Origin of the sequence: Methylobacter marinus A45 (assembly GCF_000383855.1) — a bacterium.
Taxonomy (GTDB): Bacteria; Pseudomonadota; Gammaproteobacteria; order Methylococcales; family Methylomonadaceae; genus Methylobacter; species Methylobacter marinus.
This window is the reverse complement of the sequence record NZ_KB912877.1, coordinates 4657392-4712771: the sequence shown is the minus strand read 5'-3', so window position 1 is coordinate 4712771 and position 55380 is coordinate 4657392. Positions and strand designations below refer to the sequence as shown.

Here is a 55380-nt window from a genome sequence, read left to right as displayed (position 1 = left end):
TGTTGCGGGAAATGCCCAATTGTTTGGCAATTTGGCGCTCCGATAAGCCATTGCCGTGGTTATGTAATGCTTTGATCTGATGGATCACTAGCCACTCCTTCATGCCGCTCCCTGAACAAAAGCCAGGGACTGTGGCAAATAATGAGATAAAGATAAAGGAAAAAGTGGCTCAAAATTGTTGGCCAATTCTGGCTCATTTTAGTTGTCCAATAACACCGTGGGGATGAACCGGCCAAATCTTTATGTAGCCATGTTCCCTGATGCTGTTCCCCACGCCCGTGGGGATGAACCGTCAGGATTCAGCGCCGACTTGATGCGATCCAGCTGTTCCCCACGCCCGTGGGGATGAACCGGCAGTAGGTTTTGCCTTCAAATAAATGGAACTCTGTTCCCCACGCCCGTGGGGATGAACCGATTTTCCAGCTCATTCGAAAAAAACTCATCCTCTGTTCCCCACGCCCGTGGGGATGAACCGCCGGAGATCAGTACCGGCAGCCGCTTTCTTGACTGTTCCCCACGCCCGTGGGGATGAACCGAAATAGGTTCTTTCTTTAGATAAGGCGGTTTTCTGTTCCCCACGCCCGTGGGGATGAACCGTAGTGATTTATCAGATTTTATTGATAGTCATGCTGTTCCCCACGCCCGTGGGGATGAACCGGCGACGCAGACGACGGGCGATTAATCGGCGTGCTGTTCCCCACGCCCGTGGGGATGAACCGCCTGTGACCTGCAGCAGCAGCTGCTGGACGTGCTGTTCCCCACGCCCGTGGGGATGAACCGGAAGCGGAAGCGCGGCGCATCCAGGAAGAAAACTGTTCCCCACGCCCGTGGGGATGAACCGTATGAATAATAATAAAAATAATGAGAGACAGTCTGTTCCCCACGCCCGTGGGGATGAACCGCCCCTCTGCAATCAACCCCTTGCACATAATAACTGTTCCCCACGCCCGTGGGGATGAACCGCCCATCCGCGACACGCGGGTATTTTCCACCAACTGTTCCCCACGCCCGTGGGGATGAACCGGCGGTATTATGATTATTTTTCATGAGGGTTTGCTGTTCCCCACGCCCGTGGGGATGAACCGCGTTCGGCATTATCTCCGGCGGTCTGATTGCGCTGTTCCCGACGCCCGTGGGGATGAACCGTGAACGTCGATAGGTAGCGCAGCATTTCCAGACTGTTCCCCACGCCCGTGGGGATGAACCGCCGGCTTTTATCACTACGCGCGAGGGAGTCATCTGTTCCCCACGCCCGTGGGGATGAACCGCGAGGCCGCGAGTGGCCCCGTTAATATTTCAGCTGTTCCCCACGCCCGTGGGGATGAACCGGATAAGGAATGAAAATTCATGAATTAATATCACTGTTCCCCACGCCCGTGGGGATGAACCGTCCCCAATCTTAACTCTCAGAGTGCCGTTGCCCTGTTCCCCACGCCCGTGGGGATGAACCGTTCAAACTTACCATAACCGCAGTACTTGATGACTGTTCCCCACGCCCGTGGGGATGAACCGCGGGGGCGGATTCAGGAACCCCGGCAATTCTACTGTTCCCCACGCCCGTGGGGATGAACCGATAATTATATGTCGAAAAATCGAAATGCTCTTCTGTTCCCCACGCCCGTGGGGATGAACCGGTCGGCAGATCGCTATATTCTGTGCTGTGCATCTGTTCCCCACGCCCGTGGGGATGAACCGTGTTCCCGGCGGTGCACACGCAAAATACCGATCTGTTCCCCACGCCCGTGGGGATGAACCGTACTGGTCGAAAAAATCCAGCGCGGCCACCAGCTGTTCCCCACGCCCGTGGGGATGAACCGCGCTATGCGACAAGAACGGCACGGCAGACATCCTGTTCCCCACGCCCGTGGGGATGAACCGAATCAATAAGTAATTCATTAAGACGCGTCAATCTGTTCCCCACGCCCGTGGGGATGAACCGATGAATTAAACACTCTGTATTTTAATTTTATTCTGTTCCCCACGCCCGTGGGGATGAACCGTCCAGATCGGACTGGAGCGGAACCACCCAGTCCTGTTCCCCACGCCCGTGGGGATGAACCGGCATTATTAAAGCGGATGACATTGGCACACATCTGTTCCCCACGCCCGTGGGGATGAACCGGTTTTTCAATGCGCGGTTGGCAATCATGATGGCTGTTCCCCACGCCCGTGGGGATGAACCGCTAGATGTTAAAGCGCACATTGCTAATTTAATCTGTTCCCCACGCCCGTGGGGATGAACCGCGACTCTGTCTTCTGATGCCGCGTTGTTTGCGCTGTTCCCCACGCCCGTGGGGATGAACCGGTCTGTGTCCGGCGCTCAATCGCTGCCGGTATCTGTTCCCCACGCCCGTGGGGATGAACCGGCCGCCTTATAATCCAGATTCTAAAAATGTGACTGTTCCCCACGCCCGTGGGGATGAACCGCGCGTCATCCAGGCCGCCAAGGCCAACGCCGGCTGTTCCCCACGCCCGTGGGGATGAACCGGCGACGAATAATAAAATTCTAGGCATAGCTAACTGTTCCCCACGCCCGTGGGGATGAACTTGATGATAACCTGCTACGCCCCGCTTCAATCTGTCTCCATACCCATAAAAACAAACCTCGCCATGAAAAAAATCCCCAAACTATTCAAAAAAAACACCCCATCCACAGCTTAACTTGACACACCGGCAGCACAGCAAAATTTGACAATGAGGAGCTATGTATGCACACTCGCGGACAGTTTAAAAATGTAACACAGCAATATCAGACACAAACGCCCTGAGTCTGGTGCAGTCACAAATTTAAACAGGAGTCGCATTATGGGCGATACATGGCAGTCGGCCGGGGCCTGTTCCGGGTTTGAAGTCCTGCCGATTGGCGGGCGGTGGCGCGCCGGCCGTTCCAGTCACAATCTGATAAATACCAATCCTTTTAATGGCCAGACCCTGGTCGTGATGTTGCTGGCGTCCGCGCAGGATGAGGCTTATGAATCGGCGGGCGCGGCGCAGAAAGCCGGGGCGGCTGCGGCACCGGTGATCCGCGCTGAGGTGCTGCTTAAGGCGATGCGGATTTTCGATGCCCGCCGCGAGGACATCATTCCGAGGCTGATCGATGAAGCGGGTTCGTCGCGTTTGAAAGCGATCATTGAAGGACAAAGCGCGCGGGGCGTCACGCTTGATGCGATTTCGTTTCCTTATCATGCCTCCGGCCGCATTCTGCGTGCGGACATTGCCGGCAAAGATAACCGGATCAATTGCCGGTCGTTGGGCGTGATCGACATCATCAGCCTGCGCCATTTCCCTTTGCATCTGATCCAGCGCTCGCTCGCGCCGGAGAGCAGGGCAACGCCGCCGTGGTCAAGCCGGCGGGCGATACGCCGGAGAGCGGGAGACTTGCTGTTAGGAAGATCTCCGGGGAGGCCGGCCTGTGGGCATTCTTAATGTGACGGTTGGCGCGGGCAGTGAAATCGGCGATCACTTTGTCGGGTTGTCGGGCATCCGCGGCTCCGGCTTATTTCATCATTTTCCGGTTCGACGCCGGCGGGTTGCGGTATCGGCCGCATCGCAGCAGTGTTCGGGCGTTTTCTGTGTCCGGGCGGATTTATTTCAGCATCAATCGCATCATTGTCGATGCCCGTCCGCATGACACCTTAGTCGAGCGTTGCATCGCGCATGTCCGCCGCCTGAAGGCGGGGGCGTTCGGATGGCTCCGTTGGCGAGCCGGCGCATGTGTGTAACGAGGTATCGCCCGGCAGTGCGCCGGTCCTCGAAGAATCTTCGGGCCGATCGTGTCGATTCTGTGCGCCAAAAATGAAGCGGACGCGCTGGTGCTGGCGAACGCGTCCGGTTACAGGTTGTATAGCTTTTTCCGCTAATCTGGAACGCGGCGCGCGCTTTGCGCAAGCGGTCGGGCCGGCATGACGCATGCCAACGATATGTCGATATGCAATGAACCCCGCGCGCCTATCCGTTCTGTAGCGGTGAAGTCAGCTTTCATGAATTTTTCATCAAGCCCAGAGGAGCACGAAAATGTCCTTGTCCATGACCTGTCGGTGCGGAAAGTGGATTTTCGCGGCCTGCGCCGCTGTTTTTCTCGCTTTGCTTTCGGTTTCCGCCTTCGCTAAAGAGGATGACAAATGGCGAAACGAGGAACAAGTCTACGCCAAAATCTGTGCTTATTGCCATGACGTCGGGGTTGGGCCGGTAATCAAGGGTCGGCAGTTGACGCCGACGTATATTGCCGCCTGGGTCCGACACGGCTGGAAGGCGATGCCGGCCTTTTCCTCCGCCTTCATCGATGACAAGACCTTGCAGCGTCTTGCCGAGTATGTGTCGCAATCCGCGCCGCCGCAGCAATAAGGAGTTTGCCATGCATGTTACACGTCGTTCCTTTATTAAGGGCATCGCCCTGGGCGGTTTCGCCGGTGTGCTCATGGCGCGCCCGGGCCGGGCTTTGGCCCGGGCTGCGGCCGGTGTCCAAAGCCGGCCGGTTCTGGCGCTGGTCAGCGGCGCGGTCGAACGCTCGGCGTTCCTCCAGGGCATTGCCGAGACGGTGCCGGGTGAGTTCCTGCGGGTGCAGCGCACGGACCACGGCATGGGGTTCGTGCGGGATTTCAATCAGTTGCTGCGCTCCGGGCAGCCGACCAGGATCATCGGTCTGGTCGATGACGCCAGCGCCGCGCTGATCGTCGAGTTGGCGCGCGCCTCGGGCGCCCGCGTGCCGTGGCTGGGTTATCATGCGGCCAGTTCCGGACACTCGCGCCATCGGCTGCTCAGCACCGAGTCAACACGGGGCTGCGCGATGCGGTTGGGCCGGCAGCTGAGCGCCTGCGGCGCCGGTTTCAGCCTTAGCGAACAGCGCCCGCACCACGCCGAGACATCTTTCGAGCTGGCGGCCCGGCCCCACAACGGCGCGGCGGGCGATTCGGACCGATGGGCCGCGGCGCTTGGATTTATCCTGGCCGCGCCGGATGCCGAACTATCCGCTTGGATGCCGCCGTCCGTCGGTACTCGGCCGCCCTTGGCCGGAAATTTCGTTTCTTTCGCGATCGAGACTTGAAGGAGTCAAATCAATGACTGAACAAAACTACGCCATACTTCCTCCGGGAGTTGAATCGCAGGCGTTCCATAATGCGGTCCAGCAGTTCCGCCAGTTGCTCGGCAACGAGAACGTTCTGGTCAAGCAAGAGCAGCTGGTGCCTTACATGAAGATCATGATGTCGGTGGATGAAGCCGGGCACGCGGCCTCCGCCGTCCTGACCGCTACCAACGTGGAACAGGTGCAGGGCGTTGTGAGGATTTGCAACGAGCACAAGATCCCGGTGTGGACCGTGTCCACCGGCCACAACTTCGGCTACGGCACTGCCGCGCCACATCATCGCGGCCAGATCATTCTGGACCTGAAGAAGATGAATAAGATCATCGAGATCGACCCGGACCTGTGCACGGCCCTGGTCGAGCCGGGCGTGACTTATCAGCAGCTGGCCGATCACATCAAGGAGAAGGGCTACAAGCTGTGGGTCGATCCGCCGGCGCCGTCCGCGATCGTGGGCCCGGTCGGCAACACCCTGGATCGCGGCATCGGCTATACGCCTTATGCCGAGCATTTTATGTTTCAGTGCGGCATGGAAGTGGTGCTGGCCAACGGCAAAGTGCTGCGCACCGGCATGGGCGGCGTCAGGGACTCCAATACCTGGCAGGTGTTCAAGTGGGGGTACGGTCCGTACCTGGACGGTATTTTCACCCAGTCTAATTTCGGCATTGTGACCAAGATGGGGCTCTGGCTGATGCCGCAGCCGGATGTCTTCAGGCCATTCGCGGTCAAGTTCAGGAAGGATGAGGATATCAAGGATCTGGTGGAGATGTTCCGGCCGTTGAGCATCAACGGCATTATTCCGAATGGCGTGGTATTCGCCGGCACCCTGTACGAGGCCAGCGTCACGGTGCGCCGATCCGATTACACCACGGAGAAAGGCGCGACTTCCAAGGACGTCATCCAGCGTATCCGCGACGAGCATAATATCGGTGCCTGGACTGCCTATGGCGCGCTGTACGGCACCCACGAGCAAGTCGAGGTCAACTGGCGGATCGTCATTGACAGTATCAAGAAGTTGGGGAAGGGCGAGATCATCACCGAGGATCATGCCGGCAATGACCCGGCGTTTAAGTACCGCGCCGACCTGATGCGCGGCAACATGACCCTGACCGAGTTCGGCCTGTACAACTGGCGCGGCGGCGGAGGGTCCATGTGGTTCGCGCCGTTGAGCCAGGCCAAGGGCTCGGAGACGGTCAAGCAGGTCGAGCTGGCGACCCGGATTCTCAACAAGCACGGACTGGACTATGTCGGCGAGTTCATCCTCACTCAGCGCGCCTTGCACCATGTCATCGATGTGCTGTTTGACCGCACCGATACCGAGGAGATGTCCCGCGCCCATGACTGTTTCGCCGAACTGCTGGGTGAGTTCGAGAAAAACGGCTATGGCGTGTACCGGGTCAATACCGCGTTCATGGATCGCGTCGCCAATAGCTTCGGTCCGGTGCAGCGCGAGGTCAACAAGACGCTCAAGCGTGCGCTCGACCCGAACAATATCCTGGCGCCGGGCAAATCGGGTATCGATCTTGATATCTAAGGATAAGGTGAGAAATAACTTCCCTGAATTTTTAGATGTGGGGGCGACTTTAGTCGCCCAGGGGCGAATGAATTCGCCCCTACATAAGCGCTGATTTTCAGCAAAAAAATCAGAAAGTTATTTTTAACCGAATCCTAAGCGGCGGCCGATGCGGCCGATTTTGGGGCTTGGGCCGAACAACCATGGAGCGCAAGTGCATTCGACCCTGCCATTGCGCGCGGACAAAAAATGAATGAACCGTCCCAATACAAAATGCCTCTAACCGGCTGACGATGAACAAGACTATCCAAGAGTTGCTGTATCGTTGCGGCGTATCCGGTACAATAATTCACCTTTATATTGATGTAAGATCGACCAGACGTCATAAGCCCTTAAATTGTAATTCATGTTTTATCCCAAAGATTTTATCGAAACGGCCGAAGGGCTGATTTTTGCCGTGGTGGCGCAAGGCCTGGAACAGGGCAAGGTGTTGTGTTTTTTACGTTACGTAAGGGAAGCCTCGGGCTGGAAAAAATATGACACCGACCAGGCCAACGCCCTGCTGGCACAGCATCATCCCGATTATCTGCATTATTCCAGTGTTTTGGATGCGCATTTGCATGCGGTGGCGGTAATACGCATAGTCAGGCATCACCAACCCCAGCACCGGCTGCGGCATATCACGCGCTCGAAGTCGCCGGATACGGTTGAGCAGGATTTGCTCCAGTTGTGCCATTTATTCCGGAAGCAGGGGCTGGATTTAATGAAGATCGGGGTGACTGGCTCGTTGCTGATCGGCGTTCAGCAGCACAGTTCCGATATCGATCTGGTCTGTTACGGGCGCAATGTTTTCCATGAAGCCAGGGCGATTACGCGCGAGCTGATCCGACTGGGCCATTTGCAGGATCTCAATGGCGATGACTGGCGGCAATCCTATCAGCGCCGCTCATGCGCGTTGAGTTTTGACGAATACGTCTGGCACGAACGGCGCAAATCCAATAAGGGAATCATTAACGGGCGCAAGTTTGATTTGAATTTTATTGAAAACGAGGCTAAGCCGGAATTGGTCAATTTCCAAAAAGGCGAGTCGGTTACGCTGCAATGCGAGGTCACCGACGATACGCGCGCGTTTGATTATCCCGCCGAATTTAAAGTGGCTCATAAGTACATCCAAAGGGTCGTCAGTTTTACCGCCACTTATACGGGGCAGGCTTTGCGCGGCGAAACGGTGGAGGTATCGGGGCGGCTGGAACAGGAAGAGCAGGGGCTCAAACGTATCGTCGTCGGTTCCAGCCGGGAAGCCCATGGCGAATATATTAAGGTTATTCAACCGCCGGATGCATAAGTTACCTGATTTCAGCGCGGTTATTTTCGATATGGACGGCCTGGTTCTGGATACCGAAACCACGTATGTGGCTGCCTGGCAGCAGGCGGCCGGCGCCATGGGGTACGAATTTCCGGAAGCGTTTTGCCTGTCCATGTCGGGGTTGCATTCCGAGGTTGTCGAGCAGCGGTTGATGGCTTTTTGCGGGGCGGATTTCGATCTGAAAACATTCGCCCGGTTAAGTACCGATTATTGGCATCAATACGTCAATACCCATGGGATCAACACGAAAAAAGGCTTCAGGCAATTGCTTGACCTGATTGCCGGGCAGGGCATTCCTTATTGCCTGGCCACCAACAGCCCCATGCTCAATGCGTATCAATGCCTTGAATCCGCCGGCATCAGGGATGTTTTTTCAACGATTGTCACGCGTGATCATGTGCGCCAGGGCAAGCCCTCGCCCGAGATTTTCCTGAAAGCGGCGGCGTTGCTGAACGTACCTATCAGCCGTTGCCTGGTGGTCGAGGATTCTCATGCCGGCATTGAGGCGGCGTCCAGAGCCGGCGCGTTTTCGGTGCTGATTCCGTCGATCCTGCCCGTCGATCCGCACACACGCGAGTTGTGCGATGTCATGATGAATGACCTGGCGCAATTGGCCGATGTAATCAACGGATTTATCCCCGTTGCCGCACCGATCGGCCCACAGGAGAAATCATAGCGTCTCTGTAGGTGCGAATTCATTCGCACTGCGCCAAATAAGGCAAATGTGAATACCCCGCCATCAAGCCTTTCAGGTTTGGCATGGACTGTCTACCGAGGAGCAAATATCTGTCCATGCGGCCGTTCGTGATCTTCGTGGTGAACACAGCCTCGGTATGCATTCCCACGCAGGACAGACTGTGAAAGAATTAGTGAAAAGCGTCATAAAAAGCCTTATTCACCACGAAGATCACGAAGGACACGAAGAAAAAATAAAATTAATCAATAACTTAAAACTTCGTGTGCTTCGTGTCCTTCGTGGTTAAATCTTTTAAATTGAATACTTTCACAGTCTCAGGAGCGCGGGAACGAGTAATCAAACCCTTCAGGTTTGGCACAGACTGTCGAGGCCATTTTGTGTTTGTCGCTTTAAGTCCGCGCCGACATTTAAAAACCGCTTCCTTTGTTCACATGAGAGTTTGATCATGTATAATTTCCGCCACTTATCTGCCACAAGCGATTTATAACTTTTGAAAGTACAACATTCTAAAGTCTCAGTAATTGCCCCCGCGAGATTGCATATGGGGTTCATCGATTTAAGCGGATCATTGGGCCGTCATTTCGGCAGCATTGGCATCGCGCTTAATGAAATCAGCACGCGTTTGTCGATAACCAGGGCCGAGCAATGCACCGTCACTGGACCCGCCGCGCAGCGAGCCAAAAAATGTACGGCCATGCTGTGCCGGACGCTGGACGTATCCGATAAGCTGAATATCACGATTGAAGCGGCTATCCCCGAACATGTCGGGCTGGGCTCGGGCACGCAAATGTCCCTTGCGATAGGTTCCGCCTTGAACGCGTTTTACGGCTTGGGGCTGACGGTTCGCGAAATCGCCCAGTTGACCGACAGAGGCATGCGCTCCGGTATCGGTATCGGCATTTTTGAACAGGGCGGCCTGGTGGTCGACGGCGGCCGGGGCGAAAAAACGGTCACGCCGCCGGTGCTGGTGCATATGGATGTGCCCGAGGATTGGCGCTTTATTCTTGTCTTCGACCAGCGCGGGCAGGGGCTGCATGGTCATCAGGAAACCCAGGCTTTTGCCGTATTGCCGCCCTTTTCCAGCCAGGAAGCCGCGCGCTTATGTTATCTGTTGTTGATGCAGGGCTTGCCGGCCGTGGCGGAGAATGACATCGTCAAGTTCGGCGATGTCATCACGCAGCTGCAAAGGTCGGTCGGAGAGCATTTCGCCGCGGCGCAGGGCGGCGTTTTCACCAGTCCGGAAGTGGCCGAAGTGATGGATTGGTTTGAACGCCAGGGCGCCGTCGCCATCGGCCAGACTTCTTGGGGGCCTACCGGCTTTTGCGCGGTGGACGGCGCGCATTTTGCGGAATCCCTGGTCAGGCATGCCGGGCAGGAGTTCGCTCATTTTGATAATCTGAGTTTTACGGTTGCCAGTGCCCGTAATAACGGCGGCGACGTTTTTGTCATGTAGGCATCGTTGTTGTCCCGGTGACGGTCGGCACGGTCATTCCTGAGTCTCTTCTCGTTATCGCCGGTTCCGCGCGCATGTTGGCGCAGGCGGCGAAAGCGTCCGGGCTGAAGCCTTTAGTCATCGATCTGTTCGCCGATCAGGATACCAGAGCCTGCGCCGAGGCATTCCGTCAGGTCGATTCATTGGCCGAGGCCGACATCGCGGCGGCCGTGGACGATTTCATCAAGCATCATGGTGTTGCCCAGGTTGTTTATGGCGGCGGTTTTGAATGTCATCCGGAGAGTCTGCATTATCTGGGCGATCGGTTGAATCTTCTCGGCAATGCTGTCGAGGTGTTTACAGGCGTTCAGGATAAGAAAACGTTTTTTTCCTGTCTCGAGCGCTTAAAGATTCCTTATCCGGCCGTTTCGTTTGATGTGCCGGCATCCGATGGGGATTGGCTGGTAAAGCCGCATCAGGGGCGGGGCGGCATAGGCATCAAGCGCTGGCATGCCGGAGACGCGATAGCTTCGGCATCGGTTTACTGGCAGCGCTATGTCGAAGGCGAGCAAAATTCCGTGCTGTTTCTGGCTGATGGCAGCAACGCGCAGGTCGTCGGCTTTAACAGGCAATGGACAGAGGCCCTGGATGATGCGCAGGCGTTCGTATTTTCGGGCATCAGCAATGATTGTTCGTTGCACGATGCGCATAAAGCGCTGATAAAGGACTGGCTAAAAAAACTGGTACCGATTTTTGCGATCAAGGGTTTGAATTCGCTCGATTTCATCCGGTCAGGGGAACGAATTTACGTGCTGGAAATCAATGCGCGTCCGCCGGCCAGCATGCAGTTATACGATCAGGATTTGCTGATCAGGCACATCAAGGCCAGCCAGGGCGAGTTGCTTGGCGGGCCATTCGGGCAGGCGGGCTATACGGGCTATCGGGTTATTTACGCGTCATCGGAGTTGCGTATTCCCGACCCGTTCGCATGGCCGCCATGGTGCCTGGATCGGCCTGAATCCGGTGCATTAATTGGCATAAAACAGCCGATTTGCAGTATCATTGCGCACTCGAAAAAGTCGCGGCGGGTGTGGGAAAAGCTGGCGACTAGGCAGCAGATTATTGTTAATAAATTAAATCAAGGTATCGACCGATATGGAATATACAGCAAGCGTTAATAAATTGACTCAGCCATTAGTCAAGCAACTGATTGATAACGCCGATAAATTAAGAATCCATGTAGAAAAACTGGCAAATGGCTGCACAATCGTTGATGCCGGTATTAACGTGCCGGGCGGCATCGAAGCCGGGCGCATCATTGCTGAAATCTGTCTCGGCGGCATGGGCACTGTCACGATCAGCCAAAGCCCATATACGGCTAACTGGCCATTGACCGTCAACGTCCATACCGGCAACCCGGTGCTGGGCTGTCTGGGCAGTCAATACGCGGGCTGGAGCCTGTCGCATGAAAAATATTACGCCTTGGGTTCGGGGCCGGCCCGTGCCATGGCGACTAAAGTAAAAGACGGCAAGGAAGAGCCGGTGGAGGAGCTTTACAAGGAACTGGAGTATCGCGACGAGGCCGAGTCGACCGTACTGGTGATCGAGAATGATGCGGTTCCGCCTGTCGAGCTCGTGGAAAAAGTCGCGGCCGCCTGCAAGGTCGATCCTTCCAGATTGACGATCATTGTCACGCCGACCAGCAGCCTGGCCGGCGGCGTTCAGGTGGTGGCGCGGGTGCTGGAAGTAGCCATGCACAAGGCGCATGCCCTGCATTTTCCGCTGGAAAACATTATCGACGGCAGCGGCAGCGCGCCGGTTTGTCCGCCGCATCCGAATTTTGTCAAGGCCATGGGGCGCACTAACGATGCGATTCTGTTCGCGGGCCAGGTGCATATCTTCGTCAAGGGCAGCGACGAGGATGCCGAAAAACTGGCGCGGGAACTGCCCAGTTCAACGTCCAAGGATTACGGCAAGCCTTTCGCCGATATTTTTAAACAGTATGAATACGATTTCTTTAAAATCGACGCCATGCTGTTCAGTCCGGCCAGCGTTATCGTGACGGCGGTCGAGTCCGGCAAAAGCTTCCGCGCCGGCAAGCTCGACAATGCCTTGCTGGATCAGTCTTTCGGCGCCTAAAACGCCCGGTCATCCTGCCGCAAGGCGCCAATGGCGCCTTGCGGCCTCCATCGGGTTGTCCAACCCGGCTTTTCATTTTTGAGAGTACGCGTGTGAGTCGCATAGCAATTTTTACCGATGATCCGGGCTGGCACGGCAAGCAGTTGCGTCTTGCTTTCGCCGGCCGGGGTTACGACTGCGAATTTGTCTCGTTAACCGAGTGCGGTTTTACCATCGAGCCCGGACAGATGCCGGTTTCGATACCCGGGTTCGAGCAGGCGCTGCCCGATGCCGCCTTCGTTCGCGGCGTGCCGGGCGGTTCATTGGAAGAAGTCGTGATGTATCTGGATGTTCTGCATGCCTTAAAGGCGATGAGTATTCCCGTCTACAATGACGGGAAGGCCGTTGAGCGCAGCGTCGATAAGGGCATGACCAGCTTTCTGTTGCGCAATGCGGGGCTGCCGACGCCTGTGACCTGGATCTCGCGGGACAGGGAACTGGCCTTGAGCATTGCCGAGGAAGAATTGAGCAACGGCAATCTGTTGATCAGCAAGCCGCTGTTCGGTTCGCAAGGCGAGGGCATCCGGCGTATTGAAAAAATGACCGACCTGTTCTGGCTGACCAGCAGTCATGGCGTTTATTATCTGCAACGCTTTGTGCATTGCGACGGCGTGGGCTTTTCCGATCATCGCGTCTTCGTGATCAACGGCCGTGCGGTTGCGGCCATGCGCAGGCGCGGCAAGTTTTGGCTGAACAATGTCGCGCGCGGCGCGCAATGCGAAGTGATCGATCTGGATCCCCAAATGGCGGATCTGGCGGTCAGGGCAACGCATGCGCTGGCCATGGATTACGCCGGCGTGGATATCATTCGCGACCGGGAAGGCAATTACACCATTATTGAAATAAACAGCATTCCGGCCTGGAAAGGCCTGGAGAGTGTTTGCGATGTCAATATCGCCGAATTGCTGGTGGACGATCTGATAACCCGATATCTCGATCAAAACCGGCCTGAACTGGTTGCCGCTGTCTCATGATTTCCGCAAAACGCCTGAGTGATCTGTACCGGTTGGCCTGCGAAGTGGAATTGCAGGCCTTCAAGCCCGGCAATGTCAGTGTTTATGCCGGTGGCCATGATATGACCGTGGCGGATTTCAGGGTCAGCGCCGAAGTCAGTGCGCCGCCTCTGTGCAATCCGGATTATTCGCTGGGCGAAAAAATCTATTATGCCGTCAAGGCGACACGGGAAGCGGTAGGTTGCAATACCAATTTGGGAATTCTATTGCTGTGCGCGCCGTTGATCCAGGCGGTCAACCGTTGCGGCCCTGGCGTATCGCTGAGGCAGGCGTTGCGCGATGTTATCGCCACGACCACAATTGAAGATGCCGATTGGGTTTTTAAGGCCATCACCCTGGCATCGCCAGGTGGGTTGGGCGAGTCCGAGGAGCAGGATGTCAGTGACAAGGCATCCGTGACCTTGACCGAGGCCATGAAAATAGCTGCCCCCAAAGATCGCATCGCGTTGCAATACGCTACGGATTATAAAGATATTTTCGAATTTTCAGTTTTGAGGTATAATGCGCACTTCACTCGGTGGGGAGACCGAAATTGGGCCGCGGTTGCAGTATATGCCGCTTTGCTCAGTCAATTTCCTGATAGTCATATCGAAAGAAAATTCGGAGACAAGTACTCCGAATTAGTTGCGGCCAGGATGGTTCTGCTTAACGAGGAGTTTTCCAAAACTGATAATCCGGAGCGACTTAAGCCATTGCTTTATCGCATCGATCGGGAATTTAAGCTTGATGGGATTAACCCGGGCACAACGGCTGATTTGACTGTAGCAACTGTGCTGACAGTATTTTTAGAGGATTTAATTGAGAATCTTTAACTTTTTCAATTAGTCTTCGACAACGAATTTGTTTTAAAAGCAAATATCTGACATTTAATGTCCTTGGATTTAATCTAAACTTTTTTCATTTTTTTTCTACACAGGGGAAAATAAGCATGGCTAAAATCAATAACTTGCGCGTTGGTGAATCTTTGGTGGGTGAAGGCAACGAAGTTGCTCACATCGACCTGATGATCGGTCCTAGAGGTTCTGCTGCTGAAAGCGCGTTCGCTAACTGCTTGACAAACAACAAAGACGGTTTTTCCAGCCTGTTAGCGGTTGTTGCACCTAACCTGATGGTTAAGCCTTCAACTGTTATGTTCAACAAAGTAACTATCAAAGGTTCTAAACAAGCGGTTCAAATGTTTGGCCCTGCACAACGTGGTGTTGCCATGGCTGTTGCTGACTCTGTTGAAAACGGCACAATCCCAGCAAACGAAGCTGACGATCTGTTCATCTCTGTTGGTGTATTCATCCACTGGGCTGCTGAAGACGACGCTAAGATCCAACAGTACAACTACGAAGCGACTAAAGAAGCTATCGCTCGCGCTGTTGCTGGCCTGCCTACAGCTAAAGAAGTTGTTGAAGGTAAAGCAACTGCAGTACATCCATTCGCTGCTAACTAAGATTTACTTAGTTTCTGGGAATATCAAAAATACCCCGACTCGTCGGGGTATTTTTTTGTCTGAAGGTTTTTGATATCGCCGGCGCTCAGGTGCCCTGAATGCAGCGCGCTGGCCATCAGGGCATGCCTGATGCCTATGTCACTCAAGGCCGTTAAATCCTGTTTATTCCGGACGCCGCCCGCGGCGATAAAGTGTTTATCCGGGTACTGCCGACAAAAGCGGGTGAGTTTGTCGAGGTCGGGGCCGCTATGGCTGCCCACGCGCGCCAGCGTCATGATGATAATGCGATCGGGCCACAAGTCCGGTCTGTGAAACAGGGATTTTGCCCCCAGCGCGTCGGTCGGCGAATAATCCAGGGACAGAATGAAGTTATTGTTGAAAGCCTTAAGCTCATCGATGGTTTCGTCGCAAAAGGATTCGCTGCCCAGCACCGGCACGGAATTGCCGGGCCGGCCTGCATATCGTTCGCCTGGCTGATGGCCGCTGTCTATCCAAAAGGTCAGCATGGGAAAACGGATCAGCACCTTATTGATTAACGGTTCATGGCTGCCTTGCCGCGTAATCGCATTGAGATCGGCGATATAAAAAGTGGAGAACGCGTGAAGGCTTAAAAATGCCTCGATGACGCTGTCGATATCCGATGAGCGGCACAAGCCGGTGTTGATCGGCTGGTATTGATCGCGCAGGCCCTGTCTGGCATGCACGACGACACCGTCTTTCAAGTCGATGACCGGGATTATATTCATGGCTATCTGTTATGCCGTAAAACGCAGGGTGTCCTGTAAATGATACAATAGGCAAAATTCATCAGCCGTAATGGCTATCATCTTTTGCTGGTTGTTTTGATTGTGAAAATTCTGGTGTTTGAGTATATCACGGGCGGCGGTTTTAATAAGCAGGCGCTGCCGGGCTCGCTAGTGCGCGAAGGTCGCTTGATGCTGCAGGCCCTGCTCGATAATTTATCCGCCCTGGAAGGCGTCGAACCGGTTGTGATGCTTGATGAGCGGCTGATAGACACGATAGACACGTCCGGCATGGCGGCGATTGCTATCCGGCCGGAACATGAGGTTATGCAGGAATTCACCCGGCTGGCCGCGCAGTGCGATGCGGCATGGCCGGTCGCGCCGGAATTCGACGGGATTTTACAGGCGCTGTGTCAAGCGGTTGAGCAGTCCGGCAGGGCTTTATTGAGCTCGCCGGCTGGTGCCGTGGCCCTGGCCGGCAATAAACTCAGGACCTATGAACGGCTCAGGCGGCACGATATCACGACTGTTGCGACGCGCTTGTTCGATGAGGTTGATTATTGTGCCGGAGAATGGATGGTCAAATCCATCGATGGCGTGGGCTGCGGTGAAAGCTATTTGATCACCAGCCGCGAGGACTTCGCGGCATGCTCGTTACAGGCGCGGGATAAAGCGCGGTTTATTTTTCAACCTCATGTTCAGGGGGAAAAAACCAGCCTATCGTGTTTGTTCAAGCAGGGGCGGGCTTGGCTGATATGCGTTAATTTGCAGCGTTTCGAAATTGTCGATAACCAGTACCGGTTAACGGAATGCGTGGTCAATTATCAGGCCGGCACCGGCCCGTATCTGAAATTGGCGGCGGACATCGCCCGGGCTTTCCCCGATTTATGGGGCTATGCGGGCATCGATCTGATCGAGACGGCGGAGCGGATCCATGTGCTGGAAATCAATCCGCGCCTGACCACGTCATTTGCGGGCATCGGCCAGGGCCTCGGCATTAATGTCGCGGAACAGGTGTTGCGGCTGCTGGGCGGCGAGCCGCAATTACATCCGGTGCGTAATCAGGCTATTACTATAAAGGTAAGGGAATCAGATGCAGCTTAACAGTGTCGGTTGGGATATAGGCGGGGCTCATGTCAAGGCGGCCATTATTGATGAGGCCGGCGACATTATCGATGTGTTTCAGCAGGCTTGCCCTTTATGGATGGGCCTGGATCGGCTGCATCAGGCGGTCAACGCGATTTTACTGCAATTGCCGGCCGCCGGGTGCCGGCATGCCGTGACCATGACCGGCGAGCTGGTCGATTTGTTCGAGAACAGGGATGACGGCGTCCGGCAAATCATCGAGGCCGTGAAAGCGCTGATACCCGGGGACAAGGTTCTGGTTTTCGCCGGCAGGGAAGGCATGATCGAGCTGGAGGCCATTAAGGAAACGCATTATGAGGCGATCGCATCAGCCAACTGGCTGGCCAGCGCTTCGTTTGCCGCGCACAAGCTCGACAACGGTTTGTTCGTCGACATAGGCAGCACCACGACCGATATTCTGCTGCTGCACGGCCAACAGGTGCGGGCGGAAGGCTATACTGATTACCAGCGTCTGATGTCGGAGGAACTGGTTTATACCGGCATTATCAGGACGGCGGTCATGGCCGTGGCGCAGATGGCGTTCGATAAAGGCCGCGAAATCGGCTTGATGGCCGAGTATTTCGCCACGATGGCCGATGTTTATCGCGTCACCGGCGAGCTCAATGAGGTGCATGACCTGGCCGATACGGCCGATGGCGCCGAAAAAACCGTGATGGCCAGCGCCAGGCGCTTATCGCGCATGATAGGCTGCGATTTTAAAGCCGAGGAACTGCCGCGCTGGCGGCAATTCGCCCTGCATATTCGCTCGCAACAGTTGCAAAAAATCCAGCGGGGTTGTGAAAGACAGCTGTCGCGCCATGCGCTCCCCCAGGGCAGTCCCTTGATCGGCGCCGGCGTAGGGCGTTTTCTGGTCAGGCAGGTCGCGCTGAATCTGGGGCATCCTTACCTTGATTTCAGTGACTTATTCCGGGTTGCGCCTGTCCGGATGGGGTTGTCTGCCGCCGATTGCGCGCCGGCCGTCGCAGTTGCCTGTCTGGCCAGAGAGTTTTGTTAAATCGGGCGGCTGTTATAAAATCACAATCTGGATATTCATTTGCCGATGCCCCTCACAATCCATTCAACCGACTGTGCGACGCGTGCACCATTTGCTAATCCGTTTTCCAACTAGACACAACTTAAATGTCGTCATCGAAACAATTTAATTTTCCGCTCCCTTATTTTCATAACAGCGCAGAACTTTTTGCCCCGATTGCCAGCCGTCCCTGGTCGGTTTTTCTCGATAGCGGTTATCCTTACAGCAAACAGGGCCGGTACGATATTATCGCGGCCGACCCGATCTGCACGCTGGTCACCCATGGCGATACGACCGAAATCACGCAAAACGGCGTTTCGGTGCAATCCGCCGAGGATCCTTTCCTGTTGCTCAAGCGGCAGCTGAATCCGGCGTTTCCCGCCATTGACGGCGTGCCTTTCAACGGCGGAGCCATCGGTTATTTTTCCTATGATCTGGCTCGCCGTCTGGAAAAGCTGCCGGTTATCGCCGAGGACGCCGAACATATCGCGGAAATGGCCGTAGGCATCTATGAATGGGCGCTTGTCATCGATCATGCGCGGCAAAAAAGCACGTTGGTCGGGCACGTTGCCGATGACCGGAAACGGCAGGCTTTAATCGAGCAGTTCAGCCGGTTGCCGACCCCGCGCCCCGATGAACCGTTCAGGGTGACCGGCGATATTAAAGCCAATATGGACAAGGCGGCTTATGCCAGGGCTTTTGAACGCATCAAGCATTACCTGAAAGAAGGCGATTGCTATCAGGTAAACCTGACGCAGCGCTTCGCGGCCGATTGCGAGGGCGATCCCTGGGCCGCTTATCGGGTGTTGCGCGAATTAAATGCCGCGCCGTTCAGCGGCTATCTGAACCTGCCCGAGGCGCAAATTCTCAGTTCGTCGCCGGAGCGCTTTTTAAAGCTTACCGACGGCATTGTGGAAACCAAGCCGATCAAGGGCACGCGCCCGCGCAAACAGGATGCCGCCGAAGACCGGCGGCAGATACAGCTGCTGCAAGACAGCAAAAAGGACAGGGCCGAAAATGTCATGATCGTTGATTTGCTGCGCAATGACCTGAGCAAGACCTGTAAAAAAGGGTCGGTCAAGGTACCGGTTCTGTTTGATGTGGAAAGTTATGCCACCGTGCATCATCTGGTCAGTACCGTCACCGGCGAGTTGGCCGACAACCGGCATGCGCTGGATTTGCTGAGAAGCTGTTTTCCGGGCGGGTCGATTACCGGCGCGCCCAAGATTCGCGCCATGGAAATCATCGAAGAAATCGAACCTCACCGGCGCGGCGTTTATTGCGGGTCCATCGGCTACCTGGGATTCGACGGCAATATGGACACCAGTATCACGATCAGAACGCTGGTGCATTCGGGGCATACGATCCGTTTCTGGGCCGGCGGCGGCATCGTCAACGATTCGGTCATGGAAGATGAATATCAGGAGTGCTTTGACAAGGCGGCGGCGATGATCAGACTGCTGCAGCGGTTTACGTCGGAATGATCGTTGTCAAGCTGGGCGGCAGCCTGGCCGAGTCCGGGGCGCTGGTTTCCTGTCTGAATACCATCGAACGAACCTGGCCTGACGGCGCGGTGATTGTGCCCGGCGGCGGCGCGTTTGCCGATCAGGTCAGGCTGGCCCAGCGGCACTGGCGGTTCGACGACGGCACGGCGCATGCGATGGCGCTGCTGGCCATGCAGCAGATGGCTTTACTGTTTAAGGGACTCAAGCCTGATTTTTCGATTGCCGGTTCGGTTGCCGGTATTCAGGCGCAATGGGCCGAAAAAAAAATCGTGATCTGGTCGCCCGATATCGGCGAACTTGACAAGGCGGGCATCGAGGCCAGTTGGGACATTACATCGGATAGTCTGGCCGCCTGGCTAGCCGAAGCGCTTTCGGCGGATGAGCTGATTCTGGTAAAGTCAGCCGTGATTGACGTCAGGCCCGACATCGGTAAACTTGCCGAGCAGGATATCGTTGATAAGGCATTTTGCGGCTTTATAGCGCAGGCGCCGTTTACAGTAAAAATCATTAATCATCGAAGTTTATAATGTCCGAATACAACAAATCGTTATCGAGTTTTTTGATAAAAAAATCATTCGATTCACTCAGTAGCTTTTTCTCAAAAAAATTCCGCAATGTTTATTACAGCGCCCGGGAATCGATCGGCGATCACAAGCGTACCATCGTCGTCTCCCAGGTTGAGCATGCCTGTGCCAGTCTGCAGGATACCCGGGATGAATTCGAGGATGCGCTGGAGCGATTCAAGTCGCTGGTCAGCGTCAACGAAACCACGCTGGATCATAAGTACAATCTGTTAAACAGGCAGTACCAGTTCTGCCGCGCCAAATCCGAGGCCGTCAGCGACAGGATCAAAGCCATAGAGGACGTCAGCGAAGCGCTGTTTATCGAATGGGAAAAGGAGCTTGGCGAATACACCAACCGCTCTTTGCGTAACCTGAGCAGGCAGCAGTTGAAGGCCGCCCGGCAAAACTATGCCCGGCTGATCAAATCCATGCGCAAAGCCGAAGCCAAGATTCAGCCGGTGCTGCTGGCTTTCAAGGATCAGGTGCTATACCTTAAGCATAACCTCAATGCGCAGGCCATTGCGGCATTGAGGCATGAGTTTATTGAAATCGGCATCGACATATCGCAATTGATTTATGCGATGGAACAAACCATCGCCGAAGCGAATCAGTTTGTTTCGACCCTGGTTGAACAAAAGGCGTTGCCTGACCGATGATGTTATAACTTGTAGAGAATATCGTTGGATTTGTCGCGAGGATCCTTAGGCGTGTGCCTTTCCTGATCAATCCGCTCCTGGCCGAATTTGGCAATCATTTCCTCCCAGCTGGAATACTGGGTGTAGGCGGCAATGCCGGCATTTTTGCGTTGTTGATAAATTTCCTTGCCTATGGCGATGATTTCTTCGGGAGCCTTGCCGTCAACCTTATCAAGAAATTCATCGTTGTCTTTTATGGCATCACGGATGGTCCAGAAAGAGACTTCAAATTCAATGCGTTTGTCGGTAGGCAGACGATTTTTAATCGATTTTACCGATTTGTAGGCGGTGCGGGTGTTGTGGCCGTTTATTTCCTGGCCTTTACCGCAGGCGATTAATGTTGCGCAGCTGAGAAAAATTAGAAGAGTAGACAGTTTCTTCATATAGATAACCTCGAAGTTTAAGTACGGGTCCATGTAGCGTTATTTATAATTATTGCATTACACCCTGTGACCAAACAAAGTAAAATGGTCGGTTATTATAAACCCAAGCTAACTTTCTATGCTGGAATTTATCCAATTATTAAAACAGCGTTATCTGGCCATATTGAGTCAACCGGGCAATGAGTCCATAGAGACAAGCTATCGACAGCGGATAGACCAGCTCATTTTGGCGGAGGCCTTTATGCGTAAAGGCCAGCTTCTGGCATCCGGGCCAGGCCATCCGTTGCAGATCACAGTTATTGGTCCGACGCAGGCAGGAAAGAGTTCACTTGTCAACTTATTATTAAACAGCAACATCGCCGGAGTGAGTCCGTTGGCGGGCTATACCGTTCATCCCGAAGGCTTCTGCAACGAGATCAGCCTGAAGGAATGCAGCGATTTACAGCGTTATTTCGGCCGCTTCCAGCAATTGCGGCAAGGGCAGGTGCCGATTGACCGGTATGACTGCTATCTATTGACTGAAAATGCCACCGATTCGGCGTATTTACCGCCCTGCGTGCTTTGGGATACGCCCGATTTTGATTCGATAGACGCCGCCAATTATCGCGAAGGGCTGATCCGGACGATTGCCCTGGCCGATATCATTGTGCTGGCGGTCAGCAAGGAAAAATACGCCGATCAATCGGTCTGGGACATCATGTCCGTGCTCGAGGACCTGCATCAGCCGACCATTATCTGCCTGAACAAGCTCGTCGAAGGTTCCGAATCCCTGCTGATTCATTCGCTGAAGGATAAATGGCAGCAGGCCAGAAAGGATGAATTTCCCGAAGTCGTGCCGTTGTATTACCAAAAGCAGACGGGACAGCCGGTCTGGCCGGAATCCCGGCGGCAGCTGCTGGTTCAGATGGTTAACAAGGTCAGCCATAAAAAACAGGCGCGCTACGAACAGGAATTGCTGCAAAAACACTGGCGTGAATGGGTTGAGCCGGTGGTCGCCGAGCACCAGGCGCTGGCAGACTGGCAGGAACTGGTCGATCAACTGATGAAGCAGGCACTGGACAGTTACCGGCGGGATTTCCTGGATCATCCGCATCATTACGAGACCTTCAAATACGCCTTGGCGGAGTTGCTGCGCCTGCTGGAGATACCAGGCCTGGCCGGCGTTTTGGCCGGCACGCGCAGGGTGTTGACCTGGCCGGTCAGGCAAGTCATGAAGCTGGGCCGCAAAAGGCGGCACATTGCCGACAGCAGCCATGAAGTCGCCCTGTTGAACCAGTTAGCCGAACACATGCTGATCCAGATGGCCGACCGGCTCCTGGACAAGGCGGAACAGAACCGGCACAACCAATGGTGGAAAGAAGCCGGCAGCCTGTTGCGCAGCCGACGGCCGGACATCTTGCGGGATTTCAACAATGCCGCGAAAAGCTATCATATAGCTTTTCAGCAGGACGTGGAAAACACCGCTCAACAGCTGTATCACAAGCTGCAGGAAAAGCCCGTGGTCCTGAACAGCCTGCGGGCCACGCGCGTCACCACCGATGCGGCCGCCATTGCGCTGGCGTTGAACACCGGCGGCATAGGCATGCATGATCTGATCATTGCGCCGGCCATGCTGACCGTCACGTCTTTGTTGGCCGAAAGCGCCATCGGCGGTTATATGAACCGAGTCGAGGCGGAATTGAAACAACACCAGCTAACCACCGTCAAGCAGACCCTGTTTATTGATAGTATGGGCAGAAAACTTGCCGAACTGCCCAAGCAATTAACGCATCTTACACAGTTTAATATTGAGCCCGAGCAGCTGCAGGCGGCCGAACACCAACTCAAAGAAAAGCGACATGGCTTACGAATACTCTGACTTAGTAGAACAAACAAAACGCTGGGCCGAGCAAGCCGCGGCCGCCGGCTGGATCGGCCAGGAGTCGGCGCGGCAGTTAAGCGAGTTTGACGCGCGAACGCCCGATACCCTGTTCGAGCATAGCGGCTCCAGGCCCTTGATCGTGGCCTTCATGGGCGGCACCGGCGTGGGCAAGAGCACATTGTTAAACCGCCTGGCCGGCCAGGCGGTCGCCCGGACCGGCGTGGAAAGGCCGACATCGCGCGAAGTCACGTTGTTCCACCACCATAGCGTTGCCATCAGGAACCTGCCCGATAAATTGCCTGTCGAGCGCATCAAGATAGCCCAGCACGATGATGAATCGAAAAAAAACATCATCTGGATCGATATGCCCGATTTCGACAGCACCGAACAGAGCAACAAACAACTGGTTCTGGAATGGCTGCCGCATATCGACGTACTCGTTTATGTCGTCAGCCCCGAGCGCTACAGGGATGAAAAAGCCTGGCGCCTGCTGCTCGCCGAAGGCGGACGCCATGCCTGGCTGTTTGTGCTGAATCAGTGGGATCGGGGCCAGATTGCCCAATATCAGGACTTCAGGCAGCAACTGCACAAGGCCGGATTTGAAGAACCGATCATCTATAAAACGGTCTGCGCGGATTACCCGCAAGACGATGAGTTCGAATCATTAAAAGCCACGATTGAATCGCTGGCGACCGAACACGTGATCCAGCAGCTCGAGCTGAGAGGCCTGCAAATCCGCAAGGATGACCTCAAACAAAAACTGCAAAGCCATATGCCGTCGCTGGGTTCCAGGCAGGCCGTCCAGCACACGCCGCAACTGTGGCAAGAGCAATGGCAACGCACCGCCGACACCCTGCAGCAGGGTTTCGTCTGGCCGATACAGCAAGTCGCCAATTACTATGCCGAACATGCCGCCGATTTGATCACCAATCCGGCTACCGGCAAATACTCATCGCGCACGGACGTGCAATTATGGGACGAATGGGCCGGCGCGCGTTTTGAAGACGGTCTGGATGAGTTCATTCTGAGCGTCGACCAGCAGGGCATCCCGGTTGCACCGCTTAAAAAACAGCTGGCCGCAATCCGCGAAAAGGCGCCGAAAATCATTCAGGCCCAGAGTGAACTGGCCGTACGGCAGGCGCTGGCCAATCCCGGCAATGTCATGCATCGCGCCTTTTTAAAATTCGTGCGTCTGTGCGAAATCATACTGCCGCTGGCGGCCATCATCTGGGTCGGTTACCGGGTTTTCATGGTGTATTACACCAGCGAGGCAGGCAATGAAGCGTATCTGGGCGTGAATTTCGCCATTCATAGCACTTTGCTGATCGCCATAACCTGGCTGACGCCATTTTTTATTTTGAAGAAAATGAAACCTTCACTGGAAAAAAGTGCCTTACGAGGACTTAACAAAGGCCTGATGAACGGGCTCAGCATGATCGAATACGAAGTGGCGGACATTATAGAAAATTTCAGCCAACAACATTCCGAACAGATCAGTCGGATAGGCGGCATCATCGAGCAGTGCGAAACGGGCGGCAAGCCCAAGGAACTATCGCAAGAGGACAAAGGTCTGTTAACCAGAATGTTGATTGAATGAGCGGATTTCAGATAATTGAAATTTTTTTTAAATGAAGGGAATCTTTTTAGCATAATTGACTCATATCAATTACAATACACAAGTTAAGGGGGCGACCTGGCTTCGACGTGGGTAGCAAAACCTTAAGTGCATGCCGAGGACTGTACACCTCGTAAATCCTACAGAAAAAAAGTATTCGCAAACGACGAAAACTACTCAGTGGCTTTAGCAGCTTAAAACCTGCACCACTTCTCTGACTGCGTGTGCTTATGCGCGCAGAGTTCTTCGGAACATTCAGGGATCATATTACATAAGATCGCGTCAGGGCTTAGTTCGGAGCCTGAAGCGTTAAATCCAATCGAAATCGCTGTTGATCCTCTTGGCCCGACGGGTAGTCAACAGTTAAATCAAAAGCGCGGGATAAGCATGTAGACCTTATGGCGGAGTGCTTGCGGACGCGGGTTCAATTCCCGCCGCCTCCACCAATTCACCCTTGATAGCCCTGATTTTCGGGGCTTCAATTTCAAAAAACATCCTTTATATTGGCATTAATTGGCATTTGTTGGCGCTGAATGACAACATTAAAGCCAACATTTTTAGCCTGTCTTTCCAAATAATTGCACGGCTTTTAATCCAGCCTCTGGTTGACTATCCGGAATCCAGGTAGCATAAACTTTGGCCGTCATTAGCACATTAGAATGCCCCAATTGTTTTGACACCCATGCCAATGGTTCGCCGGCGCTCAGCATCATTGATGCGAATGTATGTCGGGTCTGATAGGGCCGACGATAGCGAATCCCGGCTTTCTTTAATGCCGGTATCCATAGCGTTTTTCTGAGCGGCTGATCGCCTGTCCAGGGCTCTCCCGTTCTTGGATTATGGAATACTTTGCCGTCCTGAAGAAACGTAAACGCTTTCTGTGCCGTCAAAGCGGCAAGGGCAGGAGGTAATAATTTCACGTCACGCTCGCCAGATTTGGTCTTGGTTGTCTCAGCCTGGTTGGCATATTGTGTCTTGGCCCGTTCAACTCTAACGATGCTCCTAACCCAATCGATATCACCCCATTCCAATTCGATCAATTCAGATGTCCGAAGGCCTGTCCAGAAGGCAAACTGAATTATATTTTTTCCCTGCCCGACCAGGTTGGCCAGAATTAACTCCTGCTCATCTTTGGTGAATGGCTCAACATCTGATGATTTGGGCGGCATGGATTTTTTATAGGTCCAGCCGGCAATCGGATTGATATCAATCAGCTCATGATGCACGGCATCTGTTAGCGCTGCACGCAATGGACTGATAAGGTTTGATATTCGTTTATTACTACAACCCAAACTGCTGGCCCATTCCGCGATCGGCTTGCGCTTAAGCTCAACAAGCTGCATGGCGCCGAACTGCTCATTAATGATGCGAATCGTTTTGACGTAATCGTTGTATGTCGATGACTTAATTTGAGGCTGTTTACCGGCAAGCCATTCATTCAAATATTTTTCAACAGTCAGTTGCGGCTTGTCGGTAAACTTGGCGATGTTTTTGCTGCCAGGGAAGGTGACTTCATAATCGAACGTGTCATTGGCAATGGCATGTAGCACGGCGGCACGATGCCGCTCGGCTTTTGCTAAGTTAGGGGCAGTGGGCTTAAGTTTAATGCGCTCTCTGCACCTGATTCCTTTGTACGTGAACGTGATTTCAATCGTTGTTGCTGACGCTGCTTTGACGCCATTCCCATCTCTACCCATGTTTCATACCCGTTGATACTGATTAAAATGCGGCCATCGGCGGCCTTTACCCAGACACTATTCTCTAACCAAGTGCCATCCTTTATCTTATGCCGAATCGCATCTTCCGAGTAACCTGTTAACTCGCTAAATTTTCTGATTGTTACGTAGTTTGTCATAAAATTTCAGGACATTAGTGATATACAGCTAAACAGGTGTATTTCATGCGTTATGCCATCAAGGCCGCCCCTGAATCGCATACTGCCCCCAATATGAAAAAATCTTCTCAACATAAGTGCGTGTTTCGTGTGCATTGCTCGGGCCGGTAACTCTGTGCAGCTGAGTAATGATTGATGCATAGTCATTGGCTCCATTGCCCAGCTTTTGAGCTTTGAGAATATTTCCTGAGCCGGCGTTATAAGATGCCAGTGCCAGACAGTAGCGGTCGAGTTCCGGCCGTGGCGAGGTCCAGGTATCCCACATTTTGCGCATGTAGATTGCACAGGCTGGGATAGCATGAGATGGATTGAACGGGCTTGCATCAAGGATACCTAATTCTTTACGCAATATCGGTTTCATGTCGCTCCATGTTGGGGACATGAATTGCGCGATTCCTTCAGCGCCGGCAGAGGATTTTGCATCAGTTCTTAGTCCGGATTCCTGCATCAGCTGCGCTTTCAACAAGCGCCAGTCGGTGCCGGGCAAATAAGATGCGGCTGATATTTTGATCAAATGGTCGAAGTCTCTCATGCTGATTGCTCCTGTTTGATATTTTCAGATTCAACGACCAATGCTTTGCTGATGCCTGGCAGTTTTACTTTTCCGGTGCTTTTCAGTTCTTGGTTAATAAGATAAATAGTTCGGGTTGCAATGCGATCCATTGACGCCTTACTTTCTCCCTGGGCCGTTTTGCTTAATTGTTCTATAAGTTCTTTATGTGTCATGCTGCATCATCCTGCTTGAATTTCTCCCAGTGGGTAATGTAGTGCCGGATCAAACCCTTTTGCCTTTTCCCGGAACCCAGCTGTTTGATGAAATCGTCAATGCGGGGCAGCAGCTGCTGCCTGAGCATGTGGTTTTCGGCGTCTTCTTTGGAAGTATGTAGTTGACCATCCGGTGTGCGGTGAGCCTGTATGGTCTCGATATAGGGTTCCGGCATTTCGTCGCTATTCGGATCCGAATAGATCGACCAACCGATGGGCGTTATTTTCCAGCGTTTGTCGTCAAGATGTATTTCACTGATGTTGGCCATTTCCTTCAGTGCCGCGGCAATGGCGCTGACGTTGCTGGTGGCGGTCACTTGCTGGATGATGGCGTTTTCTGTCATGCCGTTGTTGTTGCGCATCAGCAGGTGGGCAACCTGCTCCTTGATCTGTTCTTTGATGTTTGATTTAGCCATTGTTATTGTTCCTGTAGATTAAAAATATCAGCTTGGTTGTTCAGGCTACTGATCCAGTTAACCGCCTGGGCAAATGCGTCGGCCTTGCTGCTTGCGTAACTGAATCGTTTATGGTGTTTAACGCCGTTGATATAGGCCCAGGCCTCGGCGTGCTCGCCGGCCATATGGCCGTAAATTTTGGCAACCGGCTCTCTGTCGATCTCCAGCTTGGCCGTGGCGATGGCAACAGGTTTGCCGGGGTTGTATTCGTGGCGTCCTAGCGGGGCAGTATGGTAGTAACCGTTACCGTACCCGCAAGTGCAAGGAATTAGGGCGGTCATATCGTTAAATCCGGCGCAATGGCTGAATGTCACGCTGTTGACGCGCCAGGCGTGCCCGGCGTTTTGCCTGGTCGGTCCGGTCGAATGCAATGATCAGTTCGTTGATCAGTCTTTGATGTTTTCGGTGTCTGTGTTTCATTATGCGTCATCCATTAAATTGCTGTAATGATTGGGAGCCCAGTGCTCGATCTGTTTCATCATGTCGTTATTTGTGAATACGGATCTGGAAATGATGAACCGGTAGCTGTCCATTGTTTCCGCTGCCGAGATCAGCAGGGCCTTGGCAATCGGGTCTATGACCCGGTCCTCCATGCTGTCAAGATAGTCGTTGATTTGTTCGGATAAGTTGCCAGGCATGTCGATCCTCTTATAACGTGTGCCGGTTACCGCATTTGTAGTGCTCCCATTGTTCCCAGAGCTGCTCAAAATGTTTCGGTCCGTCCTGGATCATTTCATGGGGTTCGTGTCTCAGTTCGACCCGACCGCGAATCACGGCCAAGGCGGCTTCATAGTGATCTGCGTCCAGGTTGCACAATTCGGTGATGCCGAGTTGGAATGCATGGCTGTTGTAAGCCGAAAGCAATACCTGAGCGGAAGCTCGTGAGCCGCCGGTATCGCACTGTGCGGTTTTGAGCAATAGAGCGACGGCCTCGGCATATTGCTCCGGGGTTATCTTCGGGCTATTGGATTCAGCATCGATCAAGGCAAGTAAGTTTTTTGTCATAAGGCCTCCTGGGGCTGTACCGGCTTGCAGTGCCGGCGTATTGGCTTTTATTTTTTCTATCATTTGTGCAATTTGCGGGTGCATGCAGGATGTCCCGTTTTAATCAATCCGGAAAAAAGCCCCGCAATGCCGCGGGACAGGTTCCAGGAGGAATAAACGTTATTGCATGTCGCATTCGGTCAGAACCTGGCCGTGTGCATGAATCATCATGTACTTAACCATGTCATGCGATACCAAGTGATCGGATTCAATGCCGGCGGCAACGGGCTCGCTATCGGCTTGCGCCAAGTGCGTGATGATGGCAAATACAAGGATCGTCAGAACAGCGGTGGCAAAGCGCTTCAGGACTGCCAGGGTTTCTGCTTTGCGCTTGGCTCTCAATCTGGCTTTAGCACTTTCACGCCTGGCTTTCAGGTCCAGATGGCGGCGCCAGTCATGCATGATGAGGTTGTTCGGCAGGGTGTTGTTGTTCATTGTTTTACTCCTGATAATGATGCTGATCTGAGCCCTGGCTTTTCGGCTTTGGGCTTCCCGTTAAATGGTTAGAGCAGTGGGATTCGAACCCACGAACAGTTCCGATACTTCTACGGCTACAGAACCTAAACGGTCTTCCCCATCATCATGCCGGTCTCTTTTCCGGGGTCCGCCGCTCGCCTTACCGTTAGGCTTATGCTCTAAAAAACCGTTAAATCCTGACGCCGTGCTGGTTGTAGGATTCTTCGTAACGGCTGGCGCCAATGGCGAGCCAGATGCCGGCAGCAATAGCGGTTAATGTCCCGGCTTTTTTACTGGTGCTTAAATGTGATCTGTTCCGTTTCAGCGACTCCAGTCTGTATCGCGCTTGTATTTTCAGGTGCAGGAAATATTTATATTCGTCGATCGTCATGCGGTTGCCGGGGTTACCCATGTGTTTTTCCTCGGTTTGTTGTAATGCACTGCTGATATCAAAAACTGCATCGGCCGTTGAATTATCAAATTCGGTGCAGTTCGTGATCCGAATTAATACTGTTTAATCTTTTTCAAACGCACTGAATCAATGCGTTTGAAAAAGAGCCCATAGGCACTGGGCTTGAGGGGAGCGCATTGTTATTCAGAGGAGGTGATAACGCTTGCTCTGTTAAAATATTAGCATAGCTAATATAAAAAACAATAGTATTGCTGATATTTTTTTTTCAGATAATAAAAATCTTGCTAAAGTAGCTGTTGTGAAAAGGCCGGTTGCCTGATGCAACCCATGCAGAATTTTTAGGCAATAAAAAACCCGCCGTAGCGGGTTTAAGGCCGGTTAGTAACCGGAATGTGATTTTTAAGGGATAACTAAAAAATGAAAATTGAAATATCAGACACTGAAAGCGGCGGGAGAATGGCCGCCAGAGAAGGCGGCGTTGTTCCGGAGAAATTAAATACGGCTAAAACACAGCGATTTTCACAAACGCGGCAATCGTTTGCGAGATAACCGTATTAATGGACTGCTTGCCGCCATCCTTAACCACGGCTTTAATCTTATCGGCAAAGCTGGTTTTTTCTTCGCCGGCAATGGCTTCCGGTATTGACTTCAACGTTGCCAAACCTTTGCTAGTGAGTCTTGCATGGGTAAGTGTCATGCCGTCATGGGTCGCTTTGCCGCAGACAATAAAGTGTTCTTCGGCCAAAAAAACTACTGTTGCGGCAAAATTTTTGGCCGTGTTTTCGCTTAAATCCGGCTCAAGATCGGCAAGCTTAAACGGATGCACTTCTTGGGGGAATGCATCGTAAAGGTGAGCTAAAACTAACGCTGTGCAGCGATTGAAATCATCCATATTACTCATAAAACCTCACATCCATCATGAAACTACATTTAAAAATCGATAATTACGGCTTATCACATAAATTGCTGACCAGCAGCGGCGAAGAGATTGAAGGCGTTATCGAAATCATCTTGCCAACAATCAATGCGAAAGGCGATTTTCCGGAAGTTCTTGTTAAATTCCACATGGATAGCGGCGTCATTCACCTTCATCCCGCTGAAGCGGATTTGTAATAAAAAGCCAGTCTTTTAGAGATATCTACGTTCCAGGCTGTATGGACAGCAGCGGTAAATGAATTCATTCAAAAATCATTGTGCGCTCCTGTAAGAATTGATTTGTTAAATTATAGTTTATTCGGATTGGATTGCTTAGGTTGGCATTACGGGCATTAAAAAACCCGCTCGGGGCAGGTTTTTAAAATATCCTAAATCTCAAGGGATACTGCTGTTTAGTATTAATTCTGCCCAAGCTTCTGTAGCCAGAAGTTCAAGCAATTCTAAGTCATCACCAGGTAAAGATTTCACAGCAACATGAGCCGCATTGTTATCACTTGGGGAATAAACAATACGAATATTCTTAATGTTTCGTTTTGTACACACTGATTCAATATCACTAACTTTTCCTAAGGAAAATCCGCTTTTTGGTTTTACAGCTAGATTACTGGCACGCATTTCTTCGACTGCTGCGATAATTTGATCCTTGCGAAGAGGGCGTTGAAAATACTCAAGCCATGTTGCTGATAAATATTTTTCAGTATCTCGTATTTTGAATGCCTCACTAATGATTCCAATAACTTCACCATTCTCATTTTTGCGAAGTTTGGTCCAAGGAATATATCTAATAATATGATTATCGGCTGGTATTTTAGTATTTTTTCTAGGAGGCATCGACAAACCAGCACTCAGGATCATAGGGTGCTAGCACAGCATTCAATCTGGTTAAAGGGATATCCCCGGCAGCACTTTCACGATTTCCTTCAATATATTTATTTACAACCCAACGGATCCTATCCCCTGGCAAGCATTCTATGGTTAACCTATCTTTTTCTATGGACCACGTTGCAATAATATGGCCCTCGCTTGTTGCGCCAAGGCCTGGTCGCCTGACCGGCCATATCAGTAAGAGCATCCGCAGTAATGTGGCGAAAGATGCCTCTGTAATTGGTGTGTCGTCATCCTCCCAGTTTTCGGCATCCATTAAATCATCAAGTTGTGAAAAAAATCGAGAACGCCATTCACTAGGGAGATACATAGCTACTGCTGCTGTTTTAATTTTGCAGGAAGCTCGAGCCTCAAAGAGCCTATCTTCAAGCGAAGCAATGTCCCTTGGTACTTGTTGCGTATGATCGCCAGCCCCAGTTTTATTTAATTTTAAAGGGCTTAATGCCTGCTTTATAGTTTCCGCTAGCTTTTGTGGATCTTGGATGACATACGATTGATCGTAAAGTTCTGACGGGGAAACTCTACTAGAAGCAAGTTGAAGTATCATTAGTTGAAGATCTCCTCAGTTCGGGGTGTTATACATTGCTGAAATATATTATTTTTAAGATGACCTGCTTTGATGAGTATTGGCAACAAATCATCATCATTTAGCGGTATTTCTTTAGTCCTAAATACGTCAATATCAAGCAACAAAGATATAGTATTGATTAAAGGTGACGGCTGGATTGTCGAAGTAATGGTTGTGGACCATAGTGGATCAGATGTAGGTTTAGTAATCTGAATAAGGTAATTATCCAATGGTCTATCATTAAATACAGGAACATTCGGATAGAAGGTTAGATAATCTTCAATATTAATATTGTCAGCCTCATCAACTGGAATATCAATTCTATTAATATAGCGGACACCTAAACGAGAGATGGGTCGAGTTTTGGCGATACCTTTCCATATTTTCCAGGCTGAGATAACTTTGGCATGAATAGCCGCCCATCCTTGGTAAGGCGCGAGGCGCGCTATTATTAAGTTTTGTGGTGCAATAATTACAATATCAGCTTGATCATCAGAAGATAAACGAAAGCCTTTCTGGCGCTGACTCACTGTCACATCACCAGCAGCTGGATTGGGCCCTATATTGATTCCGACTTCGTTTTGAGGTTGCGAGTTTGGATAATGTTTCTTGAGCTTCGCAGCAAGTTTTTTTAGTTCAGTTTGGGTCAACGCGCGATCTACACGGATTTCAATCACAGCCTCAACGACTGGTGGATGTAAATAGGTTCTTGGTTCTACGTTAGTGCTTAATTGCATAAAGTTATTTCACACATTTTTCTAAAAAATATGGATATAAAAAACAATTAAAACCAGCATCTAATGATAGTTGCTTTAAGTTCATATACGCTTCCGTTCCACCTGGAGTTTATTTCTATGGCTTTTAGAATTGATCATCTTAAAGCTTGAAATCTTTACTTTTTATAATTATAGACACTAATTTAAATAATTTAGTGCAACAAAAAACCTCGAAAACAGCTGTGTTTTTGAGGTTTTTTGCCATATCAATGTATCATTTTGCTCAATTAGAAGTCAATTTCGTCCGGCGGCTAATTGGCTTTTAATGTGCTATTGCACTTTAGATAGCATAATTTAATGCATAATAGTCAGCTCTGTATGCGTCAGTTCTGAGATGAGCGTCATGTATTTTTTATAGTCGTCAGATGAGTCCATATTAAATATTTTGTGACTGTATTCTTCGGCCATATTGATGTGCTGGATAATCTCATTTTCCCTTTTTGGGGTCGCTGAATAAACAAAATAGCAATTAACAGGACTGCTGAGCACCTTTTTACTCATCATAAAGGTCATGATCTTTAATGACGTTTCTTTGAGCTTGCTTTGCGCATCATTCACATTAAAGTCCACCACCTCGGAAAGATGGTAAATGCCGTTCTTTAATAGAAAATCAGCGGTTAACCCCATGTTTTCATTAATAGGGTAGTTGGGTACTATTTTATGTTTGCTTAGCTCTGACACGTCTTTTGCCAACAAGTTAAGCGCCTCGAATTTATGCTTTAATTGCGTGCTTAATCGCGACGTGCGGATGCTTTTTTCTTTGCTGGCGAAGGGCTTTACCAAGTCGTTAAATAACCGATCTACCTTGTTTTCATACTGGCTTAGCTCATCAACGGCAAACTGGCTTTTGTTGGAAAGAAACACGCTATCACTGAGGAGGGATAACAATTGATATTGTTCATCCGATGTTTCGGCTACTTGCACCAGGTGTTGGATGGATTCTTTAAGTTGGTCGATATCCAATTGAGATGACTCGCCATCGATCATGCGCACTTTGGCTGAAGATGACAAAACTTTTACATCAATGCCGGATTCCCGAAACACAACAAGACCCAGATTAATGGTCTCGCCGCGCTTGGGGTTCGGCATGTAACGAATAAGTGCATAATCAAACCAGATCATTAGTAATCTCTTTTTTTAAAGTCAGCAATCTATCTTTAAAGTGTTGGGTATTCCACCAGGCTATTATCCCGTTAGATTGTTTCTTTGTCATCCATGATTCCGGTATTTCCGAGAGAATCTGCTCGATTGTTGATGGTTCTATCTGGCTGAGTTCATCAAGCGTTTTTTCTGATTGTTGCCGATCAAATCTGCCAAATTTTTTGATTATATTGATGACCATTTGCGTCTTGCATTGCTTGTCTATCGCTTGCAGTCCCGCAAAATCTATTTCATACCATGCCCGGCTGTAATCAAACGCCAAGGCAATACAGCTATTATAACTTTGTCTGAACAAAAAGTTTCCGAAGTGCCGGTCAATATTATTGATGAATAAATCAAACGCATAGACCTTACCGAAAAACTGATCAAGCGCTTTTACTTTAGTTGCGCCCGTCAGTATTTTTGCGGCTTCATTAACTCCTGAGATACGGTAAACACCGCCTTCCCATACTGAACCAAATGCCAGTTCGCCATCCTTAAGCATCACAATGTCAAATTCCGGAGTCGCTATATTGACGCGTCTGGCGAGTTCGTAACAGAAGAGCTCAGTTGCTGGAATCATGTTGTTGCCGTCACAGACACGCTTTATAGCATAGTCTTTATTGTTGCGCCCGGTGCCGATTAATGACAGATCGGCGCTGCCCTGGTCATTCGGATAAAGATCGATAATCTCTACAGGAAATAATTCTCGCTGATACTGAAGCGCTGGGCTTTTTTTGGGATTTGCTATTTCAATAATGGCTGTTGCTTTGGTCATAAAATCCTATTTTTTCAGTTTATCCGTCATTATCTGGAGGATTTCGATGCTCTTTTTGTCAATTTCACCGGAGGATGAGAGATTGATTAGGTTATGGATCAGTTTTTTCGCTTCTTCGGGTAAATCTGCTAAGGCCTCGGCATCACTAGCGAGCGCAGATTCGTTCAAATGTGTTTTGTCTTTGTCGATGGCGATTGGCGATCTAGGTCGAGCCGTTTCATCAACCAGAATATCAAGAGAAGGTCGTATGTCATTAGGTTTACAACCTAATAGTTTCGAGAATTTTATAATAGCATCAAGATTGAGTCGTATCTTACCATTTAAGTATTGGCTAACAGCCCCTTGAGTATCAAAACCTAATTCTTCAGCAGCTGATTCCTGGGTTAACTTAATTCCTCGTTCGCGCAATTCCTTTTTCTTTTTATCCCATATTTTTTTTAGAGCTTCTGCTTCTCTCTTTTCTTCATCAGTAAGTTCGGGTCTTTTAATCATAAGACTAATTATTAGTTTTGCTAATAAACAAAACAAATAGCAAAGCTATTGTTTGTTGATTAAAATAAATAGCTCTGCTAATATTTTGTTGTAATGAATTTAGAACAGTTCGTAAAAAAACATAAAACACAAGTTGCAGCGGCTAAAGCCCTTGGGTTATCTCAGGGAATGATCTCGCATCGTCTGAGCGGTCGTTACAAAATGACTGCTAATGCTGCCATCGATCTTGAAAGGAGATCAGGTGGGGAAATCTCGCGTTACGATCTATTGCCCAATATTTTTGGCACTCCAGATGATCAGGACACCGCAGCATGATCAATCACGGCCGGCCAGAATCTTTTGTTAGCACTCTTGGCATTGTGGTCGGCCGTGGCCCTTTTTCGGCGGAGTAGAGTAGTGGCAACTCGTGAGTCTCATAAGCTCAAGTTCGCAGGTTCAAATCCTGCCTCCGCAACCCTTTTTAAGGATTTTCGATGAAAAGCAGGATAGAAGTCGATCCCAACGATCCCTCCGGCAAGGCTTTTGTCGGATGGAACGATTACGGTGACGACATTAAAAATTTGACGTTCGCCTTGCGCGATGTGTTGTATCAGATTCAGGACCAGCCCAAGGCTACGCCGGCGGCGTGCGACAAGAATCTCAGGTTTATCGACACGGCGTTTTATGCCAATGCGGTGAATACTTACGCTCATTATATTTCGAGGTTTATCGAGGTTACTGTCAATCCCAACAGCCCCTCCGGCAAGGCCTTGGTCGGCAGGAACGATTACGGCGACGACGTATTGAATCTTGTCGCGGCTTTGCGCGACGTGTTGTATCAGATTCAAGGCCAACCCGAGGATACGCCGGCGACGTTCGATAAGAATCTCAGGTTTATCGATACGGCGTTTTATGCCAATGCGGTGAATACGTATCAGCATTATTTGCCGAGATTGCTTTCTATGGACGACAGGTCGCCCAATGCGCGGCTGATTAGCGTCGATTCGTCATAGTCTTTCGGCTGTCTTAGCCGCGCCATTTGCCGGCAGGATTCGAGCAGCCTGGTGCAGCATTGCGAGACGTAGGGCGAAACGCCGAATGACTGGATTTGCGTGCAGGCTAATTCGATTCGGGGCAGTATCGATTTTCGGCTTTTTGGGGGTGATGTTTTAAATGTTTCAAACAGTTCTTTTAATTCGATGATCCATTTTGTTGAGTTCTGCATGTGTCTTCCTGATGGGATGTTAAGGCTACCCGCGCCGGATGTGCCGGCGGTGGGGCTTTTTCAAGCATAGGTTATCTCATGCGGAAACTCAGCAATAGGGTCGTTATTTCGTATTTTTGGAGGGGTTATGCGGTTAGGTAATGCGGGGACGTTGACTAAAACACAGGTCCAGATCGTGCAGGCGTTGTCGGACGGCCTGACGGCGGAGGAGGTCGCCAACGCGCGGTTCCGTTCGCTGGGCACGATTCGCAAGCATATCGAACAGGCCCGCGAGCGTCTGGGCGCCCGCAATATAGCACAGCTGGTTAAGCTGGCGTTGCAGCAAGGGTTGATTCAGTCGGTGGTGCTGATGGTGGTGATCGGTTCGGCAACGAATGGCCAGGATCAACGGCGGATGCGGCTGACGCGGTCGTTTTCGGTAGTGTCGGGCCGGGTTGTCCGGCATGAGGTGTGAATGCGGCTCTTGTATTGCCTGGCGCTTTTGGTGTTCTGCGTGTTTTGGCTGATTAGCACGCCGATCTATTTTTTGACTAAATGCTGTGAGCAATTCGATGTGTGGTGGAGCAGGGTGATGGAGAAGTTGTGGGAGGGGTTATGAATTATTCGTGGGCGGTTCCGGCGATTATTTCGGTGGTGGCGTTTGCCTGGGTGGCGCTTTGGCCTTCCCGCGGCGATTACTTCCGAGGCATCGAGAAGGTGGTGTTTTATCCACTGGCCGCGATTGTGTCATTGCTGGCGTGGTTGCTTTGGGCGCTGCTGTAGTTGTTGGATAAAGGCTGGAGAGGATTGTGAGAGATCTGATCGTTCTGGGCATGGCCGCGATTTTTTGCACGGCGCTGTTGGCGGTGTTGAAGCTGGCCGGCGTGCTGTGTGGTTCATGGTTGGTGGTGATGTCGCCGGTTTGTTTGCTGTGGGCTGTTGAGTTGTTGGGCGGGGTTGTATGGCTGGTGTGGTTTCGTCCTTCGCTGGGCGATGAATCGGAGATGCACTTTTGATTATTGGACTGGTGGGCACTAACGCAGACACGCAGGCAGTTTCCGCGCGCCTGGCGGGACACGGTTTTCATGAGCTTGAAAACGAGTATGAGATCAGGTTGTTCGGAAACGACAACCTGGTGTTCCCGAACGTTAGGCATGAGCACAAGGCGCTTTTTCTTCGCGAGGCGGGCGCATTGATTATTCATGTTGTCCGCGAGGGCGATGAGTCGGGCGATCATGGAGTGGCGATTCATCCTGGTGATGCGGTGGTCGGGGCTAATGGTTCGTTCGAGGGGCTGTTTGACCGGGTGCGGGTTGCGATCGATAAGCGGTTTGGAAAAGCGGCGTAATTTTAAAAATGTGGGAAGTTAAAAAGGTGGGGAAGTAATGGCTAACGGTTCATACATGCCAATTCAAGGTTACGCGCTATTTGTGAGAATGGAAGTACTTAATGAGGAATGGGCGAGGCGTAATCATGATGGCCAATCATTGGCGAGATTAGCTGAACGAGGCGGATTATCAATTTGCGAGGCGGCAGCTATTGTCGAGCGACGTCCATGGAAAATGATCAGTGATATGGAAGCGTTCACCATACTGAGATCAGCTAGGCCTGCGAAGTGGAACGGTATTAGTGGTAACGAAGCACAGGTCGTCTTGAATTCTCTTAAAAAGTAACTGAATCGCATTATTACGAATGCTTAGCCTCCTCGACTATCAAGATGCCGCCGTGAATGAGCTGGGCGCAGCCTATGCCGCAGGCTATCAGGCCCCGCTATTTGTGTTGCCCACGGGGGGCGGGAAGACCGTCGTTTTTACCTATATGGCCATGCGGGCGGCCGCGCGCGGCCGATCGGTGCTGTTGTTGGGGCATCGCCGGGAGCTGATCGGCCAGATGTCGGCAGCGCTGAAGCGCTGGGGTTGCAGGCACGGCATTATCACGCCGGATGCTAGGCCGACCAATGACCGGGTGCAGGTCGGCATGGTGCAGACCTTGGCCAACCGCGTGCGTTTGGATCGCGGGGGGAGGTATAGGTTCGATTTTGTGATTATCGACGAGGCGCACCATGCCACCCGAAAATCAACCTGGGGCACGGTGCTGCAGCATAACGCCGGGGCGAAGCTGCTGGGCGTGAGCGCGACGCCGTGCCGGTTGGACGGCAAGGGGCTGGGCGTTCATGCCCATGGATTTTTTGATCACATGGTGCTGGGCCCGAGCATGTCGGAGCTGATCGAGCGCGGGCAGCTAGTGCGGCCGGTGGTGTATGCGCCATCGACGTCGATCGATCTGTCGGGGGTTAAAAAAAGAGGCGGCGATTTCGTCGTTTCTGCCTTGGCGGGGGCGGTAGACCGCGCGCCGATTACGGGCGATGCCGTTGAGCATTACCGGCGCTTTGCCGATCGGCGCAGTGCGATCGCGTTTACGGTGACGGTCGAGCATGCCGCGCATGTGGTGGAGCAGTTTAAGGCGGCCGGCTATCAGGCGGCGATACTAACGGGCGGCACGCCGGATAAGGAGCGGGCGCGGATGATCAGGGATTTGGGCAATGGCGGCTTGCATGTGCTGGCGAGCTGTAATGTGGTCTCGGAGGGGACGGATATTCCGGCGGTTTTTGCCGCGATCCTCCTCCGCCCCACCGAGTCTTATGCGCTGGCCATGCAGCAAATCGGCCGCGCGCTCCGCGCCTCCCCGGGCAAGGATAAGGCGGTGATCCTGGACCATGCTGATAATGTGCGGCGCCATGGCCTACCGACTGACGAAGTGGAATGGTCATTGGATGGGCTGGAGCGCAATTCTAAAAAACGAGGCAATGCGCCGACCAAATTTTGCACAGGGTGCAGAACTTATATGCCGCTGGCGGCGACTATCTGCACGGAATGCGGAACGGAAGTGGAGAGAGAAGGAGGCGCTGCGCGCGGTGATTTTATACGTACGCGCGAGGGGCAACTGGTGGAACTGACGCCGGAGATGGCGGCGCAGATTCGCCAGAAAAAGGCGTCCGAATTGAAGGGCGCGCGTACGCGGGCTGAGCTGATCGCCCTGGGTAAATCAAGAAATTACAAGAATCCAAGGTATTGGGCGGACAAAATTATTGAGGAACGCCAGCAATATTCTGCGAACAGAAAGACATTGAATTTGGGGAGCTACCGTGGCCGATAAAAAACAAACAATAAGAACGCCATTATTGGAGAGACCGACTGGCTCACAACCAGAAAATTTAACTGATTTGATGTGGGTAATGGCGGCAAACATTGAAGATTCGATTATGGCGTCGTCTAGTGCTGTTGGCGGTAAAGATTACACCGTAATGGATCTATATAAATTGGCGGCTCCATTTGTTTTGAAAGTTTGGGAACATGCGCCTGGTGTTAGCTTCGACACTTCTTGGCCTGATTACACGGATGAAGATGATGAGCTTTTTTAGTCAAGAAGATCAAACCAGCTTCCTGAATGCGATTGCCGGTGCAGGCCTGAGCCCGCATAAACCGCTGACGCTGGAAACCGACGGCAAGATTTGCCGGTACCGGATTGCGAATGACAAGACCGGCTCTTCAAACGGCTGGTATGCGCTGTACAGCAATATGGGCATCTATGCCGGGGCGTTCGGGTCGTGGAAAACCGGCGAGTCGCATACTTGGTGTTCGAAGGGCAAAAATGAGATTTCGCGGGCCGAGCGCGAAGCGTTGCGGCTGCGGTATGAGCAGCTGAAGGCGGAACGGGCCGCCGAGCAGAAACAGATTTGGGCCGATACCGCGAAAAAGGCGGATCGGCTATGGAATATTGCCAAGCCGGCGACGGCCGGTTCTGGCGATAAAGGGGCGCTGCCATCGACGGATGTGCATGCGTACCTGGTTGCCAAGGGCATCAAGCCCTTTGGCGTGAAGGTGCTGAATAACGGCCTGGTGGTGGCTGCCCGTAACGCGGCGGGCATGATCACTACCTTGCAGTTTATTCAGCCGGATGGGAGCAAGCGGTTTTTGACCGGCGGGGAGATTATCGGCTCTTATTATGCCATCGGCAAGCCGAACGGTATTTTGTTGATTTGTGAAGGCTATGCAACCGGTGCAAGCCTCTATGAAGCGACGGGGTATGCGGTGGCGGTGGCGTTTAACGCGGGCAATTTATTACCCGTGGCAACGGCATTACGGAAAAAGTTTCCGGATTTAACCCTCATTGTCTGTGCGGATAATGACGTGGCAACGGATGGCAATCCTGGTTTGAGCAAAGCACAAGAATGTGCTGGGCAAATCAACGGCATGCTCGCGGTGGCGAAGTTCCAAGAATCAGCTTCAATAGATGGGAAGATTCCGACCGACTTTAACGATATGCATCGTTTGCTCGGATTGCCCGCAGTGGCGGAGGTCATCGCCCAAGCGCTTAGCGCCGGTAATGACTCAAGCCACGCGGCCGAAGGTCCGGCCGAGTCTCCGCCCTCCAAAGGGGAGACGAAAGCGCCCAGGATGGGGCTAAAGGAGTTTGAGGCGTTGATCGAAGATGCCGACGACTTTGATTTTTTGACTGATGTGTTGCTGAGGCAGATTGCCAAGGCGCAATTGAAGCAACCGGCTGTCGAGGCATTGCTATCGAAGATCGCCAAGAAAGCCGATACCACGAAGGCGTCGTTGCTGGATGAGTACAAGGGGCATGCTGCTCGTTTCGGACCGAATGTGCCTGAGCAGACCAGTGACGATGATGTCATTACTACGCTGAATGAGAGTCATGCGGTGCTGCCGATGGGCGGCCGGGTGGTGATCATGAATCGCGAGTTTGATCCGGTGCAGGGTAAAAAGCTGATCACGTTTTCCAGTAAATCCGATTTTGAGCTGAAGTATTGCAACCGCAAGGTGTACGACCGAGGTGATGAAATGGGCTGGGGCGAGTATTGGCTGAATCACCCGCAACGGGCGGAGTATAAGGGCATGGTGTTTTTGCCCGGGGAAAACGAGCCTGGCTACTTGAATTTGTGGCAGGGCTGGGGGTTGGAGGCCGTCAAGGGCGACTGCTGGCGCTACCTGCAATTTGTTAATGAGGTGATCTGCAGTGGCGATGATGAGCTGTACGATTACATTATCAATTGGGCGGCGCATCTGGTGCAGCGTCCGCAGGAGCTACCGGAAACGGCGCTGGTGTTTCGCGGCCGCGAGGGGATCGGGAAAAATACGTTTATCGATCCTTTGTCGCAGATCGTGGGTCGTGAGCATTATTTAATGCTGTCGTCGCTGAATCAGGTGACCGGGCGGTTTTCCGGGCACTTGGCCAATGCCTTGCTGATTTTTTGTAATGAATCGGTGTGGGGCGGCGATAAGTCGGCGCAGGGTGTGCTGAAGTCGATGATTACCGATCCGATCCAGCCGATCGAGTACAAGGGCCGGGATTTGTCGATGGTGAAATCGTTCCGGCGCTGTATTTTCGCAACCAATGAACAGTGGGCGGTACCCAGGGGGGTGGATGACCGGCGTTATGTGATTACCGATGTGTCGGATGCGCGCAAGGGCGATTGGCAGTATTTCAAGGATCTGAACGAGCATATGCGCGACGGCGGTACGGCGGCGCTGTTTGGTTATCTGCTGGATCGCGATATCAGCGACTGGCATCCGAGGCAGATACCTGGGCACATTCTGAAACGAGGCTGGGAGATGAAGATTATGTCGGCCGGGTCGGTGGTGCGTTGGTGGCTGGATATGCTACAGCAGGGTTATCTGTATGAGACCGATGCCTATGCGGAGGATGCGCAATTCGTTTGGCCGGAGCGGTGCCCTTGGAAACAGGTTGAGGCCGCATATTTGCGGCACTGCAATCAGTATAAGGTGACGCATCCAGAGCATTCTTCGATCGTGGGGCGAATGCTGCACGATTGGGGGATCAGGACCAGCAGGCCGCGCGATGCCAGCGGCGGGCGCTATCTGGAATATTTGATTCCGGCGCTGGATGAAGCGCGGGCGATTTTCTCGGACCGGTTCGGTATTCCGGAGACGTATTGGGAGGTTCATGACCGTGGCAATGCGTTTGCGTGACTATTTAGATATCGCCGACAGATTTTTCGTTTCAGGCGGGGATTGTTTTGTCTCTTGAAACAATGGCGGTCGTGGTGGTCGCCCTGGTCTGGGATAGTGGTCATGGATATTAAAATTCCGCAAGCCGCGTGTTTTCTGGGCTGGTCAGGGTGGTCAGGGATGTCGGGGGTGGTTTTTTGCTGCTATAGCGGCGCTGTGCCATAGCCCCTAGTAGTGCGAGAGCGAATGATGTTTTTTTATTTATTATTTTTATCCAAGACCAGTATGACCAGTATGACCAAGCCAGTAAATTCAATGGTTCTGTGGTCATGGGTTGGGCGTGGTGGTCATAGGTATTGATCCAAATGGGGGCAAGTGTGGCAAGTGTTGCTTTTATCAGTGTAACCGGCGCCAGAACGGTGAATTACGGGGAGTCATCCCGTGGTTCCTTTCATGCGCTGTTGAATCGGGTTGAGATGGCGGGGTTATTGTCTGGATTGGATGCCCATGAAACCAATTTGGTATTGGCCAAGTACCGTGATGACGAGGCAGCTGAGCGGGCATTGCGGGCACATGTCCGGCTGTATGCCGTAGGCTTGGCATTGGAAGAGCAGTGGAAGATCACCAAAGGCCGCCCAATCGTTTGCAATATGGGAGCGCTGGCCGTATTCGAAGTGATTAGTCCGGGCTGCTGCCGACGCTGCAACGGTACCGGCATGGTTTTTAATCATGCCTGCAATACGTGCAACAGCTCCGGATATAAGCCTGCCAGCGGCAGAGCCAAAGCCGAGTTTGTCGGCGTTCATAAATATCAATGGCAACAGGTTTGGAATGATAGATACGAAAGAATTTATCGTTACGTACTCGATATGGAAGCATCTGTCGAAACCAAGCTAGCGAAAGTAAGCGCATGAACGCCATGAATGAGGAGGCGGGGACCCTGGCACCTCAAGAATTACCAACGGGTGCAAAGGCTCCCGGTTTTTTTGAGTTTTTGGGGTTCCATGGGTCTCAACGTATGTCATGCCATTATTTCCTAAGTTGTTGTTATTATGTGTAAATTTGTTGATTTTTTGTTTTGGTATGGCGACTGAAGTTGCATCAATCAATGACTGGTTTAGCTGGTCTTTAAACCAGCTGTCCCGGGAGTTCGGCATTGCTCGGGAGACTGTGCAGCGCCGGCTGCGCGATGCGAACGTGAATCCATCCGGAGAACGTAGAGGTCACCCTGTTTACAGTGTTGGCCAAGCGGCCAAGGCAATTTTATTGCCGCAGTTGTCCGATGGCGCTGTGCATAACGATCCGGACCGAATGTCGCCGAAGGAGCGCGCGGATTGGTTCAAATCCGAAAACGACAGGATCAAGTTTGAGCGGGAATCCGGCGTATCCGTTTATGCGAACGAGTCTCGCGAACAGATGGCGTTGATTGCCAAATCAGGCCTGCAAGTGCTGGAAACCCTGCCCGACATCCTCGAACGCGACTACCGCCTGGAGCCAGAAATCATCGAAAGCATCGAATCCAGGATCGACGCTCTCAGGGAGCAATGGGCTGATTTGCTGGAGGAACTGGAATGAGCATGGCGGCAGCGGGTATCCGGCGCGGCATAGCCAAGCTGGTGCGCCCGCGGGAGCGCATCTCCGTCACCGATGCCGCCGAACGCTACGTTAACGTGCGGACGGCGAGCGGCGGCGTTGATAAGTGGAAACCGGAGCTGACGCCCTACATGATCGAGCCGATGAATTGCCTGAACAGCCGGCATTATGACGCGGTCATCTTTGTCGGTCCGGCGCAATCCGGTAAGGCATTATCGCTTGATACTCCTATCCCAACTCCAAGCGGTTGGACAACAATGGGAGACGTAGCAGTCGGCGATATTGTGATAGGCAATGACGGCAACCCGGCAGAAGTCGATTTTGTGACTTTACCCATGCTTGGGCATGACTGTTACCGTATAACGTTTTCGGACGGTGAAAGCATAATTGCCGACGCCGAACACCTTTGGACCGTTACCCAGTTCAATCGGGATGGCACATTAAAAATGTCAGCTAACATCACGCTCGAAACGCAAGATATGGCCACGCGATTCGCGCATGGATCCAGGCGGTTATTTGCTGTAGAAAACAGCCGTCCACTCCAATTTCCAGATAAAGAATTACCGGTTGACCCCTATGTATTGGGCTTATGGCTGGGTGATAGCGATTCGAATCATAGCAGAATTACAACGCATGATTTAGAACTAATAAAACACATCGAACAGGCAGGGCATGTAGTCGAAATAACAGCGGACAAACGGCGAGAAAATCTATATCGTCTAATAATCGATAGAAAGCCGCTCGAAGGTGATATTTGTTTCCGGGGGCATGATAAGCGGGTTGTTGGTACAACATCAATGGGGCATTGTTTGAAGTGTAATGCACAAAATAGGCGGCATCGAAATCACGGCATCAAGTCTGATGAGGCTGTCAACAAGCATAACGGATTGTCTACGCGACTCAGGAAACTTGGCGTATTAATAGACGATGGATGTGCAAAACACATTCCGAACAATTATCTCAGAGCATCATATGACCAACGACTCGCCCTTCTTCAGGGTCTCATGGATAGTGATGGCACCTGCTGTAAGTCCAGCGGTTCATGTTCCTATACCAGTGTTGAAAAAGCTCTGATTGACGGCGTTTACGAGCTGTTGATGACGTTCGGCATAAAAGCGAGGATCAGAAATAGGCAAACCTTTGCTTATTCCAAAGGACAGGCCAAAAAAGGCAAACCCTCCTGGACTATTGACTTCCATGTTTACGATAACTTTCCAGTATTCAAGCTGACAAGAAAACGCGCTCTGCTCAGGCCAGAAAATTTGGCGGGTAATCGAATTGCGGAAAACAAGCGCCGCAGAATCACTAACATCGAAAAGACAGCATCGGTTCCGGTCAAATGTATACGCGTCAAAAACGAATCGCATCTGTTTTTAGCCGGAAAAGGCATGATACCCACGCACAATACGCAGGGCCTGATAACCAACTTCATGGCTTATGTGATCAAATGCGATCCGGCAGACTTTCTGATCATGCAGACGACCAAAGGGACGGCGCGCGATTTCGACACTCAAGTCATCAAGCGCGCATTCCGCGATAGCCCCGATCTGAAGCAAGAATTAGCGCCAGGCAGCAAAAGCGACAATACCTACGACAAAGTGTTCAAGTCCGGCGCCATCCTGTTTCAACGCTGGCCCTCGATTAACGAAATATCCGGCAAGCCGCTCAAATACGTGCTGATTACGGACTACGACCGAATGACGCAAAACATCGATGGCGAAGGCTCACCGTTCGCACTGGCCCAACAACGGACCGCCAAATTTCTAAGCCGCGGTATGACGCTGGTGGAAACCTCGCCCGGCTTCGAAATCACCGATCCCAAACACAAAAGCCACTACAGACATGAGGCGCCGCCGTGCGGAGGGGCCTTGTCGCTGTTCAACATGGGCGACATGCGGCGCTGGTACGTGCAATGCCCCGAATGCGGCGAATATTTCATGCCGCCGCCCGACGAGAGAGGCCTGAGCTTCGCCCATGATCGCGATTTATTCGGTGCCACCTTAACAGAGATAACCGTGCCGGTCAGATATCAGTGTACCGCCAACGGCTGCCTGATCGATTTGCACCACAAACGCAACATGAACAAAACCGGACTATGGGTGCCGGAAGGATGCGCGATCGAAAACGGCAGGATAGTGGGGGAAGGCCTTAAAAGCCGGATCGCCTCGTTCTGGTTCCCGGGGATTCTAGCCGCCTACTCGGAGCCCGACAGCCTGGTCGAAAAATACTTAAAAGCCTACCGGGAATATGACATCACCCGATCGGAAGAAAACCTGAAAACCATCATTAACGTCAATTTTGGCGCCCCCTATTTGCCCAAGCGCATGACCTCCGACGTCAGCGCCGCCGACTACGAGCGCCGGGCCGAGGACCTGCCCAAGCGCGAAGTCTGTAAAGGCGTGCGCTTCCTGATCGCCACCGTCGACATCCAGAAAAATCGCTTCGAGGTCCAGGTCCACGGCCACGGCGTCCATAACGAAATCTGGCTGATCGACCGCTTCGCCATCACACTGTCCAATAGAGAGGCGGGCGGCGAACCCCTGACGATCGACCCGGCCGGCTACATCGAAGACTGGCTGCTGCTGGAAAGCAAAGTCATCCGTAAGCGTTACCCCTTGGCTGACGGTTCCGGTCGCACTATGGGCATCCTGATCACCGCCAGCGACTCCGGCGGCGAAGAAGGCGTCGCCGAACGGGCCTACACCTTCTGGCGCGAAATGAAGAAAAAGCAACTGGACCGCCGGTTTATCCTGGTCAAAGGCGAACGGCCCAAGCGCACCGCCAACAAGCCGAAAATCACGCTGACCCATCCGGATGCCTCCAGCAAGGCCGCGCGCAAGGCCAAAGTCGTCGGCGAACTGCCGCTATGGCTGGTCAACACCACGCTGATCAAGGACCTCATTAGCGCCAACCTCAACCGCATCGAGGCTGGCCAGAACTACATCCACTTCCCCAACTGGTTCAGCAATGCCTTTTATGAGGAGCTGGTCGCCGAAAATCGCACCGATGATGGGTGGAACAAGCCCAGCGGCGCGCGCAACGAATCCTTTGACCTGCTGTGCTACGACCACGCCGCCTACCTGGTCAAACTGCAAAACCACTGGCAAAAGGAAATCGACTGGAACCATCCGCCGCTATGGGCCGCCGAATGGGACGAGAACAGCGAGGTTTATCACGGCGATTCCGGAATGGCCGCGGCGGTTGGCTCGGATACGGAGAAAAAAGCGGAAGTCAGGGTGAGGGCGGCCAGGATGCGGGTGAGGCGGTGATTAACCGTATAGCGGCCAGTTGCTGAATCGCTTGGGTAAGTCAGCTGTACATATTAGTATTGAAGTTATCCGGGGCTGTTTCGTGAAAATTACGTAGGTTATCCCGTTTAGAACGACAATGTTTTCGGAAAAATTGTTTTGATGCTGTGGTCCAGTGTGTAAGATATGCAGATCTAGAGAATCACTTATTAGGCAAATCAATTTAACACGGAGAGAGTATGGCAATGCGGTTAAACCGTCTTGAGTCGCTGCATCAGGACATGAATGCTCAAGGCATCATAAAAAACAGATTCGTTTTTAATTTTAGGAACTTGGAATTTTCTGTTGTTTATATTGCCGAAAACTTCCCTCATATCCTCTTATTTGGCTGTATTGCCCACCAATTATTCTTAGTTTTAGAAGTTAATGACCGATATGAGATTGCAACGTATCTGGGTGATAACTATCGAGCTTTAGTTGATGCGTTAAATTTAGAATACGACCCTAACAACCCTTTTCGTCCTAATGTCTTCTTTGATGAGTTCAGTCTAGCTATCCCAATGACTGCTAATGCGAATAATACTCCAACAATGACTGAGGTTGCGGTACTGAGTCGGGACGTTGAAGAAGCGGATAAGATTCATTTTTGCGGGTGGCGTCCTCATGATGGTGTTAATTCAAACGCCCGTTCTGGAAACTTGCATAAAACTTTAAGACTCTGTGGTGCAGCTGCACACAAAGTTTGTCGAGAGTATAACATCAGCAGTCGCTGGACAGATGATGCTAGTAAAGCGGTTCCTTATTATCCTCCAAATACTTAACAAAACGCGATACGTCGTGGATGGCCTTTTTACGCTTCGCTGCAAAAATGCCACTGGTGCGCTCAGCGTTATCTATTACATAAACAAGCAAAGGAAATCATGGATTGGAAACAATTTGTTGTAGGCGTAGTTTCTAGCATCGCTTGGCCAGCGGTTGCCATTACGTTCCTGTTCGTATTCAAGAGCGAGTTGGCAAAGATTGTTCAGCGTCTCGCTCATTTAAAGTATAAGGATTTTGAACTGGACTTCGATAAAGTAAAACAACATGCGGAAGAACTCCAACTTGAAGAGCTAAAAGAAAAGCCCGCGCTAGAAAGTCCAGCACTTAGTTCCCTAGAAGACCAAATATTGGACGCTGTAGAACGAGCACCGTCGGCGGCAATTCTATTAGCATGGTCCGGCCTGGAAACTGCTATCGCTTCCGCTGTTTCTCGGCTTGCTATTTCACCAGATTCGCCGTCATACCGCTCGCCAATGCATAACATTGACATGTTGGCACGAAATGGGCGCTTATCAAAGACACATGAGAAATTACTCCATGAAATGCGTATTCTAAGAAATAAGATTGCGCATGAGCAGGAGTCAATGCTTTCTATCTCAGAAGAACAAGCATTGAATTATGCAAACACAGCAATAGAGTTGATGAAACACTTTGAAAGTTACCAGCGTATCGGCAACAACCGCTTTGAATCTGACGGCTTACCCTTTCGCTGCGCTCCAGAGCAAGCCGCGGTTCAAGCTAAACGCTAGACATGGCCTTTTGCCCGCAATCTGCTGGGTTCCCGCGATGCTCCAACCCAGCCTACGGCCCTACTACAACTAAAACAATAATAACACTTGTTTCCTTTATGTCAGTCACTGCAGTCGCTATTGCTTCAACCCTTTCTCTTCTAAGCGCATTACTAGTTGCAATTCTTAGCCACTTTTTTTCGATTACACGAAAACGTCATGCTGGGCTGGTTGAAATGCGGCTTAAGGCTTATACAGATTTCATCAACGCTGCCTCTCGGCTTGTAGCCGCACGGCGCACTGGGCGAGTATCTGATGAATTGGAAGAACTGGTCGCGTTAAACGATGCCAAAATCCGCATCTGCATATGTGCAGCTCCTTTCTTGCGTCCGCTTGAGCGGCGAGTTAGCTTACTGGCGATCACGGAGATGAATTACCGTGATCGCCGGGGATATCTCTACAAATTCTTGCGACTATGCCATTGTAGAGGTCTTCCGTAACAAACAACGCCATTCGTTTTCCTAGGGGAAGATGCCCATTCAGGATATCCTTAAAATTTAACGACATTTTGATTTACCGAAATATCAAACGCTCCCTTATCCGAAACACGCACTCGGATATGTCCCATTTTATCGTTTATGCTTTTTCTTGCTATCGCTATAGATCGTAACTCCCGCTCCACCATGTTGTCTCGTTTAATTCTGTTTCTTGCTCGTGGATCACGGGCAATTAACAAATTTGAAGATAATTGCTTCAGCCTCTCAATATTTTTTGGTGTTGGTAAATCACAACGCGAAAATGGTGTTGTCATTGAGAGCGGTTTTTCTATTAATAAATCTTCCCAAATTCTATCATGATGTCCTGTTTCGCTGCCGTGGTGAGGAACTTTAAATAGCGAAGAAGCAGATAAACTCAATTCATTGATAATATTATCTTCAAAAATAGCAGACCAACCTGTTTGCACATTGCCCGTTTCTTCCAAATCGGAACCTACTAATGCTGAAAAACTCCCAAAAGAAAAATGAACTGCTACAGCATTAAGATTTTCACTTTCGGGAACAACAGTCCGGATACGTTGATCACCTGGCTTTTTTGCAAATTGAGCTAATTTAGAAATTGACTGGGTTACTGCGACATCGCTAGGGGAAAGGGCAATCAAGCGAGTTGGAATGGTTTCTCTATAGTCAAAGAAAGTATGCCTTGTTTTAACTGGCACTATGCGGTTTCTGTCTTCTGTTTCATGAAGAAATTGAATAATTTCGCCGAATTCACGAATATCTTTATCTGTCTCGGCAAAAACATCTTTCTTATACAAACTTGCTATCTGTAGAGCTTCTCTAGTGAATAGAGCGCCTGATAAATACAATTTTGCATTTGAACAAGCCTTCAATAACTTTGATGCACCCTCAATATGATCCAGATGCCAATGTGTTATGAGAATACCAACAACTTGTTGACTCACATCAACGCCAATGGAGCACAAATATTCGAGTGCTATTGGTTGTTTGCTTCTAGGGCAAAGACAGCTGTCAATAACAAACCATTTGCCTTGTCCAAAATGAAGAACAACGCATTCACCAATACCTGGACCAAAAAGAGATATTTCAGCAATATCCGCATTGGGCGAAGTACAATTAATCGGTGAGAAAAAAATTAGCGTACTCCTCAGCCAATTTTTCAGATTCTTGAATCTCTTTAGTCGTCCAAGATGGCAAGCGACGAAAACGAATAATTGAAATTCTCTCTTTACTGTATTTAAATCCTTGTCTATAACCTATATACCAATAGAATAGCGCACCTGGTTTGACCAGAGATTGATCCTTATCATCAATTTCATCTCTAGATAAGACTATAAGTTCATCAGGATTATCACGATTTGTTAAATCTTCCAATCGTACGGTAAGCTCCTGATCAGTCGCACTTATAACTTTGCCGCTCCATCGTTGCTTAATATCTTCCCTTGGTCGATTAAGATCAAGAACTGGGGTAAGAAATTTAGGACTACATGGACGAATCTCAGGTTCTTTAGTGGACAAAAAGTCAGTGCCAGTTTTTCCATATCTATACTTGTTTTCTCCATATTCATGAGCATATTCTTGAATATTCGCAGTATTCTCCATTGGCGAGATAGCTATAGCCGTACTCATTTCACACCACCTAATTGTGATTCCATAATATTGTTTGTTAGTTCTTTTGCTAAATCCAGAGATTTATCCCAATTCTCTTTTAGTATTTCGATCATCGTAGCCGCACTTGCATCCGTAATTTCAACATGATTATTAATGTTAAACTCTAATGTATAGGGCCCAGCTTGAGGAAATACAGCTATTTTAGGTCGAACGTATCCTTCTAAATTGTCTGGCCTAGGTAAATTCATGGCCAATTCCCAAAGACCAAGCTCTTTTTGGCTATCTTCATCAAGCATATCTATGAAATTTGCAGCTTGTTTCCAATATTTTTGAGGCGCTAGTACGCTGCCGAAATGCATCCATTTATCTTCATTAGCTATCTTAATGATAGATCTAAAGTTCATGCCCATCTGCAATATCGGGGTTTCGCTCAATAAGGAAAATGTATGAATCACCAAATCTCTCATAGAAAGATATTCACTTTCTAGAGACGAGCGCATTGAGAACTTATTTAATAATACTGATATCTTGCATCCATTTAGCACATCCATTTGGGACATATCTGGCAAACTAATTATTTCATCCTTACTATAGTCCCATTCTGCAACAATTTCTTTGCGAATGAACCATTCTGGATGAAATATCTTAGGGTTCATGTTGCCAACTAAAACGATGCTCGCTTCCTCGTTGAGGATTTCCCAATGATTCATAGTCGTTTAAATGCCATAAATTTTATTTGCAACATATCAAACGTTTCATTCTACTACTACCTCCGTCTCTGGGCAAAAATCTAATGTGAACAAAGGGGCAGACTCGATTGATTTTTAACTCACGATCAATCTTGTCTAACCCCTTTGATTTCTCTGACGAATGCCTAACACTACGCTCCAATGCTTGCAAGTTGTGAGAAGATGAACTCCGCTTCATCCCTCATTCCCATTTCAAACAAATATTTTGCAAATACTCGCCACGGAGGAATGTTGCTCATGTATCCGGGATTATCAGAACTGGTACACATCCCACCTCCGGGGCCAGTGTAAAGACCACCACCAGGTCCGGTATATAATCCGCCTCCTGGGCCGGTATAGGCACCGCCACCTGGACCCGTATAGAGTCCACCCCCTGCCCCAGTGTAAAGTCCGCCTCCTGGCCCTGTATACATACCTCCGCCGGGACCGGTGTACATGCCTCCGTTAGGTCCGGTATAAGCGCCACCGTCTGGACCTGTGTACATTCCACCGCCAGGACCCGTATAAAGTCCGCCACCGGGACCTGTGTAGAGATTGCGAGGCCACATAGTTCTTATTCTCCTCTAAACAATGATTGATATTGCCTAACGCCTTGCTCAGGCGACCGCAAGAACGGCCCACTGAAACTAAAAATGAAACTCATAATTCGCGCCGCTCTTGCAGGTCTCTTGGAGTCGGGCGTTAGGACTAATGCTGCTTCCAATTGTTAGCTAACCAAGCCATTACGTTCTGTTGGCTTCGAACATCGCTAGGCAAATGGTCGTGTAACATCCTTTCTGCCTTTTGACCGGATGATTTCTGCTTCAATTCGTGCTTCTCGGCGAACTTGTTGATGAGATAAAGCACCTCGTAACCCTCTTTGCGGTTGAACAATGTGCTGTCAGGTTCACTGGTAACCTTCGGGTTGTCGCTGCCGTATGCCGTCCAGCTATAGTCGCTGTATTGAAGATCGCCTTTTGACATCAGTGCCATTTCGTTGTCTCCTTTGTCATTATTGCTTGGTAAAGAATTAGAGTCCTAACGTGATGTATACGACATTAAATGTCCAATAACCTGATGCATATGTCGTATAACTCCAGTTGTCTATTAGTAATTAATTGATTTTATGGTTATCCCTGAACTCAATGCCCCAGATCGTGGCAATAAATGCGACGTTCAACCAAAAACCAGTCAATGATCTTATTGCCCTTGATCATCAGATTCTAGATAGTGGGCTAAGGGTTTTTCTATAATTATATATTAGCTCAATCTGTAGCGCGACATTAAGCTGGCGATTAAGAAAAAGATAGAGCCAGGGTGGGGTGGCTAGAATGCAGGTAAGGCGGTAATTACCATAAATTTGCATGGCAATTATGGGTATTTATGCCCATTCCTCAAGACAGGAATAAATGAGAAAATTGATACAGCTTAATCTGATTTTGCTCTCACCTGATTTTACTTGCCATTGACATGCCAGACATATCCAAGCTATGCTTCAAGCGTCGCCCACAATGGCGGCACGGGATTGGCCTCCCGGGAATTCTCTGGCGAAAACCGCATTTCGCGGTTTTTTTATGCGCAAAATTCAGTCTCATTGTAATGTCGGGGCTGAGTGGGCACCCTTCGGGGTGGCCGGTTCCAGAGAGCCGGTAGGCCAACCTGCTCAGTCTCGGCACCATGATTGGCCTCATGGTGCCGAGTAACATCATTTATTATCTCTGGAGCCCATCATGACCGCATTATCATTATCATTTCATAATATTCAATTTGACGTTATTGATCACGCTGGACAGCCTTGGTTAAGGGGACCCCAGATCGGGGACGCCTTGGGTTATGTGAAAGGCCGTATTTCGATAGATAAGATCTATAAGTCAAACGCCGACGAATTCACCGACAGCATGACCGCCCTGGTCGAGCTGGACACTAACGGCGGCAAGCAGCAGGTCAGAATATTTTCACTTCGTGGCTGTCATCTTCTAGCCATGTTCGCCCGCACCAAAGTCGCCAAGAAATTCAGAAAATGGGTGCTGGATATTTTGGATCAATATACCCGCACGCAAGCTATGGAAGGCGAAATGCCGCTGAGCGCAGAGGTTAAATCAGCGATCGCAAACCGAGCCCGCGCATTGAACCTGGAACATTACGACCACATCAGAGGCCAGATCGTTAAAGCCGTCCAAGAGCGGGGCAGAGGACTTGAAGGCGAAGACCTGATCGATTTCATCAATTCCATCGGCCTGCCCAACAGCGACTTGGTTGTCATCCATAGCGCCGATCTATGGCATGTGACAACCAGCATTCCGTGCATGGAAATGATGATGCAGTCCGGCATGAGGGCCGTGCACGAACTCGAGCGAATTACAGGCAGAAACTGGTATGGGCGTTGATAAGCGCCGGCGTTAACCGGTTTTCGTAGTGATGCTTGTTTTGTGCTATTCAAGCACAAAACAAGCAGTGAATAGGTATTGTTATTTATACTTAGGCTTAATATCTTTATGGGCCAAGATGGATTTAGCAAGTTCAAATCTCAAAATCTCATTACCATTAACGGCTACAAAGGGGCTGCGACTTTCATGTTGCACTTTGCCATTATAAAATTCAACAGCACAACCATCGGTTTGACTATTATAAATTTTATAATCGTGAAAAGATCTTACCTCATTTCTTCCTACATTAGATTCATCGTCTGGATAATATTGAGTTATTCGCCCGAACTCTCCGCCTGATTGAAAATAAACTGTCACCCTATCCCGATACATGTGATCGCCAGTGTAACCAATAATATTCCTTGCTTGGTAAAAGTCGTCTCTATAACCCATAGTTATTATTCTCTATATTAGTATTTATTTAGCTCGATTTCGGATCAAAGGGGGGACTCGATTGATTTTTAACTCGCAATCAATCGAGTCCCCCTTTGATGTGCCTTTGATGGAAATCCTGAAATACTGCCATGTTTTTTATAGAATTAATTCTCTTAATTCCGTCGCTCGTATAGATCTCGTTATTATTATGCCCAACGCTTGGTTAAGCGGCGGCGCCACTGATCCCGACCGCGAAGCGCCGCATGCCTTTCCGGCGTCCCCGCTCCAACCTGAAGTTAGGGCTGCGTTTCGGCATAACGACGCTCCAAGTTCGAGAGATATGCGTCCCACCAATCAATGGCCTCGTTCAAAACATCGCGTTGATCTCTGCCCTTATATGGGCCGCTTGTCATCTTATAGTGGAACAACGTCGGCTCGCCGGGTTCTGACCACTGCTCACCATTCTTGAGATTGACATGCAACGTTCCGGGCCTAATCGTAACACCCTGCCCGGCACCCAACCGGTATTCCTTCAGTATGTTGTTTCGCTCATCTTCGATGAACTGCCAGAAGATCTTAGGCTCTGGCTTTGTTGAAACGAGTTTATCCCATGCTTCGCTAACCAGCTGTTCCATAGTCTGGTCGCTTGAGGCGTCCACTTTGCGCAACGTATGTCCGACCGCACGTAATAGTGCGACTGCCGCGACCCACTTGATACGCCACTCTCTGCCGGTCACGCCATCCTTGATCTCGGCGGCCGCTACTTTGCAATCCTCAAGAACTTCACGCGCATGCTTCGTCATGACGAGCCCTAACGATTGAGGTAATCGGATGCCGCGCTGGGCGGACAGCTCAAGCGGCGGCGGTTTCCGGCAGTCTGATTGACTGACCTGTTGGGCTGAGATGTTCATCGGACGATAAAGATCTTCAAAAACGTCTTCCGGCATCCAAGTCTCATACTCCAATGGCGTTCCAAGCTTACGGATGACGAGATACCCAAGGAATATTCGCCCACAGCTAGGCGGTGGCTGCATCTTGCGCGAACTAGCCGACTTATTGAATCGAATTTTGTAATCAATATTCGCGATCTGCACAGCAAGAACCTTCTTGCCGTAAAGAGTGCCTGTTTTGCGGTCACAAGCCAAATAGGGAGTCATATCAGCATCCGTAACGAATGGGCGCTTTTCCCAATTGAGCAGCTTTTCTTCCATCAGACTTCCTCCATTTCTCTTTGTTAGGTCCAACGCTTGAGCTCAACGGCGGCCCGTCAGGGCCGTCCGCTGCGGCGCGAATTGTTGTGTGTGAGGTTATCCGTTG

General features: G+C 51.0%; 64 protein-coding genes, 2 tRNA genes, 1 other RNA gene and 1 CRISPR repeat array (2 of these 68 running past the window's edge). Of the genes, 39 read left to right on the top strand and 28 right to left on the bottom strand.

Annotated features, from left to right (window positions below; translation table 11 throughout):
• A protein-coding gene (gene istA, locus METMA_RS0122220) for an IS21 family transposase (protein WP_084254169.1) crosses the window boundary here: on the bottom strand, nt 1–88 show its beginning. The gene continues 1445 nt to the left of window position 1, outside the view; 88 of the gene's 1533 nt are visible here — the first part of the coding sequence; it begins with the start codon at nt 86–88; its stop codon lies beyond the left edge, outside the window.
• A gap of 175 nt (nt 89–263) precedes the next feature.
• Nucleotides 264–2549: a CRISPR direct-repeat array (repeat unit 29 nt; unit sequence CTGTTCCCCACGCCCGTGGGGATGAACCG).
• Nucleotides 2550–2805: 256 nt separating this feature from the next.
• Here istA and METMA_RS26000 point away from each other — a divergent pair.
• The 13 genes from METMA_RS26000 to fae all read left to right on the top strand — a co-directional run bounded on the left by METMA_RS26000 (nt 2806) and on the right by fae (nt 14717).
• Entirely contained in the window at nt 2806–3426 is a 621-nt protein-coding gene (locus tag METMA_RS26000; RefSeq protein ID WP_027147541.1) for an aldehyde dehydrogenase family protein, read from the top strand.
• A gap of 20 nt (nt 3427–3446) precedes the next feature.
• Nucleotides 3447–3722, top strand: coding sequence for a hypothetical protein (locus tag METMA_RS25995; RefSeq protein ID WP_051114373.1), 276 nt, complete (start codon nt 3447–3449; stop codon nt 3720–3722).
• 292 nt (nt 3723–4014) lie between these two features.
• Nucleotides 4015–4344, top strand: a complete 330-nt coding sequence (locus tag METMA_RS0122205; RefSeq protein ID WP_020161323.1) for a c-type cytochrome — start codon at nt 4015–4017, stop codon at nt 4342–4344.
• Between the two features lie 10 nt (nt 4345–4354).
• Nucleotides 4355–5044 carry a hypothetical protein gene (locus tag METMA_RS0122200; RefSeq protein ID WP_020161322.1) on the top strand — a complete coding sequence of 230 codons (690 nt, stop codon included), beginning with the start codon at nt 4355–4357 and terminating at the stop codon, nt 5042–5044.
• 13 nt (nt 5045–5057) lie between these two features.
• On the top strand, nt 5058–6614 hold the full coding sequence (locus METMA_RS0122195) for an FAD-binding oxidoreductase (protein ID WP_020161321.1): 1557 nt from the start codon (nt 5058–5060) through the stop codon (nt 6612–6614).
• Nucleotides 6615–6999: 385 nt separating this feature from the next.
• Nucleotides 7000–7938, top strand: coding sequence for a hypothetical protein (locus METMA_RS0122190; RefSeq protein WP_020161320.1), 939 nt, complete (start codon nt 7000–7002; stop codon nt 7936–7938).
• On the top strand, nt 7931–8635 hold the full coding sequence (locus METMA_RS0122185; protein ID WP_020161319.1) for an HAD family hydrolase: 705 nt from the start codon (nt 7931–7933) through the stop codon (nt 8633–8635). Before METMA_RS0122190 ends, METMA_RS0122185 begins: the two co-directional genes overlap by 8 nt.
• A gap of 562 nt (nt 8636–9197) precedes the next feature.
• On the top strand, nt 9198–10109 hold the full coding sequence (locus tag METMA_RS0122180; protein WP_020161318.1) for a beta-ribofuranosylaminobenzene 5'-phosphate synthase family protein: 912 nt from the start codon (nt 9198–9200) through the stop codon (nt 10107–10109).
• Between the two features lie 17 nt (nt 10110–10126).
• Nucleotides 10127–11266 carry an ATP-grasp domain-containing protein gene (locus METMA_RS0122175; protein ID WP_232216412.1) on the top strand — a complete coding sequence of 380 codons (1140 nt, stop codon included), beginning with the start codon at nt 10127–10129 and terminating at the stop codon, nt 11264–11266.
• Nucleotides 11244–12227, top strand: a complete 984-nt coding sequence (mch, locus tag METMA_RS0122170) for a methenyltetrahydromethanopterin cyclohydrolase (protein ID WP_020161316.1) — start codon at nt 11244–11246, stop codon at nt 12225–12227. The genes METMA_RS0122175 and mch overlap by 23 nt, the downstream gene beginning before the upstream one ends.
• A gap of 92 nt (nt 12228–12319) precedes the next feature.
• Nucleotides 12320–13240, top strand: a complete 921-nt coding sequence (locus METMA_RS0122165) for an ATP-grasp domain-containing protein (RefSeq protein WP_020161315.1) — start codon at nt 12320–12322, stop codon at nt 13238–13240.
• The gene (locus METMA_RS0122160; RefSeq protein WP_020161314.1) at nt 13237–14091 is read left to right on the top strand and encodes a triphosphoribosyl-dephospho-CoA synthase; all 855 of its coding nucleotides are present in this window, start codon (nt 13237–13239) and stop codon (nt 14089–14091) included. The genes METMA_RS0122165 and METMA_RS0122160 overlap by 4 nt, the downstream gene beginning before the upstream one ends.
• A gap of 116 nt (nt 14092–14207) precedes the next feature.
• Entirely contained in the window at nt 14208–14717 is a 510-nt protein-coding gene (gene fae, locus METMA_RS0122155; protein WP_020161313.1) for a formaldehyde-activating enzyme, read from the top strand.
• Between the two features lie 23 nt (nt 14718–14740).
• Here the strand turns inward: fae and METMA_RS0122150 are convergent, their stop codons facing one another.
• Nucleotides 14741–15463: a HisA/HisF-related TIM barrel protein gene (locus tag METMA_RS0122150; protein ID WP_020161312.1), complete on the bottom strand. Its 723-nt coding sequence runs from the start codon at nt 15461–15463 to the stop codon at nt 14741–14743.
• Nucleotides 15464–15577: 114 nt separating this feature from the next.
• On the opposite strand from METMA_RS0122150, the gene METMA_RS0122145 reads away from it, so the two are divergent.
• The 5 genes from METMA_RS0122145 to METMA_RS0122125 all read left to right on the top strand — a co-directional run bounded on the left by METMA_RS0122145 (nt 15578) and on the right by METMA_RS0122125 (nt 20342).
• Nucleotides 15578–16564 (top strand): ATP-grasp domain-containing protein, encoded by a 987-nt coding sequence (locus METMA_RS0122145; protein WP_232216411.1) that lies wholly within the window; start codon nt 15578–15580, stop codon nt 16562–16564.
• Nucleotides 16554–17600, top strand: a complete 1047-nt coding sequence (locus METMA_RS0122140; protein WP_020161310.1) for a hydantoinase/oxoprolinase family protein — start codon at nt 16554–16556, stop codon at nt 17598–17600. The genes METMA_RS0122145 and METMA_RS0122140 overlap by 11 nt, the downstream gene beginning before the upstream one ends.
• A gap of 125 nt (nt 17601–17725) precedes the next feature.
• On the top strand, nt 17726–19102 hold the full coding sequence (pabB, locus tag METMA_RS0122135; protein WP_020161309.1) for an aminodeoxychorismate synthase component I: 1377 nt from the start codon (nt 17726–17728) through the stop codon (nt 19100–19102).
• Nucleotides 19099–19650: an amino acid kinase family protein gene (locus METMA_RS0122130; RefSeq protein ID WP_020161308.1), complete on the top strand. Its 552-nt coding sequence runs from the start codon at nt 19099–19101 to the stop codon at nt 19648–19650. Before pabB ends, METMA_RS0122130 begins: the two co-directional genes overlap by 4 nt.
• The gene (locus METMA_RS0122125) at nt 19650–20342 is read left to right on the top strand and encodes a DUF2959 domain-containing protein (protein WP_020161307.1); all 693 of its coding nucleotides are present in this window, start codon (nt 19650–19652) and stop codon (nt 20340–20342) included. Before METMA_RS0122130 ends, METMA_RS0122125 begins: the two co-directional genes overlap by 1 nt.
• 2 nt (nt 20343–20344) lie before the next feature.
• Here METMA_RS0122125 and METMA_RS0122120 read toward each other — a convergent pair whose 3' ends face one another.
• The gene (locus tag METMA_RS0122120; RefSeq protein ID WP_027147540.1) at nt 20345–20764 is read right to left on the bottom strand and encodes a hypothetical protein; all 420 of its coding nucleotides are present in this window, start codon (nt 20762–20764) and stop codon (nt 20345–20347) included.
• Nucleotides 20765–20882: 118 nt separating this feature from the next.
• Here METMA_RS0122120 and METMA_RS0122115 point away from each other — a divergent pair, with 118 nt between their 5' ends.
• The 3 genes from METMA_RS0122115 (at nt 20883) to ssrA (ending at nt 24686) form a co-directional block, all read left to right on the top strand.
• Complete coding sequence (locus METMA_RS0122115; RefSeq protein WP_020161305.1) at nt 20883–22622, top strand: GTPase; 1740 nt, start codon at nt 20883–20885, stop codon at nt 22620–22622.
• A complete protein-coding gene (locus METMA_RS0122110; RefSeq protein WP_020161304.1) occupies nt 22603–24222 on the top strand; it encodes a GTPase in 1620 nt (539 codons plus the stop codon). The genes METMA_RS0122115 and METMA_RS0122110 overlap by 20 nt, the downstream gene beginning before the upstream one ends.
• 87 nt (nt 24223–24309) lie before the next feature.
• Nucleotides 24310–24686: a transfer-messenger RNA gene (gene ssrA, locus METMA_RS26705) on the top strand.
• 111 nt (nt 24687–24797) lie between these two features.
• Here the strand turns inward: ssrA and METMA_RS0122105 are convergent.
• From METMA_RS0122105 to METMA_RS0122055, 12 genes are all read right to left on the bottom strand, one after another.
• Nucleotides 24798–25937: a tyrosine-type recombinase/integrase gene (locus METMA_RS0122105; RefSeq protein WP_084254168.1), complete on the bottom strand. Its 1140-nt coding sequence runs from the start codon at nt 25935–25937 to the stop codon at nt 24798–24800.
• A gap of 216 nt (nt 25938–26153) precedes the next feature.
• On the bottom strand, nt 26154–26666 hold the full coding sequence (locus METMA_RS0122100) for a transglycosylase SLT domain-containing protein (RefSeq protein WP_020161301.1): 513 nt from the start codon (nt 26664–26666) through the stop codon (nt 26154–26156).
• Nucleotides 26663–26860: an HU family DNA-binding protein gene (locus METMA_RS0122095; RefSeq protein ID WP_020161300.1), complete on the bottom strand. Its 198-nt coding sequence runs from the start codon at nt 26858–26860 to the stop codon at nt 26663–26665. The genes METMA_RS0122100 and METMA_RS0122095 overlap by 4 nt, the downstream gene beginning before the upstream one ends.
• The gene (locus METMA_RS0122090) at nt 26857–27315 is read right to left on the bottom strand and encodes a hypothetical protein (protein WP_020161299.1); all 459 of its coding nucleotides are present in this window, start codon (nt 27313–27315) and stop codon (nt 26857–26859) included. Before METMA_RS0122090 ends, METMA_RS0122095 begins: the two co-directional genes overlap by 4 nt.
• A 2-nt stretch (nt 27316–27317) precedes the next feature.
• Nucleotides 27318–27635, bottom strand: coding sequence for a hypothetical protein (locus METMA_RS0122085; RefSeq protein WP_020161298.1), 318 nt, complete (start codon nt 27633–27635; stop codon nt 27318–27320).
• A gap of 4 nt (nt 27636–27639) precedes the next feature.
• Entirely contained in the window at nt 27640–27774 is a 135-nt protein-coding gene (locus tag METMA_RS28090) for a hypothetical protein (protein ID WP_020161297.1), read from the bottom strand.
• Nucleotides 27774–27992: a hypothetical protein gene (locus tag METMA_RS0122075; protein ID WP_020161296.1), complete on the bottom strand. Its 219-nt coding sequence runs from the start codon at nt 27990–27992 to the stop codon at nt 27774–27776. The genes METMA_RS28090 and METMA_RS0122075 overlap by 1 nt, the downstream gene beginning before the upstream one ends.
• Nucleotides 27993–28002: 10 nt before the next feature.
• Nucleotides 28003–28359 (bottom strand): DUF7673 family protein, encoded by a 357-nt coding sequence (locus METMA_RS0122070; RefSeq protein ID WP_027147537.1) that lies wholly within the window; start codon nt 28357–28359, stop codon nt 28003–28005.
• Between the two features lie 159 nt (nt 28360–28518).
• Nucleotides 28519–28833, bottom strand: coding sequence for a hypothetical protein (locus METMA_RS0122065; RefSeq protein ID WP_020161294.1), 315 nt, complete (start codon nt 28831–28833; stop codon nt 28519–28521).
• 65 nt (nt 28834–28898) lie between these two features.
• Nucleotides 28899–29036 (bottom strand) — tRNA-OTHER (locus METMA_RS27280).
• An 8-nt stretch (nt 29037–29044) separates the two neighbouring features.
• Nucleotides 29045–29266 (bottom strand): hypothetical protein, encoded by a 222-nt coding sequence (locus METMA_RS0122060; protein ID WP_020161293.1) that lies wholly within the window; start codon nt 29264–29266, stop codon nt 29045–29047.
• Nucleotides 29267–29768: 502 nt separating this feature from the next.
• Nucleotides 29769–30167: a hypothetical protein gene (locus tag METMA_RS0122055; RefSeq protein WP_040590776.1), complete on the bottom strand. Its 399-nt coding sequence runs from the start codon at nt 30165–30167 to the stop codon at nt 29769–29771.
• A 17-nt stretch (nt 30168–30184) separates the two neighbouring features.
• On the opposite strand from METMA_RS0122055, the gene METMA_RS0122050 reads away from it, so the two are divergent.
• Nucleotides 30185–30379 carry a hypothetical protein gene (locus tag METMA_RS0122050; RefSeq protein ID WP_020161291.1) on the top strand — a complete coding sequence of 65 codons (195 nt, stop codon included), beginning with the start codon at nt 30185–30187 and terminating at the stop codon, nt 30377–30379.
• Between the two features lie 198 nt (nt 30380–30577).
• Here METMA_RS0122050 and METMA_RS0122045 read toward each other — a convergent pair whose 3' ends face one another.
• The 6 genes from METMA_RS0122045 to METMA_RS25990 form a co-directional block, all read right to left on the bottom strand.
• On the bottom strand, nt 30578–31033 hold the full coding sequence (locus METMA_RS0122045) for a hypothetical protein (protein ID WP_020161290.1): 456 nt from the start codon (nt 31031–31033) through the stop codon (nt 30578–30580).
• A complete protein-coding gene (locus METMA_RS0122040) occupies nt 31023–31634 on the bottom strand; it encodes a hypothetical protein (protein WP_020161289.1) in 612 nt (203 codons plus the stop codon). Before METMA_RS0122040 ends, METMA_RS0122045 begins: the two co-directional genes overlap by 11 nt.
• The gene (locus METMA_RS0122035; RefSeq protein ID WP_084254167.1) at nt 31634–32392 is read right to left on the bottom strand and encodes a TIGR04255 family protein; all 759 of its coding nucleotides are present in this window, start codon (nt 32390–32392) and stop codon (nt 31634–31636) included. Before METMA_RS0122035 ends, METMA_RS0122040 begins: the two co-directional genes overlap by 1 nt.
• Nucleotides 32393–32725: 333 nt before the next feature.
• Nucleotides 32726–33553: a DUF3037 domain-containing protein gene (locus METMA_RS0122030; RefSeq protein ID WP_020161287.1), complete on the bottom strand. Its 828-nt coding sequence runs from the start codon at nt 33551–33553 to the stop codon at nt 32726–32728.
• The gene (locus METMA_RS0122025; RefSeq protein WP_020161286.1) at nt 33540–34349 is read right to left on the bottom strand and encodes a HipA family kinase; all 810 of its coding nucleotides are present in this window, start codon (nt 34347–34349) and stop codon (nt 33540–33542) included. Before METMA_RS0122025 ends, METMA_RS0122030 begins: the two co-directional genes overlap by 14 nt.
• A gap of 6 nt (nt 34350–34355) precedes the next feature.
• Complete coding sequence (locus METMA_RS25990; RefSeq protein ID WP_020161285.1) at nt 34356–34841, bottom strand: helix-turn-helix domain-containing protein; 486 nt, start codon at nt 34839–34841, stop codon at nt 34356–34358.
• Nucleotides 34842–34934: 93 nt separating this feature from the next.
• Between METMA_RS25990 and METMA_RS26700 the strand changes: the two genes are divergently transcribed.
• From METMA_RS26700 to METMA_RS0121945, 16 genes are all read left to right on the top strand, one after another.
• On the top strand, nt 34935–35156 hold the full coding sequence (locus METMA_RS26700; RefSeq protein WP_084254166.1) for a transcriptional regulator: 222 nt from the start codon (nt 34935–34937) through the stop codon (nt 35154–35156).
• 67 nt (nt 35157–35223) lie between these two features.
• Nucleotides 35224–35295 (top strand) — tRNA-Met (locus METMA_RS0122015).
• A gap of 19 nt (nt 35296–35314) precedes the next feature.
• The gene (locus METMA_RS0122010) at nt 35315–35833 is read left to right on the top strand and encodes a hypothetical protein (RefSeq protein WP_020161284.1); all 519 of its coding nucleotides are present in this window, start codon (nt 35315–35317) and stop codon (nt 35831–35833) included.
• A gap of 339 nt (nt 35834–36172) precedes the next feature.
• On the top strand, nt 36173–36499 hold the full coding sequence (locus METMA_RS0122005; protein WP_020161283.1) for a response regulator transcription factor: 327 nt from the start codon (nt 36173–36175) through the stop codon (nt 36497–36499).
• Between the two features lie 140 nt (nt 36500–36639).
• Nucleotides 36640–36807 carry a hypothetical protein gene (locus METMA_RS27275; RefSeq protein ID WP_020161281.1) on the top strand — a complete coding sequence of 56 codons (168 nt, stop codon included), beginning with the start codon at nt 36640–36642 and terminating at the stop codon, nt 36805–36807.
• Nucleotides 36808–36833: 26 nt separating this feature from the next.
• A complete protein-coding gene (locus METMA_RS0121995; RefSeq protein ID WP_020161280.1) occupies nt 36834–37040 on the top strand; it encodes a hypothetical protein in 207 nt (68 codons plus the stop codon).
• Nucleotides 37037–37372, top strand: coding sequence for a deoxynucleotide monophosphate kinase family protein (locus tag METMA_RS0121990; protein ID WP_020161279.1), 336 nt, complete (start codon nt 37037–37039; stop codon nt 37370–37372). Before METMA_RS0121995 ends, METMA_RS0121990 begins: the two co-directional genes overlap by 4 nt.
• Nucleotides 37373–37409: 37 nt before the next feature.
• A complete protein-coding gene (locus tag METMA_RS0121985; RefSeq protein ID WP_020161278.1) occupies nt 37410–37697 on the top strand; it encodes a hypothetical protein in 288 nt (95 codons plus the stop codon).
• Between the two features lie 19 nt (nt 37698–37716).
• Entirely contained in the window at nt 37717–39180 is a 1464-nt protein-coding gene (locus METMA_RS25350; RefSeq protein ID WP_020161277.1) for a DEAD/DEAH box helicase, read from the top strand.
• Complete coding sequence (locus METMA_RS0121975; protein WP_156830587.1) at nt 39170–39445, top strand: hypothetical protein; 276 nt, start codon at nt 39170–39172, stop codon at nt 39443–39445. Before METMA_RS25350 ends, METMA_RS0121975 begins: the two co-directional genes overlap by 11 nt.
• A complete protein-coding gene (locus METMA_RS26695) occupies nt 39432–42035 on the top strand; it encodes a DUF5906 domain-containing protein (protein WP_020161275.1) in 2604 nt (867 codons plus the stop codon). The genes METMA_RS0121975 and METMA_RS26695 overlap by 14 nt, the downstream gene beginning before the upstream one ends.
• 356 nt (nt 42036–42391) lie before the next feature.
• Nucleotides 42392–42928, top strand: a complete 537-nt coding sequence (locus tag METMA_RS0121965; RefSeq protein ID WP_156830586.1) for a hypothetical protein — start codon at nt 42392–42394, stop codon at nt 42926–42928.
• Nucleotides 42929–43097: 169 nt separating this feature from the next.
• On the top strand, nt 43098–43589 hold the full coding sequence (locus METMA_RS0121960; protein ID WP_020161273.1) for a DUF1441 family protein: 492 nt from the start codon (nt 43098–43100) through the stop codon (nt 43587–43589).
• Nucleotides 43586–46876: a terminase gpA endonuclease subunit gene (locus METMA_RS25985; protein ID WP_020161272.1), complete on the top strand. Its 3291-nt coding sequence runs from the start codon at nt 43586–43588 to the stop codon at nt 46874–46876. Before METMA_RS0121960 ends, METMA_RS25985 begins: the two co-directional genes overlap by 4 nt.
• 218 nt (nt 46877–47094) lie before the next feature.
• Nucleotides 47095–47676, top strand: coding sequence for a DUF6037 family protein (locus METMA_RS0121950; RefSeq protein WP_020161271.1), 582 nt, complete (start codon nt 47095–47097; stop codon nt 47674–47676).
• A 99-nt stretch (nt 47677–47775) separates the two neighbouring features.
• Nucleotides 47776–48426: a hypothetical protein gene (locus METMA_RS0121945; RefSeq protein ID WP_020161270.1), complete on the top strand. Its 651-nt coding sequence runs from the start codon at nt 47776–47778 to the stop codon at nt 48424–48426.
• 529 nt (nt 48427–48955) lie between these two features.
• On the opposite strand, the gene METMA_RS26690 is transcribed toward METMA_RS0121945, so the two are convergent.
• From METMA_RS26690 to METMA_RS0121915, 4 genes are all read right to left on the bottom strand, one after another.
• On the bottom strand, nt 48956–49987 hold the full coding sequence (locus METMA_RS26690; protein ID WP_269634246.1) for an MBL fold metallo-hydrolase: 1032 nt from the start codon (nt 49985–49987) through the stop codon (nt 48956–48958).
• Between the two features lie 52 nt (nt 49988–50039).
• Entirely contained in the window at nt 50040–50552 is a 513-nt protein-coding gene (locus tag METMA_RS27910; RefSeq protein ID WP_020161267.1) for a hypothetical protein, read from the bottom strand.
• Entirely contained in the window at nt 50549–51244 is a 696-nt protein-coding gene (locus METMA_RS0121925) for a hypothetical protein (protein WP_020161266.1), read from the bottom strand. The genes METMA_RS27910 and METMA_RS0121925 overlap by 4 nt, the downstream gene beginning before the upstream one ends.
• A 726-nt stretch (nt 51245–51970) precedes the next feature.
• Nucleotides 51971–52255, bottom strand: coding sequence for a hypothetical protein (locus tag METMA_RS0121915; protein WP_020161264.1), 285 nt, complete (start codon nt 52253–52255; stop codon nt 51971–51973).
• Between the two features lie 737 nt (nt 52256–52992).
• On the opposite strand from METMA_RS0121915, the gene METMA_RS25980 reads away from it, so the two are divergent.
• Nucleotides 52993–53649, top strand: coding sequence for a BRO-N domain-containing protein (locus METMA_RS25980; protein WP_020161263.1), 657 nt, complete (start codon nt 52993–52995; stop codon nt 53647–53649).
• An 81-nt stretch (nt 53650–53730) separates the two neighbouring features.
• Here the strand turns inward: METMA_RS25980 and METMA_RS27270 are convergent, their stop codons facing one another.
• The 3 genes from METMA_RS27270 to METMA_RS0121895 form a co-directional block, all read right to left on the bottom strand.
• Nucleotides 53731–54081: a hypothetical protein gene (locus METMA_RS27270; RefSeq protein WP_156830585.1), complete on the bottom strand. Its 351-nt coding sequence runs from the start codon at nt 54079–54081 to the stop codon at nt 53731–53733.
• A gap of 278 nt (nt 54082–54359) precedes the next feature.
• The gene (locus METMA_RS25975) at nt 54360–55274 is read right to left on the bottom strand and encodes a hypothetical protein (protein ID WP_020161261.1); all 915 of its coding nucleotides are present in this window, start codon (nt 55272–55274) and stop codon (nt 54360–54362) included.
• 96 nt (nt 55275–55370) lie between these two features.
• Nucleotides 55371–55380, bottom strand: the 3' portion of a protein-coding gene (locus METMA_RS0121895; protein WP_040590762.1) for a hypothetical protein. It continues 422 nt past the right edge of the window; only the last 10 of its 432 coding nucleotides appear in the window; its start codon lies off the right edge, out of view; it ends in the stop codon at nt 55371–55373.

What these genes read in the sequence shown, in the direction of transcription:
- METMA_RS0122205 (WP_020161323.1), top strand. Translation starts at nt 4,015, where the DNA reads ATGTCCTTGTCCATGACCTGTCGGTGCGGAAAGTGGATTTTCGCGGCC.
- METMA_RS0122025 (WP_020161286.1), bottom strand. Translation starts at nt 34,349, where the DNA reads ATGACCAAAGCAACAGCCATTATTGAAATAGCAAATCCCAAAAAAAGC.
- mch (WP_020161316.1), top strand. Translation starts at nt 11,244, where the DNA reads ATGGAATATACAGCAAGCGTTAATAAATTGACTCAGCCATTAGTCAAG.
- METMA_RS0122110 (WP_020161304.1), top strand. Translation starts at nt 22,603, where the DNA reads ATGGCTTACGAATACTCTGACTTAGTAGAACAAACAAAACGCTGGGCC.
- METMA_RS0122030 (WP_020161287.1), bottom strand. Translation starts at nt 33,553, where the DNA reads ATGATCTGGTTTGATTATGCACTTATTCGTTACATGCCGAACCCCAAG.
- METMA_RS0122200 (WP_020161322.1), top strand. Translation starts at nt 4,355, where the DNA reads ATGCATGTTACACGTCGTTCCTTTATTAAGGGCATCGCCCTGGGCGGT.
- METMA_RS0122075 (WP_020161296.1), bottom strand. Translation starts at nt 27,992, where the DNA reads ATGCCTGGCAACTTATCCGAACAAATCAACGACTATCTTGACAGCATG.
- METMA_RS0122125 (WP_020161307.1), top strand. Translation starts at nt 19,650, where the DNA reads ATGTCCGAATACAACAAATCGTTATCGAGTTTTTTGATAAAAAAATCA.
- METMA_RS0122105 (WP_084254168.1), bottom strand. Translation starts at nt 25,937, where the DNA reads ATGGGTAGAGATGGGAATGGCGTCAAAGCAGCGTCAGCAACAACGATT.
- METMA_RS0122045 (WP_020161290.1), bottom strand. Translation starts at nt 31,033, where the DNA reads ATGCCTCCTAGAAAAAATACTAAAATACCAGCCGATAATCATATTATT.
- METMA_RS28090 (WP_020161297.1), bottom strand. Translation starts at nt 27,774, where the DNA reads ATGAAACACAGACACCGAAAACATCAAAGACTGATCAACGAACTGATC.
- METMA_RS0122180 (WP_020161318.1), top strand. Translation starts at nt 9,198, where the DNA reads ATGGGGTTCATCGATTTAAGCGGATCATTGGGCCGTCATTTCGGCAGC.
- pabB (WP_020161309.1), top strand. Translation starts at nt 17,726, where the DNA reads ATGTCGTCATCGAAACAATTTAATTTTCCGCTCCCTTATTTTCATAAC.
- METMA_RS25350 (WP_020161277.1), top strand. Translation starts at nt 37,717, where the DNA reads ATGCTTAGCCTCCTCGACTATCAAGATGCCGCCGTGAATGAGCTGGGC.
- METMA_RS0122130 (WP_020161308.1), top strand. Translation starts at nt 19,099, where the DNA reads ATGATCGTTGTCAAGCTGGGCGGCAGCCTGGCCGAGTCCGGGGCGCTG.
- METMA_RS0121960 (WP_020161273.1), top strand. Translation starts at nt 43,098, where the DNA reads ATGGCGACTGAAGTTGCATCAATCAATGACTGGTTTAGCTGGTCTTTA.
- METMA_RS0121950 (WP_020161271.1), top strand. Translation starts at nt 47,095, where the DNA reads ATGGCAATGCGGTTAAACCGTCTTGAGTCGCTGCATCAGGACATGAAT.
- METMA_RS0122040 (WP_020161289.1), bottom strand. Translation starts at nt 31,634, where the DNA reads ATGATACTTCAACTTGCTTCTAGTAGAGTTTCCCCGTCAGAACTTTAC.
- METMA_RS0122055 (WP_040590776.1), bottom strand. Translation starts at nt 30,167, where the DNA reads ATGAGTAATATGGATGATTTCAATCGCTGCACAGCGTTAGTTTTAGCT.
- METMA_RS25980 (WP_020161263.1), top strand. Translation starts at nt 52,993, where the DNA reads ATGACCGCATTATCATTATCATTTCATAATATTCAATTTGACGTTATT.
- METMA_RS0122050 (WP_020161291.1), top strand. Translation starts at nt 30,185, where the DNA reads ATGAAACTACATTTAAAAATCGATAATTACGGCTTATCACATAAATTG.
- METMA_RS0122195 (WP_020161321.1), top strand. Translation starts at nt 5,058, where the DNA reads ATGACTGAACAAAACTACGCCATACTTCCTCCGGGAGTTGAATCGCAG.
- METMA_RS25990 (WP_020161285.1), bottom strand. Translation starts at nt 34,841, where the DNA reads ATGATTAAAAGACCCGAACTTACTGATGAAGAAAAGAGAGAAGCAGAA.
- METMA_RS26000 (WP_027147541.1), top strand. Translation starts at nt 2,806, where the DNA reads ATGGGCGATACATGGCAGTCGGCCGGGGCCTGTTCCGGGTTTGAAGTC.
- METMA_RS0122090 (WP_020161299.1), bottom strand. Translation starts at nt 27,315, where the DNA reads ATGGCTAAATCAAACATCAAAGAACAGATCAAGGAGCAGGTTGCCCAC.
- METMA_RS0122100 (WP_020161301.1), bottom strand. Translation starts at nt 26,666, where the DNA reads ATGAGAGACTTCGACCATTTGATCAAAATATCAGCCGCATCTTATTTG.
- METMA_RS0121925 (WP_020161266.1), bottom strand. Translation starts at nt 51,244, where the DNA reads ATGAATCATTGGGAAATCCTCAACGAGGAAGCGAGCATCGTTTTAGTT.
- METMA_RS0122120 (WP_027147540.1), bottom strand. Translation starts at nt 20,764, where the DNA reads ATGAAGAAACTGTCTACTCTTCTAATTTTTCTCAGCTGCGCAACATTA.
- fae (WP_020161313.1), top strand. Translation starts at nt 14,208, where the DNA reads ATGGCTAAAATCAATAACTTGCGCGTTGGTGAATCTTTGGTGGGTGAA.
- METMA_RS0122095 (WP_020161300.1), bottom strand. Translation starts at nt 26,860, where the DNA reads ATGACACATAAAGAACTTATAGAACAATTAAGCAAAACGGCCCAGGGA.
- METMA_RS0122160 (WP_020161314.1), top strand. Translation starts at nt 13,237, where the DNA reads ATGATTTCCGCAAAACGCCTGAGTGATCTGTACCGGTTGGCCTGCGAA.
- METMA_RS25985 (WP_020161272.1), top strand. Translation starts at nt 43,586, where the DNA reads ATGAGCATGGCGGCAGCGGGTATCCGGCGCGGCATAGCCAAGCTGGTG.
- METMA_RS0122005 (WP_020161283.1), top strand. Translation starts at nt 36,173, where the DNA reads ATGCGGTTAGGTAATGCGGGGACGTTGACTAAAACACAGGTCCAGATC.
- METMA_RS26700 (WP_084254166.1), top strand. Translation starts at nt 34,935, where the DNA reads ATGAATTTAGAACAGTTCGTAAAAAAACATAAAACACAAGTTGCAGCG.
- METMA_RS0122065 (WP_020161294.1), bottom strand. Translation starts at nt 28,833, where the DNA reads ATGAACAACAACACCCTGCCGAACAACCTCATCATGCATGACTGGCGC.
- METMA_RS0122140 (WP_020161310.1), top strand. Translation starts at nt 16,554, where the DNA reads ATGCAGCTTAACAGTGTCGGTTGGGATATAGGCGGGGCTCATGTCAAG.
- METMA_RS26695 (WP_020161275.1), top strand. Translation starts at nt 39,432, where the DNA reads ATGAGCTTTTTTAGTCAAGAAGATCAAACCAGCTTCCTGAATGCGATT.
- METMA_RS27910 (WP_020161267.1), bottom strand. Translation starts at nt 50,552, where the DNA reads ATGAGTACGGCTATAGCTATCTCGCCAATGGAGAATACTGCGAATATT.
- METMA_RS27275 (WP_020161281.1), top strand. Translation starts at nt 36,640, where the DNA reads ATGAATTATTCGTGGGCGGTTCCGGCGATTATTTCGGTGGTGGCGTTT.
- METMA_RS0121915 (WP_020161264.1), bottom strand. Translation starts at nt 52,255, where the DNA reads ATGGCACTGATGTCAAAAGGCGATCTTCAATACAGCGACTATAGCTGG.
- METMA_RS0122190 (WP_020161320.1), top strand. Translation starts at nt 7,000, where the DNA reads ATGTTTTATCCCAAAGATTTTATCGAAACGGCCGAAGGGCTGATTTTT.
- METMA_RS0122115 (WP_020161305.1), top strand. Translation starts at nt 20,883, where the DNA reads ATGCTGGAATTTATCCAATTATTAAAACAGCGTTATCTGGCCATATTG.
- METMA_RS0122085 (WP_020161298.1), bottom strand. Translation starts at nt 27,635, where the DNA reads ATGACCGCCCTAATTCCTTGCACTTGCGGGTACGGTAACGGTTACTAC.
- METMA_RS27270 (WP_156830585.1), bottom strand. Translation starts at nt 54,081, where the DNA reads ATGGGTTATAGAGACGACTTTTACCAAGCAAGGAATATTATTGGTTAC.
- METMA_RS25975 (WP_020161261.1), bottom strand. Translation starts at nt 55,274, where the DNA reads ATGGAAGAAAAGCTGCTCAATTGGGAAAAGCGCCCATTCGTTACGGAT.
- METMA_RS0122010 (WP_020161284.1), top strand. Translation starts at nt 35,315, where the DNA reads ATGAAAAGCAGGATAGAAGTCGATCCCAACGATCCCTCCGGCAAGGCT.
- METMA_RS0122150 (WP_020161312.1), bottom strand. Translation starts at nt 15,463, where the DNA reads ATGAATATAATCCCGGTCATCGACTTGAAAGACGGTGTCGTCGTGCAT.
- METMA_RS0121985 (WP_020161278.1), top strand. Translation starts at nt 37,410, where the DNA reads ATGGCTAACGGTTCATACATGCCAATTCAAGGTTACGCGCTATTTGTG.
- METMA_RS0122185 (WP_020161319.1), top strand. Translation starts at nt 7,931, where the DNA reads ATGCATAAGTTACCTGATTTCAGCGCGGTTATTTTCGATATGGACGGC.
- METMA_RS0122070 (WP_027147537.1), bottom strand. Translation starts at nt 28,359, where the DNA reads ATGACAAAAAACTTACTTGCCTTGATCGATGCTGAATCCAATAGCCCG.
- METMA_RS0121945 (WP_020161270.1), top strand. Translation starts at nt 47,776, where the DNA reads ATGGATTGGAAACAATTTGTTGTAGGCGTAGTTTCTAGCATCGCTTGG.
- METMA_RS0122035 (WP_084254167.1), bottom strand. Translation starts at nt 32,392, where the DNA reads ATGCAATTAAGCACTAACGTAGAACCAAGAACCTATTTACATCCACCA.
- METMA_RS0122060 (WP_020161293.1), bottom strand. Translation starts at nt 29,266, where the DNA reads ATGGGTAACCCCGGCAACCGCATGACGATCGACGAATATAAATATTTC.